This is a genomic window from Staphylococcus schweitzeri (assembly GCF_002902405.1).
Taxonomy (GTDB): Bacteria; Bacillota; Bacilli; order Staphylococcales; family Staphylococcaceae; genus Staphylococcus; species Staphylococcus schweitzeri.
The window spans coordinates 24,654-74,205 of sequence record NZ_PPQS01000039.1 but is presented as its reverse complement, the minus strand read 5'-3'; the positions used below and the strand labels follow the sequence as shown (position 1 = coordinate 74,205).

Here is a 49,552-nt window from a genome sequence, read left to right as displayed (position 1 = left end):
GTTTTATTAGAAGGGTTTATGGATGTTATAAAATCTGATACAGCAGGTTTGAAAAATGTTGTTGCGACGATGGGAACTCAATTGTCAGATGACCACATAACATTTATACGTAAATTGACTTCAAATATAACGTTAATGTTTGACGGTGATTTTGCAGGTAGTGAAGCGACACTTAAAACAGGACAACATTTGTTACAACAGGGGTTAAATGTTTTTGTAATTCAGTTGCCTTCAGGAATGGATCCGGACGAATATATTGGGAAATATGGTGACGAAGCTTTCAACACTTTTGTTAAAAATGATAAAAAATCATTTGCACATTATAAAGTAGGAATATTGAAAGATGAAATTGCACATAATGACCTTTCATATGAACGTTATTTAAAAGAAATAAGTCACGATATTTCACTTATGAAATCTTCAATTTTACAACAAAAAGCATTAAATGATGTTGCACCATACTTCAATATTAATCCTGAACAATTAGCAAATGAAATTCAATTTAACCAATCACCTGCAAATTATTTTCCAGAAGATGATTATGGTGGTTATATAGAACCCGAACCGCTTGGTATAGCCCAATTTGATAATTTAAATCGGCATGAAAAAGCAGAACGTGCTTTTCTCAAACATTTAATGCGCGATAAAGATACTTTTTTAAATTATTATCAAAGTGTTGATAAAGACAACTTTACGAATCAGCACTTTAAATACGTATTTAATATTTTGCATGATTTTTATGCAGAAAATGACCAATATAATATTAGCGATGCAGTACAATATGTAGATTCTAATGAGCTCAGGGAAACACTTATAAGCTTGGAACAATATAGTTTAAATGATGAACCGTATGAACATGAAATTGATGATTACGTCAATGTAATAAATGAAAACGGTCAAGAGACGGTTGAATCACTAAATCATAAATTAAGGGAAGCAACTAGAATAGGTGATATTGAATTACAAAAATACTACCTGCAACAAATAGTTGCTAAAAATAAAGAACGAATGTAATGTATTTTAAGTTGGTAAGTTGAAACATGATTATGTCAAAATGTATAAGGGTAAATAATAGTTACCTTATTGAAACAACAAAATTGAAAAATTATTATAAGGATTAGTTCCAAATTGTAAAATAAAATTAAAAATATGGATGAATTAATTAAGAATTTGGTTTAAAATAGCAATATTGAATAAATTTCGAATGTTCATATTTAAAATCGGGAGGCCGTTTCATGTCTGATAACACAGTTAAAATTAAAAAACAAACAATTGATCCGACATTAACTTTAGAAGATGTTAAGAAGCAATTAATTGAAAAAGGTAAAAAAGAGGGTCATTTAAGCCATGAAGAAATTGCTGAAAAGCTTCAGAATTTCGATATAGACTCAGATCAAATGGATGATTTCTTTGATCAATTAAATGATAATGATATTTCATTAGTGAATGAAAAAGATAGTTCAGATACTGACGAGAAACTTAATCCAAGTGATCTTAGTGCTCCTCCAGGTGTTAAAATAAATGACCCAGTTCGTATGTATCTTAAAGAAATTGGTCGTGTAAATTTATTAAGTGCACAAGAAGAAATTGAATTAGCTAAGCGTATTGAACAAGGTGACGAAGTAGCAAAATCACGACTTGCAGAAGCTAACTTAAGATTAGTTGTAAGTATTGCTAAAAGATATGTAGGTCGAGGTATGTTATTCCTTGATTTAATTCAAGAAGGGAATATGGGTCTTATTAAAGCGGTTGAAAAATTTGACTTTAATAAAGGTTTTAAGTTCTCAACTTATGCGACATGGTGGATTCGACAAGCTATCACTCGCGCAATTGCTGACCAAGCACGTACAATTCGTATCCCAGTTCACATGGTCGAAACAATTAACAAATTAATACGTGTGCAACGTCAACTTTTACAAGATTTAGGTCGAGATCCAGCACCTGAAGAAATTGGTGAAGAAATGGACTTACCAGCTGAAAAAGTTCGTGAAATTTTAAAAATTGCACAAGAGCCAGTTTCTCTAGAAACACCAATTGGTGAGGAAGATGACAGTCATTTAGGTGACTTTATTGAAGACCAGGAAGCGCAAAGTCCATCAGACCATGCGGCGTATGAATTGTTGAAAGAACAATTAGAAGATGTGCTTGATACATTAACAGATAGAGAAGAAAATGTATTACGTCTAAGATTTGGTCTAGATGATGGTAGAACAAGAACACTTGAAGAAGTAGGTAAAGTTTTCGGTGTAACACGTGAACGTATCCGTCAAATTGAAGCAAAAGCACTTAGAAAATTAAGACATCCAAGTCGTAGTAAACGATTGAAAGACTTTATGGATTAATTTATAGCAATTTGATATTTAATACAAGGACATGAATTAGTGCTTAAAAACTTTAATTAATATTTATCATAAGTGAGGTTGGTACATTGAATAATGTGCAACCTCATTTTTACATAAAGGAGATTACAATGATTTCGTTAAATGAGCGATTGACGACAGTAAGTAAATTTTTAAAACAAGGTACAATTGTTGATATAGGTTCTGATCATGCATATTTACCGATTTTTGCAATTCAAAATCGTTTATGTGAGAGTGGTGTTGCTGGAGAAGTAATCAAGGGACCTTTTCAAGCAGCAGTTAAAAATGTAGCTGCAAATCAACTAGCTAATAAAATCGATGTTCGTTTAGGTGATGGACTAAGTGTCATTCACTCTGAAGATATAGTTGATAATATAACAATTTGTGGAATGGGTGGCCCACTAATTGCTAAAATATTAACAGAGGGTCAACAAAAATTAATTCAACATCCAAGATTGATTTTACAAAGTAATATTCAAACTGAAAATTTACGAAATACATTACAACAATTGAAATATGAAATTATTGATGAAATAATTATGGAAGAAAAAGGGCATGTTTATGAAATTATTGTATCTGAATATAATGAACAACTAAAAGATTTATCGACAAATGAATTAAAATTTGGGCCTAAGTTACTAGTTGAAAAAAATGAGTGTTTTATAAAAAAATGGCAAAGAGAGCTAGAGGCATTATATCAAATTAAATCAAAATTAAATAAAGAGCAACATCATGCACGATTAGCTCAAATTACTGAAGAAATTGCAGTAATTGAAAGGGTGTTATAGTAATGAAAATAGCTGATTTAATGACATTATTAGATAAGCATGTTCCATTCGAAACTGCTGAATCTTGGGATAATGTAGGATTGTTAATTGGAGATAGTGACGCTGAAGTTACAGGCATTTTGACTGCACTAGATTGTACGTTAGAAGTTGTAAATGAATCAATAGATAAGGGTTATAATACGATTATTAGTCATCATCCTTTAATATTTAAGGGCCTAACAACGTTAAAAGCTGAAGGATATGGTTTAATAATTAGAAAATTAATCCAACATGATATTAATTTAATTGCGATGCACACAAACTTGGATGTTAATCCAAATGGTGTCAATGTTATGTTAGCAAAAGCAATAGGGTTAAAACATATTTCTGTGATCAATAACCAACAAGAAAATTACTATAAAGTTCAAACGTATATTCCTAAGGAAAGTGTGCGGAATTTTAAAAATAAATTAAGTGAAAATGGTTTAGCTCAAGAAGGAAATTACGAATACTGTTTTTTCGAAAGTGAAGGACAAGGTCAATTTAAACCTGTTGGTGGGGCAAATCCAACAATAGGTAAAATAAACAATATTGAATATGTGGATGAAATTAAAGTTGAATTTATGATATCAGCAAATCAAAAGCTACTGACTGAAAATTTGATAAAGCAACATCATCCATACGAAACGCCGGTTTATGATTTTATAGAAATGACAAAATCATCACAGTTTGGCTTAGGTGTTATTGCAGAATTAGAAAATGAAATGACAATCGCAAATTTTGCTGCTGAAGTTAAGTTGAAATTGAACATCCCGAGTGTGCGCTTTGTAGGTCGACCTAATCAAAAAGTTAAACGTATTGCAATGATTGGTGGGTCTGGTATAGGATATGAATATCAAGCAGCTCAACAAGGAGCAGATATTTTTGTCACTGGTGATATTAAACATCATGATGCTTTGGATGCGAAGACTCAAGGAGTCAACTTATTAGATATTAATCATTATAGTGAGTATGTTATGAAAGAAGGTTTAAAAGTATTACTTCTCAAATGGCTGCCTACTATTAATGTAGATATAAATGTTGAAACATCAACAATTAATACAGATCCATTTCAATATATTTAAGCTAAAATCTCGGAATTTCTAAATTTTGAAATTTCGAGGTTTTAATATTTTTATTTAAAATAGCACATTTATACTTTATAATAGTAAAGATGAACATATAAGGAGGCCAAATCATGGCAAAACATCCATTTGAACAATTTAATCTAGAACCTAGTTTAATTGACGCTGTGAAAGACCTTAATTTTGAAAAGCCAACTGAAATTCAGAATCGAATTATTCCAAGAATATTAAAGAGAACTAATTTAATTGGTCAATCTCAAACAGGTACAGGAAAATCTCATGCATTTTTATTACCATTAATGCAGTTAATTGATAGCGAAATTAAAGAACCACAAGCAATCGTAGTTGCACCAACAAGAGAACTCGCACAACAATTACACGATGCTGCGAATCATTTAAGTCAATTTAAAAGTGATGTATCAGTAAAATTATTCATTGGTGGTACAGATATAGAAAAAGATAAACAACGTTGTAGCACACAACCACAATTAATTATTGGTACACCAACAAGAATTAATGACTTAGCAAAAACGGGACATTTACATGTTCACTTAGCATCATATTTAATAATTGATGAAGCTGATCTTATGATCGACTTAGGATTAATAGAAGATGTAGACTATATTGCTTCAAGACTTGAAGATAATGCGAATATCGCAGTGTTTAGTGCGACAATTCCGCAACAATTACAACCATTTTTAAATAAATATTTAAGTCATCCTGAATTTGTAGCTGTTGACAGTAAAAAGCAAAATAAAAAAAACATTGAATTCTTTTTAATTCCAACAAAGGGTGCTGCAAAAGTTGAAAAAACTTTAAATTTAATTGATATATTAAATTCATACTTATGTATTATTTTCTGTAATAGCAGAGATAATGCTAATGATTTAGCGCGTTCTTTAAATGAAGCAGGTATTAAAGTTGGAATGATTCACGGTGGTTTGACACCACGTGAGCGTAAACAGCAAATGAAACGTATTCGTAATTTAGAATTCCAATATGTTATTGCGAGTGATTTAGCATCAAGAGGTATTGATATTGAAGGTGTTAGTCATGTAATTAATTTCGACGTGCCAAATGATATTGATTTCTTTACGCATAGAGTTGGTAGAACAGGTCGTGGTAACTATAAAGGTGTAGCAATCACGCTATATAGTCCAGACGAAGAGCCAAATATTTCATTAATAGAAGACCGTGGTTTTGTTTTCAATACTGTTGATATCAAAGATGGTGAGTTAAAAGAAACTAAAGCACATAATCAGCGTCAAGCTAGAATGCGTAAAGATGACCATTTAACAAATCAAGTAAAAAATAAAGTAAGAAGTAAAATTAAAAATAAAGTTAAACCGGGATATAAAAAGAAATTTAAGCAAGAAGTTGAAAAAATGAAGCGTCAAGAACGTAAACAATTTAGTAAACAACAGAGTAGACAAAAGCGTAAACAAAACAAAAAAGGTTAGGTGTATTTAATGTTAATAGGATCACATGTTTCAATGAGTGGGAAAAAGATGTTAGAAGGTTCTGCATTAGAAGCGCATGATTATGGGGAAACAACATTTATGATATATACAGGTGCGCCACAAAATACGCGCCGTAAGAGCATTGAAGATTTAAATATTACTAAAGGTCATGAAGTAATGGAAAAATATGGCTTGTCTAATATTGTTGTTCATGCACCTTACATTATTAATATTGCAAATACAACTAAACCAGAAACATTTAATCTTGGTGTAGATTTCTTACAACAAGAAATTGAAAGAACACAAGCTATAGGTGCAAAAGATATTGTGTTACATCCAGGTGCACACGTTGGTGCTGGTGTTGATGCTGGAATTACCAAAATAATCGAAGGATTAAATGAAGTATTAACAAATGACAATAACGTTCGTATCGCACTTGAAACAATGGCAGGTAAAGGGACAGAGATAGGTCGTTCATTTGAAGAATTAGCACGAATCATTGATGGTGTACATAACAACGAACGATTATCAGTATGTTTTGATACATGTCATACACATGATGCTGGATATAATGTCAAAGAAGATTTTGATGGGGTATTAAACGAATTTGATAAAATTATTGGTGTAGATAGAATTAAAGTTGTACACGTAAATGATTCTAAAAATGAGCGTGGTGCTCAAAAAGACCGACATGAAAATATTGGTTTCGGATATATTGGTTTTGATGCATTAAATTATATCGTCCATCATGATAGTTTTAAAGACATACCAAAAATCTTAGAAACACCTTATGTTGGTGAAGATAAAAAAAATAAAAAACCACCTTATAAATTAGAAATTGAAATGTTAAAACAACAACAATTTGATCCAGAACTTAAAAATAAAGTAATGGAACAATAAATTGATAATGCTCCTTTCAAGTGGATTGTAAACTATAACTTGAAAGGGGCATGTCTCTTTATTATGTATAAATACCAGTCGGAAACATTACTGTTTACATATGTTACTATGAGTTGTATAGTTAAATGCGAGGTGAGAATACGATGACACCAGTCTTTGAATTGAAAAATGTCAATTATAATTACGATCATAAAAAGGTGTTAGAAAATATTAACATCAAAATAAATAAAGGTGAATTTTTAGCAATAGTTGGGCCTAATGGTGCTGGTAAATCAACTTTACTTAAATTGATATTAGGTTTGCTACCTCTACAAAATGGCGAAATAATTGTGGAAGGTGAAAATTTCAAAAATAAAAAAACATCTATTAAATTAAGTTATGTTTCACAAAAAGCAAATGCATTTAATTCTGGTTTTCCAGGTAGTGTTAAAGAAGTTGTTTTAAGTGGTTTAACTAAAACCAAAAGACTGTTTCAAACATTTAATAACGATGATAATGAAAAAGTAATAAAAGTACTTGAGAGGCTGAACATAGATGATTTGATTCATAAAAACATAGCAGAATTATCTGGAGGGCAGCAACAACGTGTGATGATTGCACGTGCATTAATTTCTGAGCCCTCGGTACTAGTTTTAGATGAACCAACGAATGGTATTGATGCAAAACATGTAAATGAATTTTATAATACGTTAGATCAATTAAAACAAGAAGGAATTACTATTATTTTAGTTACACATGATATTGGAGTGGTAGCAGATACAGCAACAGAAGTTGCATGTTTAAACAAGCATTTACATTTTCATGGTACAACAGATGAATTTAAATCACTTGATGAAGTAGAAATTTCAAAAATTTATGGACATCCTGTACGTTTTGTTGATCATCAACATAATCGAGAATGTTGTAATTAATAAATTATGATTTTAATTAAAATGGAAAGGCGTGTCAAAATTGATAGATGCATTACTAAATTTTGATTTTATGAGGTACTCTTTAATAAGTGGTATCTTAATAGGTTTTATTGCGCCTTTAATTGGTGCTTTTATTGTTGTAAGACGACTTTCACTTATTGCTGATGCATTAAGCCATGTAACATTAGGTGGTATTTCATTTGGTATGTTTTTATTAACTGTAATGCCGACACTTGTTTTTATTAATCCGATGTGGTTTGGTATATTATTTGCAATTGTTGGGGCATTGTTAATTGAAAAATTAAGAACGTCATACTCAGCATACCAAGAAATAGCAATTCCAATTATTATGAGTGCTGGTATTGCATTAAGTGCAATTTTTATATCATTAGCTGATGGATTTAATCAAGAAATTGTAGGGTTGTTGTTTGGTTCTATTAGTGCAGTGAATATAAGTGATTTAACAACGATTATCACCATTGCAATTATCGTTGTTCTGTTTATCATTCTGTTCTACAAAGAACTGTTTATATTGTCATTTGATGAAGAGTACAGTAAAGTCATCGGTATTCCAAAATGGATTCAATTTTTATTTATTGTAATCGTAGCAATGGTTATTTCAGCCTCAATGCGCGTAGTAGGGATATTATTAGTTAGTGCGTTAATCACATTGCCAATTGCTATTAGTATGAGATTAACTAAAAGTTTTAAACAATTGATATTACTGAGTGTTTTTTTAGGAGAATTATCAGTTATTTTAGGTTTAGTCCTAGCGTTTTATATGGATATCTCTCCGGGTGGGGTAATTGTAGTATTACTTGTCATTATACTCATGATTACAATGGCTTATCAGAAAATGCGAATGAAGTTTAAAAAGGGAGCTAATATCAATGAATACAAATGATGCTATTAAAATATTAAAAAAGAACGGTTTAAAATATACAGATAAACGTAAAGATATGTTAGATATTTTCGTTGAAGAAGATAAATATATTAATGCTAAGTATATACAACAAGTTATGGATGAAAATTATCCAGGTATTTCATTTGATACGATTTACAGAAATCTACATTTGTTTAAAGATTTAGGGATAATCGAAAATACAGAACTTGATGGTGAAATGAAATTTAGAATTGCGTGTACAAAACACCACCATCATCATTTTATTTGTGAAAAATGTGGAGATACAAAAGTGATAGATTATTGTCCTATTGACCAAATAAAATTATCACTACCAGGTGTTAATATTCACAAACATAAACTTGAAGTTTATGGTATATGTGAAACTTGCCAAGATTAATATTAAAAATGAGATTTATGTACATTTGGTCAGATAAATGCATAAATCTCATTTTTTATTTTTATTGGAAAAGGTATAGATATTTTAAAATCATACTCCGTTCGTATGATTTATAGTAATTACGTTAACTTTTTTGAAGTAAAATGTTTAATTATTTTTGTTTTGAGTTATATTAAATAAGTAGACAAAATAGCAAGTGGACAAATATAAGCAAATTCTTTGTTGTAGCACGTTCTGCTTGTTATTATTTACTTACAGACATTTTAGGAGGATGATTATTTATGGCTTTTGAATTACCAAAATTACCATACGCATTTGATGCATTAGAACCACATTTTGACAAAGAAACTATGGAAATTCACCATGACAGACATCATAACACTTATGTTACGAAATTAAATGCAGCAGTCGAAGGTACAGATTTAGAATCTAAATCTATCGAAGAAATCGTTGCTAATTTAGACAGTGTACCAGCTAATATTCAAACAGCTGTACGTAACAACGGTGGTGGACATTTAAACCATTCATTATTCTGGGAATTACTATCACCAAACTCAGAAGAAAAAGGTACTGTAGTAGAAAAAATTAAAGAACAATGGGGTTCTTTAGATGAATTTAAAAAAGAATTTGCTGACAAAGCAGCTGCACGCTTTGGCTCAGGTTGGGCTTGGTTAGTAGTTAACAATGGCCAGTTAGAAATCGTTACTACACCAAACCAAGATAACCCATTAACAGAAGGTAAAACACCGATTTTAGGTTTAGACGTATGGGAACACGCTTATTACCTAAAATATCAAAACAAACGTCCTGATTATATTGGTGCATTTTGGAATGTTGTTAACTGGGAAAAAGTTGACGAATTATACAATGCTGCAAAATAATTAGTAATAACTCCTTCGGTCTCTTGAATGAGACCGTTATTTTTTTGTCAAAAAGATAGAAATAATTTTGAAATTCATATATCATTTAAAGTGAAAGACTTTGAATAGAGGTAGGTAGTTTTGTTAAAAAGGCTAAAAGAAAAATCAAATGATGAAATCGTTCAAAATACAATTAATAAAAGAATCAATTTTATATTTGGTGTGATTGTATTTATTTTTGCAGTACTCGTACTACGCTTAGGTTATTTACAAATTGCACAAGGTACTCATTATAAACAAATCATTAAAAATGATGAAAATATTACTGTAAATGAGTCTGTGCCAAGAGGTCGTATTTTAGATAGAAACGGGAAAGTTTTAGTAGATAATGCGTCAAAAATGGCTATTACATATACTCGCGGTCGTAAAACAACGCAATCAGAAATGTTAGACACGGCCGAAAAGTTATCAAAGCTTATTAAGATGGACACAAAGAAAATTACAGAAAGAGATAAAAAAGACTTTTGGATTCAATTACATCCTAAAAAAGCTAAGTCACTGATGGCAAAAGAACAATCAATGCTAGTAGATGGTAGTATTAAGCAAGACCAATATGATAAACAACTTTTGTCAAAAATTGGAAAATCACAACTTAATGAACTGTCTTCTAAGGATTTACAAGTGTTAGCAATTTATCGTGAGATGAATGCAGGAACTGTATTAGATCCACAAATGATAAAAAATGAAGATGTTAGTGAAAAAGAATATGCGGCGGTTTCACAACAACTTTCAAAGTTACCAGGAGTAAACACTGCAATGGATTGGGATAGAAAGTATCCATATGGAGATACATTAAGAGGTATATTTGGGGATGTTTCTACACCATCAGAAGGTATTCCAAAAGAATTAACGGAACAATATTTATCTAAAGGCTATTCTCGAAATGATCGTGTTGGAAAATCATATTTAGAATATCAGTATGAAGATGTGTTACGTGGTAAGAAAAAAGAGATGAAATATACAACAGATAAATCTGGCAAAGTGACATCATCTGAAGTGGTAAATCCAGGTGCTCGTGGGCAAGACTTAAAACTAACAATAGATATTGATTTACAAAAAGAGGTAGAAGCACTACTCGACAAGCAAATTAAGAAGCTGCGAAGTCAAGGTGCTAAAGATATGGATAATGCTATGATAGTTGTTCAGAATCCTAAAAATGGGGATATACTTGCTTTAGCAGGAAAACAAATTAACAAAAATGGTAAAATGACTGATTATGATATTGGTACATTTACATCACAATTTGCAGTTGGTTCATCAGTAAAGGGTGGCACATTACTAGCTGGTTATCAAAATAAGGCGATTAAAGTTGGAGAGACAATGGTCGATGAACCTTTACATTTCCAAGGTGGTTTGACTAAACGATCTTACTTTAATAAAAACGGTCATGTTTCAATTAATGATAAACAAGCATTAATGCATTCATCTAACGTATATATGTTTAAAACAGCTCTGAAGTTAGCTGGTGATCCATATTATTCTGGCATGCCTTTACCTTCAGATATAAGTTCTCCTGCACAGAAATTAAGAAAAGGACTTAATCAAGTTGGTTTAGGTGTAAAAACAGGCATCGATTTACCAAATGAGACACGCGGTCAAATTGAGCCATTAACTAATAATCCAGGTAATTATCTTGATTTATCAATTGGTCAGTATGATACTTATACACCATTACAGTTGGCGCAATATATTTCGACGATTGCAAATGATGGATATCGAATTCAACCGCATATCGGTTTAACAATTCATGAATCGACTAATAAAGATGAAGTTGGTCCACTTAAAAAGAAAATCACTGGAACTGTATTGAATAAAGTTAATAATACTGAAAAAGAAATCAAACAAGTTCAAGAAGGTTTTAAAATGGCGTTTAATGAAAAAGATGGTACAGGTTATGTAAGTTTTAAAGATACTGTTGTACCATCTGCTGGTAAAACTGGTACGGCTGAGGTATTCCAAAATGGCGAACCTAGAGTTAACTCAACATATATTGGATATGCTCCGATTGATGATCCGAAACTAGCATTTTCAATTGTCTATACAAATCAACCAGTACCACCACCATGGTTAACTGGTGGAGACCTAGGTAGAGATGTCATTAATTATTATTTCAAACAACTAGGTAAAGATGATAAAGACAAAGATAAATAAAGTTTAATGTCTACTAGAAGCATATGGTTGTAAAATTTTAACTTTGCAAATAATATAGATGTTGGTATAATAATAAAGTCGTATTTAGAAATGATAAGGAGGAAGAACCATGCGCGTAAACGTAACATTAGCTTGTACGGAATGTGGTGACAGAAACTACATTACAACTAAAAATAAAAGAAATAATCCAGAACGTGTTGAAATGAAAAAATTCTGTTCACGTGAAAACAAACAAACTTTACACCGTGAAACTAAATAATCATTGAAATTTAAATAACAATAAAAAGGTGAAATCTCAATTAAACGAGATTTCACCTTTTTATTTGTATTTTGTGACAAGGTACTAGATTATTTAAATGAATTATCGCATAAATCAATAGGGCAACTTAATGACATGAATAGCTATAAACGATATAATAGTATTGAATAAAGTGGGTGATAATGTGACTAAAAAAGAGATTAGACAAACAATTTTACATAAAATGAAAAACTTTAATAAAAGTGAAAAGCAAAAGGCTGACAAATGGCTAGCTAATAAATTTTTTGAAACTAGTGAATATAAAGAGGCAATTACAATTGCATTGTTTCTTTCATTCAAACATGAGGTAGATACTTTTTCAATCATTTCACATGCATTGAATCAACGTAAACGAGTTTTTGTACCAGAAATGGATTATTTAAATCGTCAAATGACTTTTAAAGAAATATTTAATCTAGACGACATTGAAGTTGATAACAAGGGGATTTATTTTTCGACTTCAGAAGGTGAAATTACAAACGCTTTGGATTTAGTTGTTGTGCCAGGTGTTGGTTTTCAAAATGATGGATATAGAATAGGATACGGCGGTGGCTATTATGATAAATTTTTAGCCGAATACCGGACGAAGACAATCAGCTTACTATACGATTTTCAATTAACATCTTTTGAATCAGAATCATTTGATCAAGCAGTCGATAAACTGATTATATATAAATCAGCATAGTGGAGGACTAAATGAACATAGACAAACAATTTTGGAAAACAATTTATTATTGGATTAGGTATTTAAATTTCGATATTGTCAGTAGGGAGAAAGATGACCAAGAAATATGGTTGGCACATAAAAGAAAAAAACAAGTTGCTATTTTTAAGAAACACATTAATTCTACACAGGAAATGCGCTTCGATAAAGCAAAAGTTCTAGATCATAAAACTGAAATCGCTGAATTTATATCTTTTGAACCACAAAGCTTTGAATTTTATTATTTTACAGAAGCGTCATTTTCAGAAGAACAATTAAATGAATTTGCACCGATTAAAATTAAATTTAATATTATAAGAACCACAAAAGATTTAATTAAGCAAATGCCGAATTTTATTTTGGCTAAGATGATTTCTGAAGATAATGATAAAAAAACATTTATGTTTTATAAACGTAAAGTATTAACTGATAATTTTTTAGATAAGTATATGCAGAAATTTTCACCGGCAACGTACATGTTAATATTTATTAATGTCTTAATATGGCTATGTATGATTTTATATTTAAATAATTTTTCTGATGTAAAACTTCTAGATGTTGGCGGACTTGTGCATTTTAATGTCATACATGGTGAATGGTATAGAATTATCACATCTATGTTTTTACATTTTAGTTTCGAACATATACTTATGAATATGCTTTCGTTGTTTATTTTTGGTAAAATAGTCGAAGCAATTCTTGGTTCATGGAGAATGTTAAGTATTTATTTTATAGCAGGATTATTTGGTAACTTTGTATCTTTATCGTTCAATACGACAACAATATCGGTTGGTGCAAGTGGTGCTATATTTGGATTAATTGGCTCAATTTTTGCAATGATGTATGTCTCTAAGACATTTAATAAAAAAATGCTAGGACAGTTAATGATAGCATTAGTAATCTTGATTGGTGTGTCATTATTTATGTCCAATATCAATATCGTAGCGCATATTGGTGGATTCGCAGGTGGTTTGTTAATAACATTAATTGGCTATTATTTTAATGTAAATCGTAAAATATTTTGGATTTTACTTATAGCATTATTAGTTATATTTATAGCTCTTCAAATTAGAATATTTACAATTAAAGAAGATAATATTTATAATAAGCTAATTAAGGATGATATGCTTAGTGGCAATTATGATAATGCTCAAAATATTGTTAAACAAACAATTAATAAAAATTATGCAGACGATCAAACTTATTATTTAAGCGGTATGATTTTGGCAACTCAAAACTCTAAATCTGAAGGTATGACTGAATGGGAGAGAGGACTTAGAATGTTTCCTAAATCAGGAATTTTAAATTTTGAGCTAGCAATTGCAAATCGTTCATTAAATGATGATGAAAAAGCATTAAAATATGTGCGTAAAGCATTGAATACAAATCCTAAAAATACAGATTATATTAACCTAGAAAAAGAGTTGACTAAATCAAATGAGTCGAAAAATAAATAACTTTTATGATGTGCAACAATTATTGAAAAGTTACGGATTTCTAATTTATTTTAAGAATCCACAAGATATGTATGAAATGATTCAGCAAGAAATTTCATCACTATATCAATTTGAACTTATATCCAAGGAAGAATATTTGAAATGTATGTTGATAATTAATCAGAGAAGGAATGAACAGTAATGACAAAAATTATTTTAGCAGCTGATGTAGGCGGAACAACTTGTAAATTAGGGATTTTCACACCTGATTTAGAACAATTACATAAATGGTCAATCCATACAGATACAACTGATAGCACAGGATATACACTTTTAAAAGGTATCTATGATTCATTTGTTGAACAAGTTGATGCCAATAATTATAACTTTTCTAATGTATTAGGGGTAGGTATTGGTGTGCCAGGACCGGTTGATTTTGAAAATGGCACAGTTAACGGTGCAGTTAATTTATATTGGCCAGGAAAAGTAAATGTGCGTGAAATATTTGAACAGTTTGTTGACTGTCCAGTTTTTGTAGATAATGACGCAAACATTGCTGCTTTAGGGGAAAAACATAAAGGTGCAGGTGAAGGTGCTGATGATGTTGTCGCAATTACTCTTGGAACAGGTCTAGGTGGAGGTATCATTTCAAATGGTGAAATCGTTCATGGACATAATGGTTCTGGCGCAGAAATCGGGCATTTTAGAGCGGATTTTGATCAACGATTCAAATGTAATTGTGGTCGTTCTGGCTGCATTGAAACGGTTGCATCTGCCACAGGTGTTGTTAATTTAGTTAATTTCTACTATCCAAAATTAACTTTTAGATCTTCAATATTAGAATTAATTAAAGAGAATAAAGTTACAGCTAAAGCTGTTTTCGATGCTGCTAAAGCGGGTGATCAGTTCTGTATTTTTATAACTGAAAAAGTAGCAAACTATATTGGATATTTGTGTAGTATTATTAGTGTAACAAGTAACCCTAAATATATTGTCCTTGGCGGAGGGATGTCGACGGCAGGACCTATTTTAATTGAAAATATTAAAACAGAATATCATAATTTAACATTTAAACCGGCACAATTTGAAACTGAAATTGTACAAGCAAAGTTAGGTAATGATGCTGGTATTACTGGTGCAGCAGGTTTAATTAAGACATATGTATTAGATAAAGAGGGGGAAAAATAATGGCAATTGTTGATGTAGTTGTTATTCCAGTTGGAACTGAAGGTCCAAGTGTTAGTAAATATATTGCTGATATTCAGAGAAAACTTCAAGAGTATAAAGATATGGGGAAAATTGATTTTCAATTAACTCCTATGAATACATTAATCGAAGGTGAATTAAGCGATTTACTAGAGGTTGTTAAGGTCATACATGAATTACCATTTGATAAAGGTTTGAGTAGAGTTTGTACTAATATACGAATCGATGATCGACGAGACAAGTTTAGACAGATGAATGATAAACTTACATCAGTACAAAAGCATTTAGAAAATAGTGGTGAAAACGAATGAGAATATCAAACTTAACATTAGGGTTTGTTGATACAAATACGTATTTCATCGAAAATGATAAAGCTGTTATTTTAGTAGATCCATCAAGCGAAAGTGATAAAATCATAAAAAAATTAAATCAAATTAATAAACCTTTGAAAGCTATATTACTCACACATGCTCATTTTGATCATATTGGTGCTATTGATGATATCGTTGAACGTTATAATGTTCCAGTATACATGCATGAATCAGAGTTTGATTTTTTAAAGGATCCAGTTAAAAATGGCGCAGATAAATTTAAACAGTATGGACTACCGATTATTACAAGCAAAGTAAATCCTGAAAAGCTTGACGAAGGAAAGGCTGAAATCTCAGGGTTTAAGTTTAATGTGTTACACACGCCTGGACATTCACCAGGTAGTTTAACTTATGTATTCGATGAGTTTGCTGTAGTTGGGGATACATTATTTAATAATGGTATAGGTCGTACAGATTTATATAAAGGGGATTATGAAACATTAGTTGATTCAATTCAAGATAAAATTTTTGAATTAGAAGATGACTTACCTTTATTTCCTGGACATGGCCCATACACGACAGTTGAAAATGAACAATTAAATCCATTTTTACATGGATAAAATAGAGTAATTAAAATACCTTCTACGTGAATATATGTAGGAGGTATTTTTATGAAGATTTTATTTCAAGAAATAATCAATAAAGCGATAGAAATGAAAGCGAGTGATGTACATTTTATTCCTGTTCATAATGAAGTGAGTATTAAATTTCGTATAAATGATAACTTGGAACAGTATGAGGTAATTGGAAATAGTATTTATCAAAAGTTATTAGTATATATGAAATTTCAAGCAGGTCTCGATGTTTCTACGCAACAAGTTGCACAGAGTGGTCGATATAGCTATCACTTTAATAAAATTTATTTTTTAAGAATTTCAACATTGCCATTATCACTTGGCCAAGAAAGTTGTGTGATAAGAATAGTTCCTCAATATTTCCAACAAACTAAATCAACGTATAAATTTAATGATTTTAAACATTTAATGAATAAGAAACAAGGCTTATTGTTATTTAGTGGTCCGACTGGTTCGGGTAAAAGTACCTTGATGTATCAAATGGTCTCATACGCTAACAAAGCGTTAAATTTAAATGTTATATCAATTGAAGACCCTGTAGAAATGCAAATTCCTGGAATAGTTCAAATAAACCTAAATGAAAAAGCTGGGATTAACTATGTAAATTCATTTAAAGCGATATTAAGGTGCGATCCAGATGTTATTCTTATAGGTGAAATTAGAGATAAGGAGGTAGCTAAATGTGTTATCCAAGCGAGTTTAAGTGGTCATCTAGTACTAACTACCTTACATGCAACAGATTGCAAAGGTGCAATTTTAAGATTACTAGAAATGGGCATTTCAGTACAAGAACTAATACAAGCAACTAATTTAATTATAAATCAAAGACTTGTTACTACAATTAAACAGCAACGACAATTAGTGTGTGAGATTTTATCACAACAACAACTTCAGTATTTCTTCTCGCATAATCATTCATTACCTACCTCATTTAAAAAACTAGAAACAAAGCTTGATGATATGACAAAAGCAGGTGTCATTTGTGAAAGTACAATGGATAAGTATATTTAAAAATCATTCTAAGAAACGTCAATTAAACAAATCACAACAAATAGACCTAATTGTAAATTTAAAGAATTTACTAGAATTTGGGTTCACCTTATATCAAAGCTTTCAGTTTCTAAACCTTCAAATTAAATATAAAGATAAAGAATTACCATCAAAGATTCTTAGCGAAATTTCAAATGGTGCATCGTGTAGCAAAGTATTAGCTATGTTAGGCTATAGTGATACTGTAGTAATGCAACTTTACTTAGCAGAAAGGTTTGGCAATATTGTAGATATTTTAGATGAAACAGTGAATTTTATGAAGATAAATAGAAAATCCGAGCAAAGACTATTAAAAACTTTACAATACCCCTTAGTGTTAGTTTCAGTATTTATAGGGATGATTATGATGTTGAATATCACTGTTATTCCACAATTTCAACAGCTATATACTTCAATGAATATTAAATTATCAACATTTCAAAAAGCGCTTTCCTTTTTTATCTCCAGTTTACCCTCATTAATATTAATAATAATTTTTCTTATTTCGATTGTAACTATTTCAATAAAATTAATTTATAACAGGTTAACGATGTTATGTAAAATCAATTTTATGGTGAAGATACCGATTTTATCTAGTTATTATCAGTTGTTTAAAACGTATTTTGTCACAAATGAATTGGTTTTATTCTATAAAAACGGTATTACACTTCAATCTATCGTTGATGTTTATGTCAATCATAGTAGTGATCCTTTTAGACAGTTTCTAGGTGAATATTTATTAACATTTTCAGAAAAGGGATATAGCTTGCCAGAAATTTTATCGAAATTAAAATGTTTTAAACCACAATTAATTAAGTTTATACAGCAAGGTGAAAAAAGAGGGAAATTAGAAGTTGAGCTAAGATTGTATTCTCAAATTTTAGTAAATCAACTTGAAGAAAAAGCCAAACGTCAAACACGATTTATTCAACCGATTTTATTTTTAATTTTAGGACTTTTTATTGTCGCAATTTATTTAGTAATAATGTTACCTATGTTTCAGATGATGCAAAGTATTAACTAGTGGAGGTAATAATATGTTGAAAGTAATTAAAAAAGCAAAGGCATTTACTTTAATAGAAATGTTATTAGTTCTGTTAATTATAAGTTTATTATTAATATTAATTATTCCTAACATTGCTAAACAAACATCTCATATCCAAGCTACTGGATGTAATGCACAGGTGAAAATGGTTAATAGTCAAATCGAAGCATATGCATTGAAGCACAATAGAAATCCTTCTTCAATTGATGAATTAGTAGCTGATGGATTTATTAAAGAGGCACAAAAAACATGTAAATCTGGTGAGATAATTTCTATTAGTAATGGAGAAGCCATTGCAAATTAGAAAACAGCAGGCATTTACTCTTATTGAAATGCTTGTTGCAATGATGATTGTTAGTTGTTTTCTTCTATTGACTATGACATCAAATAGGCTAAACGATTTCAAAGTTATCAATGATGAAACGAATATCATTTCATTAATTACTGAATTGAATTATCTTAAATCAAAAGCAATCGCTAATCAAAGTTTTATTAATGTAAGATTTTATGAAAATAGTGACACAATTAAAGTGATTGAGAAAAATAAGTTTTATTATTTAAAATTAAAAGTTGGGAAAATAATTAATGTTACGAAAGTGGATTCGATTTATTTTGATAAACATGGAAACGTTAATAAATTTGGGAGCATTTCGATTGAAAAAAACAACATGGTTTATAGAATAATATTCCATATTGAAAAAGGAAGAATTCGTTATGAAAAATTATAAATTAAAAGCATCATTCCTTTTAGATAGCATGGCAGCACTTATGTTATTGGGATTAATATGTTTAGTTTTAATACCAATGATGAATCAAATGCATATGAATTTTTATAATGAAATAAAAAGTATTGATGCATCAAAGACGATTCTAACTGCAGCTTCAATCAATAGTATAAATAAGCTAAAAAAAGGAGTAACAATTGGAGAATATGTTATTAAGTTGGATGATAAGCAAATTTGTGCAATTACTAATGAAAATTCTTCAAAATTTAAAGAATGTATTCAATATTAAAATAAAAGCTTTTTCGTTAATTGAAATGATATTAGCGATGATGACAATAAGTATTATTTTACTAATTGTACCTGGCACAATAAAAATAAGTAAGACGTTTTTAAATGAGAGCAAAGATTTAACAAGTGTTGATTTTGAATTCTTTGCAAGTGACCTAATTGATGATTTTAAAACAATAGATAGAAAACAAATTGAAATTAAACCACATAGCATCCTTATTAATAAAACAAACGAGCAAATTGAGTATAAATTATTGAATAATAAAATTATAAAAACAATTAATGATAAGGGGAATATAACGATGTTAAATAATGTCCTGTCATTTTCGATTGATAAAGATCAAGATGCTATTTTGCGAATATCAATATCATTAAAAGATGGTGCATTAATACGTAATAAAATAATGTTTGTTTAAGTTCGTCTGTTAACTAATGTTAAAAATTGATAAAGGTAGTGAATGTAACAATAAAATTTAATAGATTACAACAAAACGGCTATGTTACTCCATTTTTGTTGATGCTTACTGCAATTTATTTTGCGATTTTCACTTTTTATATGAGTCAGTATAGTTTAAAATTAAAGACATTACATAATTTAGAAATTGACTATAAAAACAAGATTGTTTTGCTTTTGAAAGAAGGGGAAGGACATGGAGCTAAATAAAACACCAATTATATTAATTGGTTTCATGGGTAGTGGTAAGTCAACAATTGGCAAATATGTTGCAGAAAAACAAAATTTGAATTTTGTTGATCTTGACTTATATATTGAAGAAAAACAAAAATTAACAATTCCAGAAATCTTTAATCAGAAGGGTGAATGTTATTTTAGAGAACTTGAATTTAAATATTTACAAGAGTGTGTTAATAATGCGGATATTATTGCTACAGGTGGAGGTATCATTGAAAGTGATGATGCATTCAATTATTTGAAAAATCAAAAAAACATTATTTGGTTAGACTGTGAAATCGAAATTTTATTCAACAGAATAAATCATGATTCACATCGTCCGAATGCTAACAATAAGACATTAAAGCAATTAAATGACTTGTATTGCTCTCGGTTTTTAAGATATAATGAAATCGCATTCAAGAAATTAGATAGTAATCTGCTATCAATTTCAGAAATATATTATGAATTGCTAAATTTAATAAATGCGAGTGATCAGTATTAGAGAGAATAGAGCAGTTAGACTCTATCGCCGAAGGTGCAAGTAATTATTACGAAACTCTCAGGCAAAAGGATAATACTGTAACGCGTTCCTGAATTGGTGATTTATAAACAGGGTAGCAAAAGCTATCCTGTTTTTTAATTTTAAGGGGGTATTTCAATGTCAAGTGATTTAAAACAAACACCTTTATATCAAAATTATGTTGATAGAGGTGCTAAAATTGTAGAATTCGGTGGATGGGCTATGCCTGTTCAGTTTTCAAGTATTAAAGAAGAGCATAATGCTGTTCGTCACGAAATTGGCCTTTTTGATGTAAGCCATATGGGTGAAATTGAAGTGACAGGTAAAGATGCTAGTCAATTTGTACAATATTTATTATCAAACGATACTGATAATTTAACATCTTCTAAGGCATTATATACTGCTTTATGCAATGAAGAAGGTGGCGTCATAGATGATTTAGTAATATACAAATTAGATGAAGAAAAATATCTATTAGTTGTCAATGCTGCTAATACCGAAAAAGATTATAATTGGATTTTAAAGCATAAAAACAAATTTGACGTTGAAGTTCAAAATGTATCAAATCAGTATGGTCAATTAGCGATACAAGGACCAAAAGCAAGAAACTTAATCAATGATTTAGTAGATATTGATGTCACTGAAATGGGTATGTTCGAATTCAAAAAGGATATTCAATTACTTGGGACAAACGTCATTTTATCTCAATCTGGATATACTGGTGAAGATGGTTTCGAAATTTATTGTGATATTAATGATACAGAAAAAATTTGGGATGGACTATTAGAATATAACGTATTACCGTGTGGATTAGGTGCTCGAGATACATTAAGATTAGAAGCAGGATTACCTCTACATGGTCAAGATTTAACTGAATCAATTACACCTTATGAGGGTGGCATCGCATTTGCGAGCAAACCGTTAATTGAAGCTGACTTTATTGGTAAATCAGTTTTAAAAGATCAAAAAGAAAATGGTGCCCCTAGAAGAACGGTGGGATTAGAATTACTTGAAAAAGGAATTGCAAGAACTGGTTATGAAGTCATGGATTTAGATGGTAATATTATTGGCGAAGTAACTTCAGGTACTCAATCACCATCATCAGGTAAATCAATTGCTCTAGCGATGATAAAAAGAGATGAATTTGAAATGGGTAGAGAATTACTTGTTCAAGTTCGTAAGCGTCAATTAAAAGCGAAAATTGTTAAGAAAAATCAAATTGATAAATAATTAAAAGGGGTGTGCATTGTGAGTCATCGTTATATACCTTTAACTGAAGAAGACAAACAAGAGATGTTACAAACGATTGGTGCAAAATCTATTGGAGAATTATTTGGAGATGTACCAAGTGACATTTTATTAAATAGAGATTTAAATATCGCTGAAGGTGAAGCAGAAACAACATTACTTAGAAGATTAAATCGTATCGCAAGTAAGAATATTACTAAAGAAACACATACATCATTTTTAGGAGCAGGTGTGTACGATCATTATACGCCATCAGTTGTAGATGCAATGATTTCTAGATCTGAATTCTACACAGCCTATACACCATATCAACCTGAAATTTCTCAAGGTGAATTACAAGCTATTTTCGAGTTCCAAACTTTAATATGTGAGCTAACAGATATGGATGTAGCAAACTCTTCAATGTACGATGGTATGACTAGTTTTGCAGAAGCATGTATTTTAGCATTTAGCCAAACTAAGAAGAATAAAATTGTAGTTTCTAAAGGTTTACATTATCAAGCACTACAAGTACTGCATACTTATGCTAAAACACGTAAGGAATTTGAAATAGTTGAAATCGATTTAGATGGCACTGTAACAGATTTAAATAAATTAGAGCAAGCAGTGGATGATGATACAGCAGCTGTTGCCGTACAATATCCAAATTTCTATGGCTCTATTGAGGATTTAGAAAGAATTCATAGCTTTGTTGAAGATAAAAAAGCACTCTTCATTGTATATGCGAATCCTCTAGCTTTAGGATTACTTACACCACCAGGTACATTTGGAGCAGATATTGTAGTAGGAGATACTCAACCATTTGGCATTCCCGCACAATTTGGTGGTCCACATTGTGGATATTTTGCAACTACGAAAAAATTAATGCGTAAAGTACCAGGTAGACTAGTTGGTCAAACGCAAGATGACGAAGGAAATAGAGGTTTTGTTTTAACATTGCAAGCACGTGAGCAACATATTAGACGTGATAAAGCGACTTCTAACATTTGTTCAAACCAAGCATTAAATGCTCTAGCATCATCCATTGCAATGTCAGCTCTTGGCAAACAGGGTATATATGACATTGCTGTTCAAAATTTTGAACACGCAAATTATGCTAAACAGCAATTTATTAATAAAGGCTTCGAAGTACTTGAAGGCACTTCATTCAATGAATTTGTAGTCAAATTTGACAAACCAATTCAACAAATTAATAAAGAATTAGTTAAGCAAAATATTATTGGTGGCTTTGATCTAGGCGTTGTTTCAGACGACTTTAAAAACCACATGTTAATTGCTGTAACTGAATTAAGAACAAAAGATGAAATTGATACATTTGTAGAGAAAGTTGGTGAGTTAAATGACTAGTAAATCAAGTCAATTAATTTTTGAAAGATCTCGTGAAGGCAGATATGCATATTCATTACCACAAAGCCAAATCAAATCAGATGCAGTAGAATCATTATTAGATGATAAATTTATTCGTAAAAATAAAGCGGAGTTTCCAGAAGTTGCTGAATTAGATTTAGTTCGACATTATACAGAACTATCAAATAAAAATTTTGGTGTCGATAACGGATTTTATCCATTAGGGTCATGTACTATGAAATACAATCCTAAAATTAATGAGAAAGTGGCTAGAATTCCTGGCTTTAGTGAATCACACCCATTACAGGATGAAGATCAAGTCCAAGGATCATTAGAAATTATTTATAGTTTACAAGAAGAGTTGAAAGAAATTACTGGTATGGATGAAGTTACTTTACAACCAGCTGCTGGTGCACACGGTGAATGGACTGCGCTTATGATTTTTAAAGCGTATCATGAAAATAATGGTGAAGGTCATCGTGATGAAGTAATTGTTCCTGATTCAGCACATGGAACGAATCCAGCTTCAGCTTCTTTTGCAGGATTTAAATCGGTTACTGTAAAATCTAATGAGCGTGGAGAAGTTGATATCGATGACTTAAAAAGTGTTGTAAATGAAAATACTGCAGCAATTATGTTAACAAATCCTAATACTTTAGGTATTTTCGAAAAAAATATAATGGAAATTCGTGAAATCGTTCATAATGCTGGAGGTTTATTATATTATGATGGTGCTAATTTAAATGCCATTATGGATAAAGTGCGTCCGGGAGATATGGGATTTGATGCGGTACATTTAAATTTACACAAAACATTTACTGGCCCTCATGGCGGTGGCGGCCCAGGTTCAGGCCCGGTTGGTGTAGTTAAAGAACTTGCTAGCTATCTACCTAAACCAATGGTCATTAAAGACGGTGACACTTTTAAATATGATAATGATATTAAACATTCAATCGGCCGTGTCAAACCATTTTACGGTAATTTTGGAATTTATTTAAGAGCTTATACGTATATTAGAACGATGGGGGCGACTGGACTTAAAGAAGTCTCAGAGGCAGCTGTTTTGAATGCAAATTACATTAAGGCGCGTTTATCAGAACATTTTGAAATTCCTTATAAACAATATTGTAAGCATGAATTTGTCTTAAGTGGCGTCCGCCAAAAAGAATTTGGTGTTAGAACTTTAGATATGGCTAAACGATTATTAGATTTTGGAGTTCATCCACCTACGATTTACTTCCCTCTTAATGTAGAGGAAGGTATGATGATTGAACCGACTGAAACGGAGTCAAAAGAAACGTTAGATTACTTTATTGATAGTTTAATAAGCATTGCTGAAGAAGCTAAAAATGATCCAGATAAAGTATTGGAAGCACCACACTCGACTGTTATTGACAGATTAGATGAAGCAACTGCTGCACGTAAGCCAATTCTTAAATTTGAAAATCTTAAGCAAGAAAAATAAATAAATAATGAATTGACTAGTGGGTATATGAATTATACTCACTAGTCTTTTTATTTGATTTTAGTGGTTGAGAAAATGTAAGGTGTTTATTGTTAATTCATAATATATATATTACTGAAACTTTAGAAAAAAAGACTGTTGAAATATGATTGAGTAATTTCAACAACCTCAAGTAATACAGCTGAACCAATATAAATAATAAAATCTGAGTATTTAAATTGGTTATCAATAAACACTCAGATTTTTAAGTATCTTGTATTAAGTTTACTAAAACAAATAACTACTTCTTAGACTTAATTTTTCCAGTCCATTTTTTATAGCCGCCTTTTAACATATAGATATCTGTATATCCATTCTTTTTTAAAATACGAGCAGCTCTGTAACTTGCAATCCCATTAGCATCGCATAGATAAACCGGTTGGTCTTTTCTTAATCCTTGGAATCTTTGTCTAAACATTGTCATAGGAATATTGCGAGAACCATTAATATGACCATAATCATAGTCAACTTTCTCTCTAACATCGATGACTTGAGCTTTTCTAATCCCATTATGGAATTCATTTTGATCTAATTCTTTAACAGCTCGCTTGTTAAGAATTTGTTGAACAATCATATAAGCAATAATTGCTATAACTAAAATTATTGCGATGTACAAACTAGCACTCATCTTGCATCCTCCCTAATTAAACGATAATATAATTATAAGACTGTTAGGTCAAATTATCAAAATATTTCACTAAAGAATTACAATTATTATTCATTTAGTTAAATTGATTAATTAGCGAATCAAATATTATACATTTTGCTGATAGGAGTTCTAGAAAATGACTGAAACTTGGAATTTTATAAATACAGGAAGTAAAGATCCATATTTTAATATGGCTATGGATGAAGCGTTGTTAAATTTTGTCTCAAGAGGTGAAATTGATCCAGTCATCCGATTTTATACTTGGAATCCAGCAACTTTATCAATCGGATATTTTCAAAGATTACAAAAAGAAATTGATATAGATAAAGTTAAAGAGAAAGGTTTTGGTCTCGTAAGGCGTCAGACTGGTGGTCGCGGGGTACTTCATGATAAAGAGTTAACTTATAGTGTTATAGTTCCTGAATCACATCCTAATATGCCATCAACTGTAACGGAAGCTTATAGAGTAATTTCACAAGGACTATTAGAAGGATTCAAAAATCTTGGCTTTGAAACGTATTTTGCTGTACCTAAAACATCTGAAGAACGTCAAAAGTTAAAGCAACCTCGAAGTTCAGTATGTTTTGATGCGCCTAGTTGGTATGAATTAGTTGTGGAAGGGCGCAAAATTGCAGGAAGTGCTCAAACAAGACAAAAAGGCGTAATTTTACAGCACGGTTCAATTTTGCAAGATATTGATATTGATGAATTATTTGATATGTTTATTTATAAAAATGATAGATTGAAAGCAAAAATGAAAGAAGCTTTCGTAGAAAAAGCAGTCGCTATTAATGACATTTCAGATAAATATATTACAATAAATCAAATGGAAGAAGCATTTGAAGAAGGATTTAAAAAAGGTTTAAATATTCAATTAAAACCGCTTGAATTAACTGAATCACAATTAGCAGAAGTCAATGAACTTACTGAGAAATATCGTTCAGATGAATGGACGTATAGAAAATAGTTAATATTAAACAAAATGGAAGCGAAATAAGGTTTTTTTAACCTTAATTCGCTTCCGTTTTTCATTATTGTTATTTTCTTCTTTGATTTCTTTTATACTTACGCATAGCTTTTCGATATTTTCGTTGGTCTTCCGTTAAGATGAAGAAGTAATAAATAAGATAAATTATTCCAGCTATAACTGCAAAACTGATTAACATTCTTACAATTGAAAAAATAAAATCATCTAAGTTAACTATTAATCCAATTGCAGCAACAATAAGTATTAAATAAAAAATTATATTACGCATTAAAATGCTCCTATCATGATTTAGCGTTTAAGTTTAATTTGGATAATGCTTGTTGACCTTTAGTCAATTGCTTTTTATCTTTACTTTGATAGCCGTTTTTAATATCATCAAACGCGCTATTCAAATCAGAATTTAATTTGTCGATGTTTTTAGATGTTTTTTTGTCATCATCACTTAGCGATAACCCATCAATAGAATCTTTATAAGTATTATGTGCACTTTGAATATCATTAGATATTTGATTTAACTTTGATTGAACATCTTTGTCGCCTTTGTTCTTCGCTAAATCTTTTTCAATATCATTATATGCTTTTAAAGCATTAGCGACTTTATCATAATATGACGAAGTTATATTCATCAATTTAATTTTTGTATTATTTGATGCTGTTTTTTTGCTATTTTCTTTATCTTTTTCAAGTCCTTTAATTTTGTTTTTAGAATTTGTGATTTGTTGATTTAGTTCTTGAATATCTAATTTAAGTTGATGATTATCATCTCTTAAGTCTGTTGTTTTTTCTTCCAATGGTGCTAAGTTTTGTGATCCACAACCAGCTAACAATAGTGTTGCGCCAACAATTGAAACCAATTTTTTCATTACAATCTCCCTAAAATCAATATCTATTATTTTTAATCCTTAATATGATATTATTTTAATGTATAAACTAGAAATGCACAAACTTTTAACTAGGAGGTTATAAGATGAGTAGAATATCACAAGTGCATCGAATTTTAGAACAAAAACATTTAGATGCAGTTATTATACTTTCAGATTTTAATAGAAGATATTTATCCGGTTTTACAGGAACAAGTGGTGCGTTAATTATATCAAAAGATAAGCAGTATTTAATTACTGATTTTAGATATATCGATCAAGCGACGGCGCAAGCTCCAGATTATAAAATTGTTAATCGTAAATCTACAATTATAGATGAAATTAAAGATTTGTTACATCAAGAAAAATTTGAAAACATAGGATTTGAGGGGCATCAAGTAAGTTACGATACTTATTTAGAATTAAACAAAAGTCGTATAACGCTAATTAGTATTTCGAATGCAGTGGATAAAATTAGAGACGTGAAGGATAATGAAGAAATAGCATTGATTCAAAAAGCTGCAGATATTGTTGATGAAACTTATGAATACATTCTGACTGTGGCAAAAGCTGGTATGACTGAGAAAGAATTAAAAGCAATTTTAGAAAGTAAAATGCTTGAACTAGGTGCAGATGGACCATCATTTGATACGATTGTTGCATCTGGCCATAGAGGTGCATTACCTCATGGTGTTGCAAGTGATAAAGTTATTGAAAAAGGTGATATGATAACATTAGATTTTGGTGCTTATTATAACGGCTATTGCTCAGATATTACAAGAACATTTGCAATTGGGGAACCAAATCCAAAATTAAAAGAAATTTATCAGGTTGTGCTTGAATCTCAGATGAAAGCAATAAATGAAATTAAACCCGGCATGACTGGTGCAGAAGCAGATGCAATTTCTAGAGATTATTTAGCTTCAAAAGGTTATGGTAAAGAATTCGGTCATTCATTAGGCCATGGTATTGGACTTGAAATTCATGAAGGTCCAATGTTGGCAAGAACAATTCAAGATAAACTACAAGTAAATAACTGTGTTACAGTAGAACCAGGCGTTTATATAGAAGGTTTAGGCGGAATTAGAATAGAAGATGATATTTTAATTACAGAAAATGGATGTCAAGTCTTTACTAAATGCACAAAAGACCTTATAGTTTTAACATAAGCGTGTATAATGAGGAGGAAACTGAATGATTTCGGTTAATGATTTTAAAACAGGTTTAACAATTTCTGTTGATAACGCTATTTGGAAAGTTATTGATTTCCAACACGTAAAGCCTGGTAAAGGTTCAGCATTCGTTCGTTCAAAATTGCGTAATTTAAGAACAGGTGCTATTCAAGAGAAAACGTTTAGAGCTGGTGAAAAAGTAGAACCAGCAATGATTGAAAACCGTCGCATGCAATATTTATATGCTGATGGTGATAATCACGTATTTATGGATAATGAAAGTTTCGAACAAACTGAACTTTCAAGTGATTACTTAAAAGAAGAATTGAATTACTTAAAAGAAGGTATGGAAGTACAAATTCAAACATACGAAGGTGAAACAATCGGTGTTGAATTACCTAAAACTGTTGAATTAACTGTAACTGAAACTGAACCAGGTATCAAAGGTGATACTGCAACAGGTGCTACTAAATCTGCAACTGTTGAAACTGGTTATACATTAAATGTGCCTTTATTTGTAAATGAAGGCGACGTTTTAGTTATCAATACTGGTGACGGAAGTTACATTTCAAGAGGTTAATCAATTAATTGTAAGCAAATGTGTTGAGATAACCATGTTAAATTAATGAATTATCTTTAATTGAAGTCTCATAAAAAGCTATTGCCTAAAATGATTATAGGTTATATGCTGTTATGAGGCTTTTTAATTTTAAACAAATGTAAAAAAGTAGTGCAATTATTATTTATAATATGGTCATTAAACAAATTATGAAATAAAAGTACACAGATAAAGGTAAAATTAAAATATTAAAATTTAAATTCAAAATCATTGTTCCGAAACACTATGCAAAGAGATTTTTTATTTTTAATTGAGAGTAAGATTATGATATTTACACAAGTAAATGCGTACATAAAATATTAAATGGTTTAATAATATTAGTTAATTATGCACTTTATAATGTCGCCCGCGATATGAACATGCTTGAATTGACGAGTTGACTCAAGTAAAATAGACGGGTAGATGAAAACAAACTGAAGGAGTCAGTAATAATGAACTTTAAAGAAATTAAAGAATTAATCGAAATTCTGGATAAATCAACTTTAACGGAAATCAATATTGAAGATACAAAAGGCAAAGTTACTCTAAAAAAAGAAAAAGAGACTGAGATAATCACGCCACAAATCTCACAAATGCCAGTTGAGACTGCGGTGATGCCTGCACCACAAGTTCAAGCAACTGATAACAACAAAGCTGAAGCACCAAAAGTTGCATCAGATAATCACAAAACAATTAATGCACCTATGGTAGGTACATTCTACAAATCTCCATCTCCAGATGAAGAAGCATACGTACAAGTTGGAGATACTGTATCTAATGAAACAACAGTATGTATTTTAGAAGCTATGAAGTTATTTAATGAAATTCAAGCAGAAATTTCAGGTGAAATAGTTGAAATCTTAGTTGAAGACGGACAAATGGTAGAGTATGGCCAACCGTTGTTTAAGGTGAAATAATGAAAAAGGTTTTAATAGCAAATCGTGGTGAGATCGCAGTTAGGATAATCCGAGCATGTCGTGATTTAGGTATCCAAACTGTTGCAATCTATTCTGAAGGGGATAAAGATGCGCTACATACTCAAATTGCTGATGAAGCATATTGCGTTGGTCCCACTTTGTCTAAAGATTCGTATTTAAATATTCCAAATATCTTATCTATTGCAACATCTACAGGTTGTGATGGTGTGCATCCAGGTTACGGTTTCTTAGCAGAAAATGCTGATTTTGCAGAATTATGTGAAGCATGCCAATTGAAGTTCATTGGACCGAGTTATAAATCTATTCAAAAAATGGGTATTAAAGACGTTGCTAAAGCAGAAATGATAAATGCTAACGTACCAGTTGTTCCTGGTAGCGATGGTTTAATGAAAGACGTTTCAGAGGCAAAGAAAATTGCTAAAAAAATTGGATATCCTGTAATTATTAAAGCAACTGCTGGCGGTGGCGGTAAAGGTATTCGTGTTGCCCGTGACGAAAAAGAACTTGAAACTGGCTTTCGTATGACTGAACAAGAAGCACAAACTGCTTTTGGTAATGGTGGACTATATATGGAGAAATTCATCGAAAATTTCCGCCATATTGAAATTCAAATCGTCGGAGATAATTACGGGAATGTTATACATTTGGGTGAACGTGATTGTACGATACAAAGACGAATGCAAAAATTAGTCGAAGAAGCGCCTTCGCCAATATTGGACGATGAAACACGTCGTGCAATGGGTAATGCTGCGGTGCGTGCAGCTAAGGCGGTTAATTACGAAAATGCGGGAACAATTGAATTTATCTATGATTTAAATGACAATAAGTTTTATTTCATGGAAATGAATACTAGAATTCAAGTAGAGCATCCAGTAACTGAAATGGTAACGGGAATTGATTTAGTAAAATTACAATTACAAGTTGCGATGGGTGACGTGTTACCGTATAAGCAAGAAGATATTAAGTTAAATGGACATGCTATCGAATTCAGAATAAATGCTGAAAATCCATATAAAAACTTTATGCCATCACCAGGCAAAATTGAGCAATATCTTGCGCCAGGTGGATATGGTGTTCGAATAGAGTCTGCATGTTATACTAATTATACAATACCGCCATATTATGATTCGATGGTAGCAAAATTAATTATACATGAACCAACACGAGACGAGGCTATTATGGCAGGCAATCGTGCATTAAGTGAGTTTGTGGTTCTTGGTATTGATACAACTATTCCATTCCATATCAAATTATTAAATAACGACATATTTAGAAGCGGTAAATTTAATACAAACTTTTTAGAGCAAAATAGTATTATGAATGATGAAGGTCAATAGGAGGTCAATCCATGGTCAAAGTAACAGATTATTCAAATTCAAAGTTAGGGAAAGTAGAAATAGCACCAGAAGTGTTATCTGTTATTGCAAGTATAGCCACTTCAGAAGTAGAGGGTATTACTGGTCATTTTGCTGAATTAAAAGAAACAAATTTAGAAAAAGTTAGTCGTAAAAATTTAAGCCGTGATTTAAAAATCGAGAGTAAAGAAGATGGCATTTATATCGATGTTTATTGTGCCTTAAAACATGGTGTTAATATTTCAAAAACTGCAAATAAAATTCAAACGTCAATTTTTAATTCAATTTTTAATATGACAGCGATAGAACCTAAACAAATTAATATTCACATTACACAAATCGTAATTGAAAAGTAATGTAATATAACTAATATAGATAAAGACAAATACAAACGTTTGAAGGAGTTAATAATGAGTCGTAAAGAATCCCGAGTACAAGCTTTTCAAACTTTATTTCAGTTGGAAATGAAAGACAGTGATTTAACGATAAATGAAGCAATTAGCTTTATTAAAGATGATAATCCAGATTTAGACTTTGAATTTATTCATTGGCTAGTTTCAGGTGTGAAAGATCATGAGCCTGTATTAGATGAAACGATTAGTCCATATTTAAAAGATTGGACAATTTCACGTTTGCTAAAAACAGACAGAATTATTTTAAGAATGGCGACGTATGAAATATTACACAGTGATACACCGTCAAAAGTTGTAATGAACGAAGCAGTTGAATTAACAAAGCAATTTAGTGATGATGAGCATTATAAATTTGTAAATGGTGTATTAAGTAATATAAAAAATTAAAATTGAGTGATGTTATATGTCAGATTATTTAAGTGTTTCAGCATTGACGAAATATATTAAATATAAATTTGATCAAGACCCACATCTCCAATCTGTATTGATTAAAGGTGAGCTTTCAAATTTTAAAAAGCATTCAAGTGGTCATTTATACTTTAATGTAAAAGATAAAGAAAGTGTTATAAGTGCCATGATGTTCAAAGGTAGTGCTTCTAAATTAAATTTCGAACCAAAAGAAGGTGATGAGGTTTTATTAGAAGCACGTGTTTCTGTTTTTGAACGTCGTGGCAACTATCAAATTTATGTAAATAAAATGCAATTAGATGGTATTGGTAACTTATATCAAAAATTAGAAGCATTAAAAAAGAAATTAGCCAAAGAAGGCTATTTTGATAACTCAAATAAAAAATCAATTCCTAAGTTTCCGAAAAAAATTGCAGTTTTAACAGCAAGTACTGGTGCAGCTATTCGCGATATTCATTCAACAATAAATAGTCGATTTCCACTCGTTGAGCAAATACAAATAAGTACTTTAGTTCAAGGCGAAAAAGCAAAAGAAGATATTATTGAAAAAATTGAATATGCTGATAGTTTAGGTGTAGATACGATTATTGTTGGTCGTGGTGGTGGCTCAATTGAAGATTTGTGGAATTTTAATGAAGAAGAAGTTATACGCGCAATTTTTAATTGTCAAACTCCTATCATTTCAGCTGTAGGACACGAAACGGATTCTACATTAAGTGATTTTGTAGCAGACATCAGAGCGGCAACTCCAACACAAGCAGCTGTTATTGCTACACCAGATCAGTACGAACTATTACAACAAATTCAACAATGTCAATTTACGTTAACTCGTTTCATCAGAAAGTATTTAGAGCAACATCGTAAACATATCGAACATTTATCATCATACTATAAATTTAAACAACCTAGTTTATTGTATGATCAGCAAATTCAACGTCGAGATGATTTAGAAAAGAGATTAAAACAACAAGTTGTATTAACCTTTGAACAACAAAGACATCAATTAAAATTATTACAGCAACGATTTAATTTACGTGAATTATTACTAAATGTTAATCGAGAGCAACAAAATAATGTTCAAATGACACAACAACTTGTAAAAGCTTTAAATAGTAAAATATTAAGCTATAAAAATGATTTGAAATTGAAAGTGGAAAATTTAAATAATTTAAGTCCAACTAATACGATGTTACGTGGATATGCAATCGTTAATAAAGAAAATCAAATAATTACAAGTACTAAAGATTTAAATGAAAAAGATCAATTAACATTAACGATGAAAGATGGAACGATAGACGCAAAAGTTACGAAAGTAAGGTGGAATAATGACTAAAGAAACGCAAAGTTTTGAAGAAATGATGCAGGAATTAGAGCAAATTGTTCAAAAATTAGATAATGAAACAGTATCTTTAGAGGAATCATTAGATTTATATCAGCGAGGTATGAAATTATCAGCAGCTTGTGACACAACATTAAAAAATGCCGAAAAAAAGGTAAATGATTTAATAAAAGATGAAGCTGAGGATGTTCAGGATGATGAATCAAACAATGAATAATCTAATTAAACAAGTCAATCATGAATTGTCTGTTGCGATTAACCATTCCACTATGAATACTAAATTAGAAGAGAGTATGTTGTATTCATTGAATGCTGGGGGTAAACGAATTCGTCCAGTACTATTATTGCTGACACTTGATTCATTAGGTGAGAATTACAAGTTAGGTATGAAAAGTGCAATAGCATTAGAAATGATTCATACGTATTCATTGATACATGATGATTTACCAGCAATGGATAATGATGATTATCGACGAGGTAAGTTAACTAATCATAAAGTGTATGGTGAGTGGTCTGCAATTTTGGCTGGTGATGCATTGTTAACTAAGGCATTTGAGCTAATTTCTAATGATGACATGCTAGCTGACCAAGTTAAAATTCAAGTATTACAACGTCTTTCTTTTGCAAGTGGCCATCTAGGTATGGTTGGCGGCCAAATGCTTGATATGCAAAGTGAAGGAGAATCAATTAATCTAGAAACATTAGAAATGATTCATAGAACTAAAACAGGTGCACTTTTAACCTTTGCAGTAATGAGTGCTGCCGATATTGCCAATGTAAATAATAATACAAAAACACTTTTAAAGAGTTTTAGCGAACATTTAGGTTTGATGTTTCAAATTAAAGATGATTTACTTGATTGCTATGGTGATGAAACGAAATTAGGTAAAAAAGTTGGAAGTGACCTGGAAAATAATAAAAGTACATATGTAAGTTTATTAGGAAAAAAAGGTGCAGAAGACAAATTGTCATATCATAAAGATGCTGCGATTAGTAATCTTAAGCAAATCGATGATAAATATAATACGAAGCCATTATTAGATATCGTTGAGTTATTTTATAATAGAGACCACTAGAAGCAAAGTTATCGATTAGTAACAATAGTTAAATTTGTAAATGACGTTCTGTATATTTACTACTAACATTGTTGCTAGTCGATTTTTTGAATAAAGATTGTCACGTATATTTTATATTAATAGTTAATTATAAAGTAATTTTGCATTTTCGAAATAACAAACACATTAATAATGCTTACTTTAAAAATTATTTCTATATATGGACGTTAAAGATAATAATTAGCAAGTAAATTACACATATATTCATTTTTATACATATTTCGAGCAATATTTATGCGTTATTTAAAAACTGAACATTGCTAAGTAAGCGAAATATAAACCAGGTTTACCCTTTTTACGCAAAGGTGTTTAGTAGTAGTATATGTGTGCATGTGTTAGAATAAATGTATAAATATTCGTAATCAGAGGTGTTTACTATGCCCAAAAAATCGGTTAGGCATATTAAAATTAGAGAAATAATTTCAAATGAACAGATAGAGACACAAGATGAATTAGTTAAACGATTAAACGATTATGATTTAAATGTTACTCAAGCAACTGTATCTCGAGATATTAAAGAATTACAACTTATTAAAGTACCTATACCTTCAGGACAATATGTTTATAGTTTGCCAAATGATAGAAAGTTTCACCCATTAGAAAAATTGGGGCGTTATTTAATGGATTCATTTGTGAATATAGATGGTACAGATAATTTACTAGTATTAAAAACATTGCCAGGCAATGCCCAATCAATTGGTGCTATATTAGACCAAATTAATTGGGAAGAAGTTTTAGGTACAATATGTGGTGACGACACTTGTTTAATTATTTGCCGTAGTAAAGAGGCGAGTGATGAAATCAAGTCTAGAATTTTTAATTTGTTATAAGGATGCGATGTTTTTATGTTACAAACCTTATCAATCAAGCAATTTGCTATTATTGAAGAGCTAGAAATTCAATTTTCTGATGGTTTAACTGTTTTAAGTGGTGAGACAGGATCTGGTAAATCAATTATTATTGATGCAATTGGTCAATTAATAGGCATGAGAGCATCATCAGATTTCGTTCGACATGGTGAAAAAAAGGCTGTTATAGAAGGAATATTTGATATTGATGAAAGTAAAGATGCAATACATATTTTGAAAAGTTTGGATATAGATGTAGACGAAGATTTCTTGTTAGTGAAAAGAGAAATTTTTAGTTCTGGTAAAAGTTTATGTAAAATTAATAATCAAACAGTGACATTACAAGATTTACGAAGAGTTATGCAAGAACTATTAGATATTCATGGACAACATGAAACGCAATCTCTGTTAAAACAAAAATATCATTTAACATTATTAGATAATTATGCAGAATCGCGTTATCAAGATTTGTTAGAAGAATATCATCAAACCTTTCAAAATTATAAAGATAAAAAGCAAGAATTAGAAGAGCTGGAATCTGCAGATCAAGCCTTGCTTCAGCGTTTAGATTTGATGAAGTTTCAATTGGAAGAATTATCTGATGCTCATTTAAAAGATGGCGAGATTGAACAACTTGAAGTAGATATTAAACGTATCCAAAATTCTGAAAAACTGAGCTTAGCACTAAACAATGCTCATTTAACATTAACTGATGAAAATGCGATTACTGATCGTTTATATGAATTAAGTAATCACTTATTAACAATAAATGATATTGTGCCAAATAAATATGACAAATTAAAAGAAGATATTGATCAATTCTATTACATTTTAGAAGATGCAAAGCATGAGTTATATGATGAAATGGCTAATACAGAATTTGATGAACAAATACTAAATGAATATGAATCACGTATGAATTTACTTAATAATTTAAAACGTAAATATGGTAAAGATATATCTGAGTTGATTGCATATCAGGTTAAGCTTAATAACGAAATTAATAAAATTGAAAATTATGAACAAAGTACCTCGCAACTTCGAGAAGAAATAAAAGAGTTATATCAACGAGTAATTGTTGTAGGACAATCATTATCAAAACAACGTCGCATTGTGGCAAGAGAACTAAGAGATCACGTAGTATCTGAAATACAGAATTTGCAAATGAAGGATGCAAATTTAGAAATTTCGTTCAAAACATTAGAAGAACCTAATATGGATGGTATTGAATTTGTAGAATTTCTAATCAGTCCTAATAAGGGAGAACCTTTAAAAAGCTTAAATAAAATTGCTTCAGGCGGAGAACTTTCGAGAATTATGTTAGCTTTAAAAAGTATATTTGTTAAATCAAGAGGTCAAACTGCAATTTTATTCGATGAGGTTGACTCAGGCGTTTCAGGACAAGCTGCCCAAAAAATGGCTGAAAAAATGCGTGATATAGCAGAATTTATACAAGTCATCTGCATTTCACATTTACCGCAAGTTGCTTCCATGAGTGATCATCATTTATTGATAACAAAAACATCAAAAGATGACCGTACAACTACACAAGTTAAAGAATTAATTGGTGATGATAAAGTCGATGAAGTTGCACGAATGATATCCGGTGCAAGTGTAACAGATTTAACGAGAGAAAATGCGCGAGAAATGATTCAACATAATCAAAGACATTAACAAATTTATATATTGATGAATAAGTATTCTGTGAAAATGTATTAAAATTATTCATTCTATGTAAACATTGATGTAAAATTAATAAGTATTCAATTTAACAAATAAGTAATAATACATTTTAAGACGAATGTATATCATTAGTTAGGAGTAAGAGCATGTCAGAGAAACAATATGATTTAGTCGTTCTCGGTGGAGGCACAGCTGGATATGTAGCAGCAATACGTGCATCTCAATTAGGTAAAAGGGTTGCCATAGTAGAACGTCAATTATTAGGTGGCACTTGCCTTCACAAAGGATGTATTCCAACTAAGTCACTGCTTAAATCTGCAGAAATATATCAAACTGTAAAGCAAGCATCTAAGTTTGGGGTTGAAGTTCAAGAAGCAACTGTTAATTTTGAAAATATGTTGGCACGTAAAGAAGATATAGTTAATCAAATGTATCAAGGTGTTAAACATTTAATGCAACATAATCATATTGACATTTATAATGGTACAGGCCGAATTCTAGGTACTTCAATTTTTTCACCACAAAGTGGTACAATTTCTGTCGAATATGAAGATGGTGAATCAGAATTATTGCCAAATCAATTTGTATTAATAGCAACCGGTTCGACACCTGCTGAGTTACCATTTTTAACTTTTGATCATGATAAAATTTTATCTAGTGATGATATATTATCATTAGTGACGTTACCATCTAGCTTGGGGATTATAGGTGGTGGCGTTATTGGGATGGAATTCGCATCATTAATGACGGATTTAGGTGTTGATGTAACAGTTATTGAAGCTGGTGAAAGAATATTACCTACTGAAAGTAAACAAGCATCTCAGTTGCTTAAAAAGTCATTATCAGCGAGAGGTGTTAATTTCTATGAAGGTGTTCAACTTTCGGAAAAAGATTTAAATATTAATGATGAAGGTGTCACTTTTAAAATTAATAAAGAAGATATTAAAGTAGAAAAAGTATTACTTTCAATTGGAAGAAAACCAAATACTTCCGATATTGGTTTAAATAATACTAAAATTAAATTGACTTCATCGGGACACATTTTAACAAATGAATACCAACAAACTGAAGATAAACACATATATGCGGCTGGTGATTGTATTGGGAAATTACAATTAGCTCATGTCGGATCAAAAGAAGGTGTTGTGGCAGTTGATCATATGTTTGAAAGTAATCCAATACCAGTTGATTATAATTTAATGCCCAAATGCGTATATACACAACCTGAAATTGCCTCTATAGGTTTAAATATAGAGCAAGCAAAAGCAGAAGGAATGAAAGTTAAAAGTTATAAAGTACCATTTAAGGCAATTGGTAAAGCTGTAATTGATAACCATGGTCCAAATGAAGGATATAGTGAAATGGTTATTGATCAGTCAACGGATGAAATTGTAGGTATTAATATGATTGGTCCACATGTAACAGAATTAATAAATGAAGCATCACTGTTACAGTTCATGAATGGCTCAGCATTAGAATTGGGACTAACAACACATGCGCATCCTTCCATTTCAGAAGTATTAATGGAATTAGGATTAAAAGCAGAAAATAGAGCTATTCACGTATAAATAGGAGGATTTAATATGATTGATTATAAATCATTAGGCCTTAGCGAAGAAGACCTAAAAGTAATATATAAATGGATGGATTTAGGTAGAAAAATAGATGAAAGGTTATGGTTATTAAACCGTGCCGGTAAAATTCCATTCGTTGTAAGTGGTCAAGGACAAGAAGCAACTCAAATAGGAATGGCCTATGCTCTAGAAAAAGGAGACATCACAGCGCCATATTATAGAGACTTAGCTTTTGTTACTTACATGGGTATCTCAGCTTATGATATATTTTTATCTGCTTTTGGTAAGAAAGATGATGTTAATTCGGGTGGAAAACAAATGCCATCACATTTCAGTAGTAGAGAAAAAAATATTTTATCGCAGAGTTCTCCAGTAGCTACACAAATTCCGCATGCAGTCGGAGCTGCTTTAGCTTTAAGAATGGATGGTAAGAAAAAAATTGCAACAGCAACTGTTGGTGAAGGTAGCTCAAACCAAGGTGACTTCCATGAAGGTTTAAACTTCGCGGGTGTACACAAACTTCCTTTTGTATGTGTCATTATAAATAATAAATATGCGATTTCAGTACCTGATTCATTGCAATACGCAGCTGAAAAATTATCGGATAGAGCACTTGGTTACGGTATACATGGTGAACAAGTGGATGGTAATGATCCTTTAGCAATGTATAAAGCAATGAAAGAAGCAAGAGATCGAGCTATTTCTGGTCAAGGATCAACCTTAATTGAAGCAGTAACTTCTCGTATGACAGCTCATTCATCGGATGATGACGACCAATATCGTACGAAAGAAGAGCGTGAAGCGCTTAAAAAAGCAGACTGCAATGAAAAGTTCAAAAATGAGTTATTAACTGCAGGTATTATCGATGAGGCATGGTTGTCTGAAATTGAAGCGGAACATAAAGATATCATAAATAAAGCGACTAAGGCAGCTGAAGAAGCTCCATACCCTAGTGTAGAAGAGGCATATGCATTTGTTTACGAAGAAGGGAGTCTAACTCATGGCTAAATTATCTTATTTAGAGGCGATTCGCCAAGCACAAGATTTAGCATTACAACAAGATAAAGATGTATTTATTCTTGGTGAAGATGTTGGTAAAAAGGGCGGTGTATTTGGGGCAACACAGGGACTACAACAAAAATATGGTGAGGATAGAGTTATTGACACCCCGTTAGCTGAGTCCAACATTGTAGGTACTGCTATTGGCGCATCTATGGTAGGAAAAAGACCAATTGCAGAAATTCAGTTTGCTGATTTTATTTTACCGGCGACTAATCAAATTATTAGTGAAGCAGCAAAAATGCGTTATCGTTCAAATAATGATTGGCAATGTCCCTTAACAATTCGTGCACCATTTGGTGGCGGTGTTCATGGTGGTCTTTACCATTCGCAAAGTATTGAAAGTATATTTGCTTCATCACCAGGATTAACGATAGTTATTCCATCAACACCATATGATGCCAAAGGTCTTTTATTATCATCAATCGAATCAAATGATCCAGTATTGTACTTTGAGCATAAAAAAGCTTATCGTTTCTTAAAAGAAGAAGTACCAGAAGAATATTATACAGTGCCTTTAGGAAAAGCAGATGTTAAACGTGAAGGTGAAGATTTAACTGTCTTTTGTTATGGATTAATGGTCAATTATTGTTTGCAAGCAGCGGATATTTTAGCAGCAGACGGTATCAATGTTGAAGTTGTAGATTTACGAACTGTTTATCCATTAGATAAAGAAACAATTATTGATCGTGCTAAAAATACAGGCAAAGTATTGCTTGTTACAGAAGATAATTTAGAAGGTAGTGTTATGTCAGAGGTGTCAGCGATTATTGCAGAACATTGTCTGTTTGAACTAGATGCACCAATCATGCGTTTAGCTGCTCCAGATGTACCATCTATGCCATTTTCTCCTGTATTAGAAAACGAAATAATGATGAATCCAGAAAAAATATTGAACAAAATGAGAGAATTAGCAGAGTTCTAGGAGGGAAAGTCATGGAAATAACAATGCCTAAATTAGGTGAAAGTGTTCATGAAGGCACAATTGAACAGTGGTTAGTTTCTGTTGGAGATTATATCGATGAATATGAACCACTTTGTGAAGTCATAACTGATAAAGTGACAGCTGAGGTCCCTTCTACAATCTCTGGTACAATTACAGAAATTCTTGTTGAAGCAGGTCAAACTGTTGCTATTGACACAGTAATTTGTAAAATTGAAACTTCAGATGAAAAGACTGGTAAACCATCTAATGAGAAAGAATCAAAAGTAATTGAAGATACAGTAGTCGAAGCTGACATTGCTAATACTGCAATGGAACAGCCAAAACAACAAGAAAATGCACCTCGTAACAACGGCCGCTATTCACCTGTTGTGTTTAAGTTAGCTTCAGAACACAATATTGATTTAGCACAAGTTGATGGAAGTGGATTTGAAGGTCGTGTTACAAAAAAAGACATCATGGCAGTTATTGAAAATGGTGGTACGACATCTCAGACAGATAGCCAAGTTAAAGAGACTTTAGCACAACTAGGCACTTCAAAATCAAGTAGTCAATCATCACAAGGAAATGGTGAAACAAATAAAATACCTGTTAATGGAGTACGTAAAGCGATTGCACAAAACATGGTAAACAGTGTTACAGAAATTCCACATGCATGGATGATGATTGAGGTTGATGCAACTAATCTAGTAAATACGAGAAACCACTATAAAAATGGATTTAAAAATAAAGAAGGTTATAATTTAACGTTCTTTGCTTTCTTTGTCAAAGCGGTTGCAGATGCATTAAAAGCATATCCACTTTTAAATAGTAGTTGGCAAGATAATGAAATCGTCTTACACAAAGATATTAATATATCTATTGCTGTTGCAGATGAAAATAAATTATATGTACCGGTAATTAAACATGCAGATGAAAAATCGATTAAAGGAATTGCAAGAGAAATTAATGATTTAGCAACAAAGGCTCGTAATAAAAAATTGACGTCAGAAGATATGCAAGGTGGTACATTTACAGTAAATAATACTGGAACGTTTGGTTCTGTATCATCAATGGGAATCATTAATCATCCTCAAGCAGCAATACTACAAGTCGAATCAATCGTTAAAAAACCTGTTGTAATTAATGATATGATTGCAATACGTAGCATGGTCAATCTTTGTATTTCAATTGATCACCGAATTTTAGATGGATTACAAACAGGTAAATTTATGAATCATATTAAACAACGTATTGAACAATACACTCTAGAAAATACAAACATATATTAAAATAGAATAATAGACATCTACTGACAAAATAGTTTATTTTGTCGGTAGATGTTTTTTTATAGAAAATTAATAATGAAATTCGAAAGTTATAGGGAAATTAGCTTGGATAAAATTGTCATAAAGGACAGAAAGTTTGATAGATTGTTAAAATTGTATCTAAATATAGGTGCAATTCAGATTAGTTTATTGAACAATAAGATATTAATTAGTAGAATGAGTATAGCTTAAATATAAAGGGATAGGTGATTGGATTTATGGACATGAATTTCGATTTATATATGAACGGTGTTGTCGAACAAGCAAGAAATGAAATAGAATCTGCAGGATATGAACAATTAACAACTGCAGAAGACGTTGATCAAGTTCTTAAACAAGAAGGTACAACACTAGTTATGATCAATTCAGTATGTGGTTGTGCAGGTGGTATCGCCAGACCAGCTGCTTCTCATGCTTTACATTATGACGTTTTACCTGATCGATTAGTGACAGTGTTTGCTGGTCAAGATAAAGAAGCGACACAAAGAGCGAGAGATTATTTTGAAGGGTATGCGCCTTCAAGTCCATCATTTGCTTTAATAAAAGATGGGAAAATTACTGAAATGATTGAAAGACACCAAATTGAAGGTCATGATGTAATGGACGTAATTAATCAATTACAAACATTATTTAATAAATATTGTGAAGAAAGATAAGAGGCACTAACCCATGTTAAAGTTAAATCCTTATAAGATTGGATTTAGAACAATAAAAACAGCAGTGGGTATGACGCTTGGTGTAATTTTAAGTAAGCTCATTGGTTTAGATAATTATGCTTCGAGCGCCATATTAGTCGTTTTATGTATCAAACATACAAAAGTACATTCGCTACAAGCGATTATTTCTAGATTAGTGTCGTGCTTTTTAGTATTGTTTTTAGGTTCAGCGATTTTTAGTTTATTAGGTCAAAGTCCTATAGTGTTGGGGTTAATCGTATTATTATTTATACCTTTAACTGTCGTCTTAAAGGTTCAAGAAGGTGTAATTACTAGTTGTGTCATTTTACTGCATATATTTAATGCGAAGTCGATTGATGCACATTTGATTGTGAATGAAACGTTATTACTTTTAATCGGTCTAAGTATAGCATTTATAATGAATTTAATGATGCCAAGTTTAGATAAACAGTTGGATGAATATAAATGTAAAATAGAACAGCAAATTGCAGATATTTTTAATAAATATAGTTATATTTGTGAAAAATATGAAGATACCATTGCAATTGAATTTGAAGCCTTATTGCTTAATATTAAAAAAGCAAAATCAATCGCATTCCGAGATGTAAAAAATCATTTTGTTAGAAATGAAAATTCATATTATCATTATTTTGACATGCGAGAAGAACAAGTAGAATTGTTGACGAGAATGAAATCACTCATAGAAAGTATTTGTCATAAAGACCCGCTTTTAAAAGATGTGTCAAGCTTATTAAAAGAAATAGGTCAAAATGTAAACAGTAATGATTATACAGCAATGCGATTGCACAATTTATACGAAATTCGTTTGAAATTAAATGAACTACCATTGCCCACGTCACACAAAGCATTAAATTCACGAGCTAGCATTATTCAAATATTAAATGAATTAGAAGAGTATCTTCAAATTAAATCACAATTTGGCTCTTTAAAAATGCATAGTGAAGTGAGTTAAAAAATTAATCCATCCGAATGACATTTGCCAAAAAAGTATGCGTTAAATACGCTAACTTTAAGGTTTTTGATCATAACGGATGGATTTTTGTTTTTATTACTATATAAATTATGTAGGACTAAATTATAAGATAGGAATTAAACTAGTTAATAATAAAGCCAATACGACTGATACAAGCAAAACGATGATGATGATTCTTAAAACTTTATTTTGCATTTTTGATTGCCTCCAAATAAATATGCTTTCTTAATTTTAACTAAGACATAAGCCGTAAACCTTGAAAGGTTATTTCTAAATCAAATGTTAGAAATTAATAAAAAGTTAGCCATTTCTACTTATGTCATTTTCCTCATTATACGATACCTTTGAAAATGCAATCAATATATTTTTGACAATGCTTTATTTAAGTTACAATTATATTATAAATTTAAACCGGAGCTAACGTTATACAATATCAATATTCAATTGAACAATTAATCGATTACTCATTTGTATATAATTTAACGTTACATACTGACAAATTGTATCTGAAGTTTTAACAGAAATTTCTAAGTTAAAAGGGGCGTTAATATGATTAACAAACAAAGATTGTTAAATACATTTTTAGAATTAGTACAAATTGATTCTGAAACAGGGCATGAAGAAATCATTCAACCTATTTTAAAAGAAAAATTTAAATCATTAGGACTGGATGTAAAGGAAGATAATGCAAGTAATCATCCGAAATTAGGCGCAAATAATCTAGTATGCACATTGGAAAGTACTATCGAAGAAGGGGTAGCACCGAAATTATATTTTACTAGTCATATTGATACTGTTATACCCGCAATTAATGTAAAGCCAATTGTAAAAGAAGATGGATACATATATTCTGATGGTACAACTATTTTAGGGGCAGATGATAAGGCTGGATTAGCGGCTATATTTGAAGTTTTACAAGTTATTCAAGAACATAGCTTACCACATGGACAAATTCAATTTGTGATTACTGTAGGGGAAGAATCAGGGTTAGTGGGAGCTAAACAATTAAAACCGCAATTGTTAGATGCTGATTTTGGTTATGCAATTGACGCGAGTGCAGACGTAGGTACAACGGTTGTAGGGGCGCCAACACAAATGTTAATATCAGCTAAAATTGTTGGAAAAACTGCACATGCAAGTACGCCGAAAGAAGGCATTAGTGCAATTAATATTGCAGCAAAAGCAATCAATAGAATGAAATTAGGTCAAGTTGATGAGTTAACAACAGCCAACATCGGTAAATTCCATGGTGGCTCAGCTACTAATATTGTAGCGGATGAAGTTATTTTAGAAGCAGAGGCACGTTCTCACGATCCAGAAAGAATAAAAACACAGGTCAAACATATGACAGACGTATTTGAAAACACTGCAAGTGAATTAGGTGGTAAAGCGATAGTATCGGTTGAACAAAGTTATCCAGGATTTAAAATAAATGACGATGAAGCGGTTGTTAAAATTGCTCAAGAGAGTGCTCGTAATTTAGGATTATCTGCAAATACAATTATTTCTGGTGGAGGTTCAGACGGCAGCATTATTAATACATTTGGTATTCCATCTGTCATTTTAGGAGTGGGTTATGAAAAAATCCATACTACAAATGAGAGAATGCCGATTAAATCATTGAACTTGCTTGCAAGTCAAGTGTTAGAAATAATCAAAATAGTTGCGCGACAATCGAAATGATTTAGTGTAGTGTATGTCTATTTTGTGATACAATACTAATGAAAAATCAACAAGTGAGGTAAGTAATATGACACAACAAATTGGAGTTATTGGTTTAGCCGTTATGGGTAAAAACCTAGCTTGGAATATTGAATCACGCGGATATAGTGTATCTGTATTTAACCGCTCAAGTGAAAAAACTGATTTAATGGTTGAAGAATCAAAAGGGAAAAATATTCATCCAACGTATTCATTGGAAGAATTTGTTAATTCTTTAGAAAAACCACGTAAAATTTTATTAATGGTTCAAGCAGGTAAAGCTACGGATGCAACGATTGATAGTTTGTTACCTTTATTAGATGATGGAGATATTTTAATTGATGGTGGTAATACAAACTATCAAGATACAATTAGACGTAATAAAGCTTTAGCTGAAAGTGCAATCAATTTTATTGGTATGGGAGTTTCTGGTGGAGAAATTGGCGCATTAACAGGCCCTTCATTAATGCCAGGTGGACAAGAAGAGGCATATAACAAAGTTGCTGATATTCTAGATGCAATTGCTGCAAAAGCTCAAGATGGTGCTTCATGTGTTACTTACATTGGACCAAATGGTGCTGGTCACTATGTGAAAATGGTACACAACGGTATTGAATATGCTGATATGCAATTAATTGCAGAAAGCTATGCGATGATGAAAGAACTTTTAGGTATGTCACATGAGGAAATTGCTCAAACGTTCAAAGATTGGAATGCTGGTGAATTAGAAAGTTATTTAATTGAAATAACTGGTGATATTTTCATGAAATTAGATGAAAATAAAGAAGCATTAGTTGAAAAAATTCTTGATACTGCAGGTCAAAAAGGTACAGGAAAATGGACTTCAATTAACGCATTAGAATTAGGTATTCCATTAACAATCATTACTGAATCTGTATTTGCAAGATTCATTTCTTCAATTAAGGAAGAACGTGTGAATGCTTCTAAAGAATTAAATGGTCCAAAAGCTTCATTTGATGGTGACAAAAAAGAATTTTTAGAAAATATTCGTAAAGCATTATATATGAGTAAAATTTGTTCTTATGCACAAGGTTTCGCGCAAATGCGTAAAGCAAGTGAAGATAATGAATGGAATTTAAAACTTGGTGATTTAGCTATGATTTGGAGAGAAGGTTGCATTATCCGTGCACAATTCTTACAAAAAATCAAAGATGCTTACGATAATAATCCAGGATTACAAAACTTATTGTTAGATCCATACTTTAAAAATATTGTAACTGAATACCAAAATGCATTACGCGACGTTGTAGCAACAGGTGTTCAAAATGGTGTACCAACACCTGGATTCTCATCAAGTATTAACTACTATGATAGTTACAGAGCAGCTGATTTACCTGCAAACCTAATTCAAGCTCAACGTGACTATTTCGGTGCGCATACTTATGAAAGAAAAGATAAAGAAGGCGTATTCCATACACAATGGATTGAAGAATAATATTGATTAAAGGATAGTTGAAAGATACTATCCTTTTTTATTTTTTAAAAAGAAGTTAAGTATTAAAATCCTTAACTTTGTCGGTGTAGGGAGTAGGACAAAAGTCCCTAAAAAATAGATGCTCAACAAGCTGTATGGTATCAATTACATTTCAAAAAGGCTGATTTCTATCAAATAATTAATAGAAATCAGCTTTTTTACTTTGTCTAAGAACTTTATATCCCAAACTCACTGCTTTGGGTTTGTTTATCAATAAAGATACACTATAATAATGAAAGTTTTTTATTCGACTTTCCTTGATTTAATATCATAATGTTATTATTTAATTAAGTAATAAATTATATATCAAAAAATATTTAAACGAAAAAGATTGACCAATAATATATTGTGTGATATATTATTTTTTATAAATAGTAATTTTACATCATGAATTCTTAGGAGGAAGGAGGTCGATATGATGAAAATTAATAACCATACTATTAATGGATATTCAGACATTAATAGTTCTGAAGCGATGCAATATGCAGCAGGTTGCTGCTCTTGTAGTTGTTCATGTAGTTGTAGCTGTTCATGTTCTTGTACTAGTGCTTCAACAGCAGAGCAATAAATTAAATGTAAAGCTTGGTCTATTTAGATCAAGCTTTTCCAAATTTGAAAGGTGAGTGTATGGAAAGTTTAATGACTATTAAGAATTTAAAAGTTGATATTAATAATAGAAAAATTCTAAACCTTAATAATAGTACTATAAATATTTATTGTGAAGATAAAATAGCACTGATTGGGAAAAATGGCGCGGGAAAAACTACTTTGATTAATTGTTTGTTAAATGAGATAAATTACAGCGGCGTTATTGATAGAAAGCTAAGTTCTAAAGATATAGGGATTGTTTTTCAAGAGAATAAGTATGGGGATTTAATCAAAGTGCATGAATTAATTTATTTAGTAACAGCTTATAGCAAACGAAGTAAACAATTTAAAGCATTTACGAAAGCTTTCTCTTTAGAACAACTTATAAATAAATTTGTTAAAGATTTATCCTTGGGGGAGCAAAAGCGCTTAACTGTAGGATTAGTATTAAATAAACAAAAAAAGTTATACATATTTGATGAATTGACATCTGGATTAGACTATGAAAAAAGACAAAATTTATTACAGAAAACTAAAGAAATCACCCAAAATAAAGCAGTAATTAAAATTACGCATTACTTTGATGAGGTTGAAAATTGGGCGAATAAATTAATCATTTTAGATAAAGGAGCATTATTGTTTTACGGCAGTATAGATCAATTTTTCTCAAAATTTTATCACTATGCGTTGATTGAAATAGTGAATCAAGAATTAGATTATCTAGTTAGAGATGATATTGAAAAAATAAATGCCGATGTATATTTTAATGCTAAGGTTGTTACCCACAATAAAGAGCAAATGAATGACGTTATTAATATATTAAATGAACGAAAAATAGAATTTAAAATAAACATGCAAAATATATACTCAACATATTTAATATCAACTTTGGAGGAAAAATGATAAATAAAATTTTGTTAAGCATAAAAATGCAATTTAGAGTTCCTATATCAGTGTTCTTTTCATTAATTTTTCCAATCATCATGGTATTAGTTATTATTTTGTCTTATGGGAATTTTAGTATAGGAAATGGAAGACACTTTATAGATAAATATTTTTTAATTAGTACGAGTATTGGACTGCTACCGATTGCTTTTATTAGCTTTCCAATTTGGTTAAGTGAGAGCATTGAGAATGAGACGCTGAAACGCTTAAAATATTTTGAAGTAAATATTAGTAGTTTAATCGTATCTAATATTATTTCATACTGCTTCTTAGCGATATTTAGTGTCATTTTAAATATCATTATTGGTAAAGTATTTTTCTCATTAACTCTACCAAACACGCAATATTTTATAGCCTTCTTTTTCCAAATTTTTTATAACATTATCGCTCTGTTAATGATAGGAACATTTTTAGCTTTGTTAATAAGAAAGAGTAAGGTTTTATTGCCTTTTGGAATGATATTGCTTTTTCTCACTTATATGATTATTGGTGTTTTTGTTCAGTATGGAGAGCTCCCTCATGTTTTAAAGGAAATAGGAAATTGGATGCCAATCAAATATGCTACTAATGATTTTTATTCAATTTGGACAAATGAACGTATGTGGGACGCATCATTTTTAAAATTAAATTCATTGTATATCATAGTGACGAGTGTTTTAAGTTTATTTATTTATAAGTTTAAGAAATGAGGAGAATAATGATGTTGAAGAGACAAGAAATGCGAGTGATTATTGAAATTTTAGCAGGTATTGTGTTATCTGCCATCATCACAGCCATCGCGATTTCAATAGGTTACTTTATTATAAATAAAAATGGTTATGCGCATTTTGATGTGAATTTATTAGGATTAAATTTATACAGAATACACAATTATGGAGTTAGTGGGGAGCCAATTATAACAAATATTATGTTTTTAGGTGTAGCCTTGTCCATATTATTAGTAATCATTTTTGAATTGCTTGTAGCAACTAACAAAAGAGGTAAAAAGCAATGATTAATTATCAGTTGAAGGGAATGTTTAATCAGCATTCATTATTTAAA

At 30.9% G+C, this 49,552-nt stretch carries 56 protein-coding genes, 1 pseudogene and 1 riboswitch; of the genes and pseudogenes, 53 read left to right on the top strand and 4 right to left on the bottom strand.

What is annotated here, in order from left to right:
• The 29 genes from CD116_RS13940 to gcvPB all read left to right on the top strand — a co-directional run.
• The coding region (locus CD116_RS13940) for a toprim domain-containing protein (RefSeq protein WP_240625121.1) at positions 1–1,014 on the top strand (1,014 nt) is incomplete at its 5' end.
• A gap of 221 nt (positions 1,015–1,235) precedes the next feature.
• Complete coding sequence (gene rpoD, locus CD116_RS08395; protein WP_001283055.1) at positions 1,236–2,342, top strand: RNA polymerase sigma factor RpoD; 1,107 nt, start codon at positions 1,236–1,238, stop codon at positions 2,340–2,342.
• A 128-nt stretch (positions 2,343–2,470) separates the two neighbouring features.
• Positions 2,471–3,148: a tRNA (adenine(22)-N(1))-methyltransferase gene (locus CD116_RS08390; protein ID WP_047549173.1), complete on the top strand. Its 678-nt coding sequence runs from the start codon at positions 2,471–2,473 to the stop codon at positions 3,146–3,148.
• Between the two features lie 2 nt (positions 3,149–3,150).
• Positions 3,151–4,251 (top strand): Nif3-like dinuclear metal center hexameric protein, encoded by a 1,101-nt coding sequence (locus CD116_RS08385; RefSeq protein ID WP_047549176.1) that lies wholly within the window; start codon positions 3,151–3,153, stop codon positions 4,249–4,251.
• A gap of 113 nt (positions 4,252–4,364) precedes the next feature.
• The gene (locus CD116_RS08380) at positions 4,365–5,711 is read left to right on the top strand and encodes a DEAD/DEAH box helicase (protein ID WP_047549179.1); all 1,347 of its coding nucleotides are present in this window, start codon (positions 4,365–4,367) and stop codon (positions 5,709–5,711) included.
• 9 nt (positions 5,712–5,720) lie between these two features.
• A complete protein-coding gene (locus CD116_RS08375; RefSeq protein WP_047530122.1) occupies positions 5,721–6,611 on the top strand; it encodes a deoxyribonuclease IV in 891 nt (296 codons plus the stop codon).
• Positions 6,612–6,736: 125 nt separating this feature from the next.
• A complete protein-coding gene (locus tag CD116_RS08370; protein ID WP_047549182.1) occupies positions 6,737–7,522 on the top strand; it encodes a metal ABC transporter ATP-binding protein in 786 nt (261 codons plus the stop codon).
• A gap of 40 nt (positions 7,523–7,562) precedes the next feature.
• A complete protein-coding gene (locus CD116_RS08365) occupies positions 7,563–8,426 on the top strand; it encodes a metal ABC transporter permease (RefSeq protein ID WP_047530126.1) in 864 nt (287 codons plus the stop codon).
• Positions 8,413–8,823: a Fur family transcriptional regulator gene (locus tag CD116_RS08360; protein ID WP_047549185.1), complete on the top strand. Its 411-nt coding sequence runs from the start codon at positions 8,413–8,415 to the stop codon at positions 8,821–8,823. The genes CD116_RS08365 and CD116_RS08360 overlap by 14 nt, the downstream gene beginning before the upstream one ends.
• A 281-nt stretch (positions 8,824–9,104) precedes the next feature.
• A complete protein-coding gene (locus CD116_RS08355) occupies positions 9,105–9,704 on the top strand; it encodes a superoxide dismutase (RefSeq protein WP_047425726.1) in 600 nt (199 codons plus the stop codon).
• Positions 9,705–9,824: 120 nt separating this feature from the next.
• On the top strand, positions 9,825–11,894 hold the full coding sequence (locus tag CD116_RS08350; protein WP_047549188.1) for a peptidoglycan D,D-transpeptidase FtsI family protein: 2,070 nt from the start codon (positions 9,825–9,827) through the stop codon (positions 11,892–11,894).
• A gap of 109 nt (positions 11,895–12,003) precedes the next feature.
• Entirely contained in the window at positions 12,004–12,153 is a 150-nt protein-coding gene (gene rpmG, locus CD116_RS08345) for a 50S ribosomal protein L33 (protein WP_001265709.1), read from the top strand.
• Positions 12,154–12,337: 184 nt separating this feature from the next.
• Complete coding sequence (locus tag CD116_RS08340; protein WP_047549191.1) at positions 12,338–12,877, top strand: 5-formyltetrahydrofolate cyclo-ligase; 540 nt, start codon at positions 12,338–12,340, stop codon at positions 12,875–12,877.
• Between the two features lie 11 nt (positions 12,878–12,888).
• Entirely contained in the window at positions 12,889–14,352 is a 1,464-nt protein-coding gene (locus CD116_RS08335; RefSeq protein WP_047532032.1) for a rhomboid family protein, read from the top strand.
• Positions 14,333–14,533, top strand: coding sequence for a YqgQ family protein (locus tag CD116_RS08330; RefSeq protein ID WP_047425719.1), 201 nt, complete (start codon positions 14,333–14,335; stop codon positions 14,531–14,533). The genes CD116_RS08335 and CD116_RS08330 overlap by 20 nt, the downstream gene beginning before the upstream one ends.
• The gene (locus CD116_RS08325; RefSeq protein ID WP_047532029.1) at positions 14,533–15,519 is read left to right on the top strand and encodes an ROK family glucokinase; all 987 of its coding nucleotides are present in this window, start codon (positions 14,533–14,535) and stop codon (positions 15,517–15,519) included. Before CD116_RS08330 ends, CD116_RS08325 begins: the two co-directional genes overlap by 1 nt.
• Positions 15,519–15,848: an MTH1187 family thiamine-binding protein gene (locus tag CD116_RS08320; protein ID WP_047532027.1), complete on the top strand. Its 330-nt coding sequence runs from the start codon at positions 15,519–15,521 to the stop codon at positions 15,846–15,848. The genes CD116_RS08325 and CD116_RS08320 overlap by 1 nt, the downstream gene beginning before the upstream one ends.
• Positions 15,845–16,468 (top strand): MBL fold metallo-hydrolase, encoded by a 624-nt coding sequence (locus CD116_RS08315; protein ID WP_047549195.1) that lies wholly within the window; start codon positions 15,845–15,847, stop codon positions 16,466–16,468. Before CD116_RS08320 ends, CD116_RS08315 begins: the two co-directional genes overlap by 4 nt.
• A gap of 51 nt (positions 16,469–16,519) precedes the next feature.
• Positions 16,520–17,494 carry a competence type IV pilus ATPase ComGA gene (gene comGA / locus CD116_RS08310; RefSeq protein ID WP_047425712.1) on the top strand — a complete coding sequence of 325 codons (975 nt, stop codon included), beginning with the start codon at positions 16,520–16,522 and terminating at the stop codon, positions 17,492–17,494.
• Positions 17,466–18,536: a competence type IV pilus assembly protein ComGB gene (comGB, locus tag CD116_RS08305; protein ID WP_047532021.1), complete on the top strand. Its 1,071-nt coding sequence runs from the start codon at positions 17,466–17,468 to the stop codon at positions 18,534–18,536. Before comGA ends, comGB begins: the two co-directional genes overlap by 29 nt.
• 13 nt (positions 18,537–18,549) lie before the next feature.
• A complete protein-coding gene (gene comGC / locus CD116_RS08300; protein ID WP_047532019.1) occupies positions 18,550–18,861 on the top strand; it encodes a competence type IV pilus major pilin ComGC in 312 nt (103 codons plus the stop codon).
• A complete protein-coding gene (comGD, locus tag CD116_RS08295) occupies positions 18,839–19,285 on the top strand; it encodes a competence type IV pilus minor pilin ComGD (protein WP_078101689.1) in 447 nt (148 codons plus the stop codon). The genes comGC and comGD overlap by 23 nt, the downstream gene beginning before the upstream one ends.
• Entirely contained in the window at positions 19,272–19,571 is a 300-nt protein-coding gene (locus CD116_RS08290) for a hypothetical protein (protein ID WP_047532015.1), read from the top strand. Before comGD ends, CD116_RS08290 begins: the two co-directional genes overlap by 14 nt.
• Positions 19,489–19,986, top strand: coding sequence for a competence type IV pilus minor pilin ComGF (locus tag CD116_RS08285; RefSeq protein ID WP_224757349.1), 498 nt, complete (start codon positions 19,489–19,491; stop codon positions 19,984–19,986). Before CD116_RS08290 ends, CD116_RS08285 begins: the two co-directional genes overlap by 83 nt.
• 98 nt (positions 19,987–20,084) lie before the next feature.
• Positions 20,085–20,234 carry a hypothetical protein gene (locus tag CD116_RS08280; protein ID WP_078101697.1) on the top strand — a complete coding sequence of 50 codons (150 nt, stop codon included), beginning with the start codon at positions 20,085–20,087 and terminating at the stop codon, positions 20,232–20,234.
• Positions 20,221–20,745, top strand: a complete 525-nt coding sequence (locus CD116_RS08275; RefSeq protein WP_047549198.1) for a shikimate kinase — start codon at positions 20,221–20,223, stop codon at positions 20,743–20,745. The genes CD116_RS08280 and CD116_RS08275 overlap by 14 nt, the downstream gene beginning before the upstream one ends.
• A riboswitch (glycine riboswitch) is annotated at positions 20,732–20,828 on the top strand. Its footprint overlaps the gene before it by 14 nt.
• Before the next feature lie 73 nt (positions 20,829–20,901).
• Positions 20,902–21,993, top strand: a complete 1,092-nt coding sequence (gene gcvT / locus CD116_RS08270) for a glycine cleavage system aminomethyltransferase GcvT (RefSeq protein WP_047532011.1) — start codon at positions 20,902–20,904, stop codon at positions 21,991–21,993.
• Positions 21,994–22,011: 18 nt separating this feature from the next.
• The gene (gcvPA, locus tag CD116_RS08265) at positions 22,012–23,358 is read left to right on the top strand and encodes an aminomethyl-transferring glycine dehydrogenase subunit GcvPA (RefSeq protein WP_047425698.1); all 1,347 of its coding nucleotides are present in this window, start codon (positions 22,012–22,014) and stop codon (positions 23,356–23,358) included.
• Positions 23,351–24,823, top strand: coding sequence for an aminomethyl-transferring glycine dehydrogenase subunit GcvPB (gcvPB, locus tag CD116_RS08260; RefSeq protein ID WP_047549201.1), 1,473 nt, complete (start codon positions 23,351–23,353; stop codon positions 24,821–24,823). The genes gcvPA and gcvPB overlap by 8 nt, the downstream gene beginning before the upstream one ends.
• 280 nt (positions 24,824–25,103) lie before the next feature.
• Here gcvPB and CD116_RS08255 read toward each other — a convergent pair whose 3' ends face one another.
• Positions 25,104–25,490, bottom strand: a complete 387-nt coding sequence (locus CD116_RS08255) for a rhodanese-like domain-containing protein (RefSeq protein ID WP_001276571.1) — start codon at positions 25,488–25,490, stop codon at positions 25,104–25,106.
• A gap of 157 nt (positions 25,491–25,647) precedes the next feature.
• On the opposite strand from CD116_RS08255, the gene CD116_RS08250 reads away from it, so the two are divergent.
• Positions 25,648–26,478, top strand: a complete 831-nt coding sequence (locus tag CD116_RS08250; protein WP_047532004.1) for a lipoate--protein ligase family protein — start codon at positions 25,648–25,650, stop codon at positions 26,476–26,478.
• 70 nt (positions 26,479–26,548) lie between these two features.
• Here CD116_RS08250 and CD116_RS08245 read toward each other — a convergent pair whose 3' ends face one another.
• Complete coding sequence (locus CD116_RS08245) at positions 26,549–26,767, bottom strand: SA1362 family protein (RefSeq protein ID WP_001244296.1); 219 nt, start codon at positions 26,765–26,767, stop codon at positions 26,549–26,551.
• 13 nt (positions 26,768–26,780) lie between these two features.
• Positions 26,781–27,362, bottom strand: coding sequence for a lipoprotein (locus tag CD116_RS08240; protein ID WP_047532001.1), 582 nt, complete (start codon positions 27,360–27,362; stop codon positions 26,781–26,783).
• Between the two features lie 104 nt (positions 27,363–27,466).
• Between CD116_RS08240 and CD116_RS08235 the strand changes: the two genes are divergently transcribed.
• The 17 genes from CD116_RS08235 (at position 27,467) to CD116_RS08155 (ending at position 43,761) form a co-directional block, all read left to right on the top strand.
• Entirely contained in the window at positions 27,467–28,528 is a 1,062-nt protein-coding gene (locus tag CD116_RS08235) for a M24 family metallopeptidase (protein ID WP_047425687.1), read from the top strand.
• A 25-nt stretch (positions 28,529–28,553) separates the two neighbouring features.
• Positions 28,554–29,111 (top strand): elongation factor P, encoded by a 558-nt coding sequence (gene efp, locus CD116_RS08230; RefSeq protein ID WP_000626505.1) that lies wholly within the window; start codon positions 28,554–28,556, stop codon positions 29,109–29,111.
• 470 nt (positions 29,112–29,581) lie between these two features.
• The gene (accB, locus tag CD116_RS08225; RefSeq protein WP_047532000.1) at positions 29,582–30,046 is read left to right on the top strand and encodes an acetyl-CoA carboxylase biotin carboxyl carrier protein; all 465 of its coding nucleotides are present in this window, start codon (positions 29,582–29,584) and stop codon (positions 30,044–30,046) included.
• Complete coding sequence (gene accC / locus CD116_RS08220; RefSeq protein ID WP_047425683.1) at positions 30,046–31,404, top strand: acetyl-CoA carboxylase biotin carboxylase subunit; 1,359 nt, start codon at positions 30,046–30,048, stop codon at positions 31,402–31,404. Before accB ends, accC begins: the two co-directional genes overlap by 1 nt.
• 11 nt (positions 31,405–31,415) lie before the next feature.
• Complete coding sequence (locus tag CD116_RS08215; protein WP_047425681.1) at positions 31,416–31,778, top strand: Asp23/Gls24 family envelope stress response protein; 363 nt, start codon at positions 31,416–31,418, stop codon at positions 31,776–31,778.
• A gap of 54 nt (positions 31,779–31,832) precedes the next feature.
• Positions 31,833–32,222 (top strand): transcription antitermination factor NusB, encoded by a 390-nt coding sequence (nusB, locus tag CD116_RS08210; RefSeq protein ID WP_047425679.1) that lies wholly within the window; start codon positions 31,833–31,835, stop codon positions 32,220–32,222.
• A gap of 16 nt (positions 32,223–32,238) precedes the next feature.
• Positions 32,239–33,576: an exodeoxyribonuclease VII large subunit gene (gene xseA, locus CD116_RS08205; protein ID WP_047549203.1), complete on the top strand. Its 1,338-nt coding sequence runs from the start codon at positions 32,239–32,241 to the stop codon at positions 33,574–33,576.
• Positions 33,569–33,799 (top strand): exodeoxyribonuclease VII small subunit, encoded by a 231-nt coding sequence (locus CD116_RS08200; protein ID WP_047425674.1) that lies wholly within the window; start codon positions 33,569–33,571, stop codon positions 33,797–33,799. The genes xseA and CD116_RS08200 overlap by 8 nt, the downstream gene beginning before the upstream one ends.
• Complete coding sequence (locus CD116_RS08195) at positions 33,777–34,658, top strand: polyprenyl synthetase family protein (protein WP_047549206.1); 882 nt, start codon at positions 33,777–33,779, stop codon at positions 34,656–34,658. Before CD116_RS08200 ends, CD116_RS08195 begins: the two co-directional genes overlap by 23 nt.
• A 416-nt stretch (positions 34,659–35,074) precedes the next feature.
• Complete coding sequence (gene ahrC / locus CD116_RS08190; protein ID WP_001124985.1) at positions 35,075–35,527, top strand: transcriptional regulator AhrC/ArgR; 453 nt, start codon at positions 35,075–35,077, stop codon at positions 35,525–35,527.
• 15 nt (positions 35,528–35,542) lie between these two features.
• Positions 35,543–37,219 carry a DNA repair protein RecN gene (gene recN / locus CD116_RS08185; RefSeq protein ID WP_047549208.1) on the top strand — a complete coding sequence of 559 codons (1,677 nt, stop codon included), beginning with the start codon at positions 35,543–35,545 and terminating at the stop codon, positions 37,217–37,219.
• A gap of 155 nt (positions 37,220–37,374) precedes the next feature.
• Positions 37,375–38,796: a dihydrolipoyl dehydrogenase gene (gene lpdA, locus CD116_RS08180; RefSeq protein ID WP_047549211.1), complete on the top strand. Its 1,422-nt coding sequence runs from the start codon at positions 37,375–37,377 to the stop codon at positions 38,794–38,796.
• Positions 38,797–38,811: 15 nt separating this feature from the next.
• Entirely contained in the window at positions 38,812–39,810 is a 999-nt protein-coding gene (locus tag CD116_RS08175) for a thiamine pyrophosphate-dependent dehydrogenase E1 component subunit alpha (RefSeq protein WP_047549214.1), read from the top strand.
• Positions 39,803–40,786 carry an alpha-ketoacid dehydrogenase subunit beta gene (locus CD116_RS08170; RefSeq protein WP_047425663.1) on the top strand — a complete coding sequence of 328 codons (984 nt, stop codon included), beginning with the start codon at positions 39,803–39,805 and terminating at the stop codon, positions 40,784–40,786. The genes CD116_RS08175 and CD116_RS08170 overlap by 8 nt, the downstream gene beginning before the upstream one ends.
• A gap of 11 nt (positions 40,787–40,797) precedes the next feature.
• Entirely contained in the window at positions 40,798–42,075 is a 1,278-nt protein-coding gene (locus tag CD116_RS08165) for a dihydrolipoamide acetyltransferase family protein (RefSeq protein ID WP_047549217.1), read from the top strand.
• A 254-nt stretch (positions 42,076–42,329) separates the two neighbouring features.
• Positions 42,330–42,767 (top strand): bacilliredoxin BrxB, encoded by a 438-nt coding sequence (gene brxB / locus CD116_RS08160; protein ID WP_047425660.1) that lies wholly within the window; start codon positions 42,330–42,332, stop codon positions 42,765–42,767.
• Positions 42,768–42,780: 13 nt separating this feature from the next.
• The gene (locus CD116_RS08155) at positions 42,781–43,761 is read left to right on the top strand and encodes an aromatic acid exporter family protein (protein ID WP_047529372.1); all 981 of its coding nucleotides are present in this window, start codon (positions 42,781–42,783) and stop codon (positions 43,759–43,761) included.
• A 123-nt stretch (positions 43,762–43,884) separates the two neighbouring features.
• Here CD116_RS08155 and CD116_RS13935 read toward each other — a convergent pair.
• Positions 43,885–43,980, bottom strand: a pseudogene (locus tag CD116_RS13935) (stressosome-associated protein Prli42); the annotation flags it as partial.
• A gap of 351 nt (positions 43,981–44,331) precedes the next feature.
• Between CD116_RS13935 and CD116_RS08150 the strand changes: the two are divergent.
• The 6 genes from CD116_RS08150 to CD116_RS08125 all read left to right on the top strand — a co-directional run bounded on the left by CD116_RS08150 (position 44,332) and on the right by CD116_RS08125 (position 49,505).
• Entirely contained in the window at positions 44,332–45,465 is a 1,134-nt protein-coding gene (locus CD116_RS08150) for a tripeptidase T (RefSeq protein WP_047549220.1), read from the top strand.
• A 67-nt stretch (positions 45,466–45,532) separates the two neighbouring features.
• A complete protein-coding gene (gene gndA / locus CD116_RS08145; RefSeq protein ID WP_047549223.1) occupies positions 45,533–46,939 on the top strand; it encodes an NADP-dependent phosphogluconate dehydrogenase in 1,407 nt (468 codons plus the stop codon).
• Between the two features lie 454 nt (positions 46,940–47,393).
• The gene (stsA, locus tag CD116_RS08140; RefSeq protein ID WP_011382299.1) at positions 47,394–47,546 is read left to right on the top strand and encodes a stapholysin S; all 153 of its coding nucleotides are present in this window, start codon (positions 47,394–47,396) and stop codon (positions 47,544–47,546) included.
• A gap of 59 nt (positions 47,547–47,605) precedes the next feature.
• Positions 47,606–48,469 (top strand): ATP-binding cassette domain-containing protein, encoded by an 864-nt coding sequence (locus CD116_RS08135; protein ID WP_047549230.1) that lies wholly within the window; start codon positions 47,606–47,608, stop codon positions 48,467–48,469.
• On the top strand, positions 48,466–49,200 hold the full coding sequence (locus CD116_RS08130; RefSeq protein WP_047549233.1) for an ABC transporter permease: 735 nt from the start codon (positions 48,466–48,468) through the stop codon (positions 49,198–49,200). Before CD116_RS08135 ends, CD116_RS08130 begins: the two co-directional genes overlap by 4 nt.
• A gap of 11 nt (positions 49,201–49,211) precedes the next feature.
• On the top strand, positions 49,212–49,505 hold the full coding sequence (locus CD116_RS08125; RefSeq protein ID WP_047549236.1) for an LlsX family protein: 294 nt from the start codon (positions 49,212–49,214) through the stop codon (positions 49,503–49,505).
• The last annotated feature ends 47 nt before the right edge of the window (positions 49,506–49,552 follow it).

Excerpts from the sequence above, each read along its gene's own strand:
- rpoD (WP_001283055.1), top strand. The coding sequence starts at position 1,236 with ATGTCTGATAACACAGTTAAAATTAAAAAACAAACAATTGATCCGACA.
- CD116_RS08390 (WP_047549173.1), top strand. The coding sequence starts at position 2,471 with ATGATTTCGTTAAATGAGCGATTGACGACAGTAAGTAAATTTTTAAAA.
- CD116_RS08385 (WP_047549176.1), top strand. The coding sequence starts at position 3,151 with ATGAAAATAGCTGATTTAATGACATTATTAGATAAGCATGTTCCATTC.
- CD116_RS08380 (WP_047549179.1), top strand. The coding sequence starts at position 4,365 with ATGGCAAAACATCCATTTGAACAATTTAATCTAGAACCTAGTTTAATT.
- CD116_RS08375 (WP_047530122.1), top strand. The coding sequence starts at position 5,721 with ATGTTAATAGGATCACATGTTTCAATGAGTGGGAAAAAGATGTTAGAA.
- CD116_RS08370 (WP_047549182.1), top strand. The coding sequence starts at position 6,737 with ATGCGAGGTGAGAATACGATGACACCAGTCTTTGAATTGAAAAATGTC.
- CD116_RS08360 (WP_047549185.1), top strand. The coding sequence starts at position 8,413 with ATGAATACAAATGATGCTATTAAAATATTAAAAAAGAACGGTTTAAAA.
- CD116_RS08355 (WP_047425726.1), top strand. The coding sequence starts at position 9,105 with ATGGCTTTTGAATTACCAAAATTACCATACGCATTTGATGCATTAGAA.
- rpmG (WP_001265709.1), top strand. The coding sequence starts at position 12,004 with ATGCGCGTAAACGTAACATTAGCTTGTACGGAATGTGGTGACAGAAAC.
- CD116_RS08335 (WP_047532032.1), top strand. The coding sequence starts at position 12,889 with ATGAACATAGACAAACAATTTTGGAAAACAATTTATTATTGGATTAGG.
- CD116_RS08330 (WP_047425719.1), top strand. The coding sequence starts at position 14,333 with ATGAGTCGAAAAATAAATAACTTTTATGATGTGCAACAATTATTGAAA.
- CD116_RS08325 (WP_047532029.1), top strand. The coding sequence starts at position 14,533 with ATGACAAAAATTATTTTAGCAGCTGATGTAGGCGGAACAACTTGTAAA.
- CD116_RS08320 (WP_047532027.1), top strand. The coding sequence starts at position 15,519 with ATGGCAATTGTTGATGTAGTTGTTATTCCAGTTGGAACTGAAGGTCCA.
- CD116_RS08315 (WP_047549195.1), top strand. The coding sequence starts at position 15,845 with ATGAGAATATCAAACTTAACATTAGGGTTTGTTGATACAAATACGTAT.
- comGA (WP_047425712.1), top strand. The coding sequence starts at position 16,520 with ATGAAGATTTTATTTCAAGAAATAATCAATAAAGCGATAGAAATGAAA.
- comGC (WP_047532019.1), top strand. The coding sequence starts at position 18,550 with ATGTTGAAAGTAATTAAAAAAGCAAAGGCATTTACTTTAATAGAAATG.
- comGD (WP_078101689.1), top strand. The coding sequence starts at position 18,839 with ATGGAGAAGCCATTGCAAATTAGAAAACAGCAGGCATTTACTCTTATT.
- CD116_RS08290 (WP_047532015.1), top strand. The coding sequence starts at position 19,272 with ATGAAAAATTATAAATTAAAAGCATCATTCCTTTTAGATAGCATGGCA.
- CD116_RS08285 (WP_224757349.1), top strand. The coding sequence starts at position 19,489 with ATGTTATTAAGTTGGATGATAAGCAAATTTGTGCAATTACTAATGAAA.
- CD116_RS08275 (WP_047549198.1), top strand. The coding sequence starts at position 20,221 with ATGGAGCTAAATAAAACACCAATTATATTAATTGGTTTCATGGGTAGT.
- gcvT (WP_047532011.1), top strand. The coding sequence starts at position 20,902 with ATGTCAAGTGATTTAAAACAAACACCTTTATATCAAAATTATGTTGAT.
- gcvPB (WP_047549201.1), top strand. The coding sequence starts at position 23,351 with ATGACTAGTAAATCAAGTCAATTAATTTTTGAAAGATCTCGTGAAGGC.
- CD116_RS08255 (WP_001276571.1), bottom strand. The coding sequence starts at position 25,490 with ATGAGTGCTAGTTTGTACATCGCAATAATTTTAGTTATAGCAATTATT.
- CD116_RS08250 (WP_047532004.1), top strand. The coding sequence starts at position 25,648 with ATGACTGAAACTTGGAATTTTATAAATACAGGAAGTAAAGATCCATAT.
- CD116_RS08245 (WP_001244296.1), bottom strand. The coding sequence starts at position 26,767 with ATGCGTAATATAATTTTTTATTTAATACTTATTGTTGCTGCAATTGGA.
- CD116_RS08240 (WP_047532001.1), bottom strand. The coding sequence starts at position 27,362 with ATGAAAAAATTGGTTTCAATTGTTGGCGCAACACTATTGTTAGCTGGT.
- CD116_RS08235 (WP_047425687.1), top strand. The coding sequence starts at position 27,467 with ATGAGTAGAATATCACAAGTGCATCGAATTTTAGAACAAAAACATTTA.
- efp (WP_000626505.1), top strand. The coding sequence starts at position 28,554 with ATGATTTCGGTTAATGATTTTAAAACAGGTTTAACAATTTCTGTTGAT.
- accB (WP_047532000.1), top strand. The coding sequence starts at position 29,582 with ATGAACTTTAAAGAAATTAAAGAATTAATCGAAATTCTGGATAAATCA.
- accC (WP_047425683.1), top strand. The coding sequence starts at position 30,046 with ATGAAAAAGGTTTTAATAGCAAATCGTGGTGAGATCGCAGTTAGGATA.
- CD116_RS08215 (WP_047425681.1), top strand. The coding sequence starts at position 31,416 with ATGGTCAAAGTAACAGATTATTCAAATTCAAAGTTAGGGAAAGTAGAA.
- nusB (WP_047425679.1), top strand. The coding sequence starts at position 31,833 with ATGAGTCGTAAAGAATCCCGAGTACAAGCTTTTCAAACTTTATTTCAG.
- xseA (WP_047549203.1), top strand. The coding sequence starts at position 32,239 with ATGTCAGATTATTTAAGTGTTTCAGCATTGACGAAATATATTAAATAT.
- CD116_RS08200 (WP_047425674.1), top strand. The coding sequence starts at position 33,569 with ATGACTAAAGAAACGCAAAGTTTTGAAGAAATGATGCAGGAATTAGAG.
- CD116_RS08195 (WP_047549206.1), top strand. The coding sequence starts at position 33,777 with ATGATGAATCAAACAATGAATAATCTAATTAAACAAGTCAATCATGAA.
- ahrC (WP_001124985.1), top strand. The coding sequence starts at position 35,075 with ATGCCCAAAAAATCGGTTAGGCATATTAAAATTAGAGAAATAATTTCA.
- recN (WP_047549208.1), top strand. The coding sequence starts at position 35,543 with ATGTTACAAACCTTATCAATCAAGCAATTTGCTATTATTGAAGAGCTA.
- lpdA (WP_047549211.1), top strand. The coding sequence starts at position 37,375 with ATGTCAGAGAAACAATATGATTTAGTCGTTCTCGGTGGAGGCACAGCT.
- CD116_RS08175 (WP_047549214.1), top strand. The coding sequence starts at position 38,812 with ATGATTGATTATAAATCATTAGGCCTTAGCGAAGAAGACCTAAAAGTA.
- CD116_RS08170 (WP_047425663.1), top strand. The coding sequence starts at position 39,803 with ATGGCTAAATTATCTTATTTAGAGGCGATTCGCCAAGCACAAGATTTA.
- CD116_RS08165 (WP_047549217.1), top strand. The coding sequence starts at position 40,798 with ATGGAAATAACAATGCCTAAATTAGGTGAAAGTGTTCATGAAGGCACA.
- brxB (WP_047425660.1), top strand. The coding sequence starts at position 42,330 with ATGGACATGAATTTCGATTTATATATGAACGGTGTTGTCGAACAAGCA.
- CD116_RS08155 (WP_047529372.1), top strand. The coding sequence starts at position 42,781 with ATGTTAAAGTTAAATCCTTATAAGATTGGATTTAGAACAATAAAAACA.
- CD116_RS08150 (WP_047549220.1), top strand. The coding sequence starts at position 44,332 with ATGATTAACAAACAAAGATTGTTAAATACATTTTTAGAATTAGTACAA.
- gndA (WP_047549223.1), top strand. The coding sequence starts at position 45,533 with ATGACACAACAAATTGGAGTTATTGGTTTAGCCGTTATGGGTAAAAAC.
- stsA (WP_011382299.1), top strand. The coding sequence starts at position 47,394 with ATGATGAAAATTAATAACCATACTATTAATGGATATTCAGACATTAAT.
- CD116_RS08135 (WP_047549230.1), top strand. The coding sequence starts at position 47,606 with ATGGAAAGTTTAATGACTATTAAGAATTTAAAAGTTGATATTAATAAT.
- CD116_RS08130 (WP_047549233.1), top strand. The coding sequence starts at position 48,466 with ATGATAAATAAAATTTTGTTAAGCATAAAAATGCAATTTAGAGTTCCT.
- CD116_RS08125 (WP_047549236.1), top strand. The coding sequence starts at position 49,212 with ATGTTGAAGAGACAAGAAATGCGAGTGATTATTGAAATTTTAGCAGGT.